The sequence below is a fragment of the Mesorhizobium sp. B3-1-7 genome (assembly GCF_006439385.1).
Classification (GTDB): domain Bacteria; phylum Pseudomonadota; class Alphaproteobacteria; order Rhizobiales; family Rhizobiaceae; genus Mesorhizobium.
Map to the genome: position 1 here is coordinate 1 of NZ_VFTL01000002.1, position 56,124 is coordinate 56,124.

Annotated in this window: 52 protein-coding genes and 1 tRNA gene; 23 read left to right on the top strand and 30 right to left on the bottom strand. The window is 64.0% G+C overall.

Features of this window, described 5'->3' with window-relative positions:
* The 3 genes from FJ417_RS01810 to FJ417_RS01820 form a co-directional block, all read right to left on the bottom strand.
* On the bottom strand, positions 1-5,840 hold a 5,840-nt coding region (locus tag FJ417_RS01810), incomplete at its 3' end, for an autotransporter-associated beta strand repeat-containing protein (protein ID WP_181183135.1).
* Between the two features lie 207 nt (positions 5,841-6,047).
* The gene (locus FJ417_RS01815; RefSeq protein ID WP_246687378.1) at positions 6,048-7,673 is read right to left on the bottom strand and encodes a hypothetical protein; all 1,626 of its coding nucleotides are present in this window, start codon (positions 7,671-7,673) and stop codon (positions 6,048-6,050) included.
* A gap of 603 nt (positions 7,674-8,276) precedes the next feature.
* Positions 8,277-8,352: transfer RNA gene (locus FJ417_RS01820), tRNA-Ile, on the bottom strand.
* Between the two features lie 221 nt (positions 8,353-8,573).
* Between FJ417_RS01820 and FJ417_RS01825 the strand changes: the two genes are divergently transcribed.
* Entirely contained in the window at positions 8,574-9,284 is a 711-nt protein-coding gene (locus FJ417_RS01825; RefSeq protein ID WP_140782268.1) for an SIMPL domain-containing protein, read from the top strand.
* A gap of 198 nt (positions 9,285-9,482) precedes the next feature.
* Here FJ417_RS01825 and FJ417_RS01830 read toward each other — a convergent pair whose 3' ends face one another.
* Together FJ417_RS01830 and FJ417_RS01835 are read right to left on the bottom strand one after the other, a co-directional pair.
* The gene (locus tag FJ417_RS01830) at positions 9,483-9,842 is read right to left on the bottom strand and encodes a hypothetical protein (RefSeq protein WP_140640626.1); all 360 of its coding nucleotides are present in this window, start codon (positions 9,840-9,842) and stop codon (positions 9,483-9,485) included.
* Positions 9,843-10,061: 219 nt separating this feature from the next.
* On the bottom strand, positions 10,062-10,508 hold the full coding sequence (locus FJ417_RS01835) for a YcgN family cysteine cluster protein (RefSeq protein WP_140640628.1): 447 nt from the start codon (positions 10,506-10,508) through the stop codon (positions 10,062-10,064).
* A 924-nt stretch (positions 10,509-11,432) separates the two neighbouring features.
* Between FJ417_RS01835 and FJ417_RS01840 the strand changes: the two genes are divergently transcribed.
* Both FJ417_RS01840 and FJ417_RS01845 read left to right on the top strand, forming a co-directional pair.
* Entirely contained in the window at positions 11,433-13,007 is a 1,575-nt protein-coding gene (locus FJ417_RS01840; RefSeq protein ID WP_348639916.1) for an OmpA family protein, read from the top strand.
* Positions 13,008-13,307: 300 nt separating this feature from the next.
* Positions 13,308-13,856, top strand: coding sequence for a TIGR00645 family protein (locus FJ417_RS01845; RefSeq protein ID WP_140640631.1), 549 nt, complete (start codon positions 13,308-13,310; stop codon positions 13,854-13,856).
* Here FJ417_RS01845 and FJ417_RS01850 read toward each other — a convergent pair.
* The 3 genes from FJ417_RS01850 to FJ417_RS01860 form a co-directional block, all read right to left on the bottom strand.
* On the bottom strand, positions 13,840-14,706 hold the full coding sequence (locus FJ417_RS01850) for an NAD(P)-dependent oxidoreductase (protein WP_140782270.1): 867 nt from the start codon (positions 14,704-14,706) through the stop codon (positions 13,840-13,842). The two genes, FJ417_RS01845 and FJ417_RS01850, sit on opposite strands and share 17 nt — an antisense overlap.
* 261 nt (positions 14,707-14,967) lie before the next feature.
* A complete protein-coding gene (locus tag FJ417_RS01855; protein WP_140782271.1) occupies positions 14,968-15,618 on the bottom strand; it encodes a helix-turn-helix transcriptional regulator in 651 nt (216 codons plus the stop codon).
* Positions 15,619-15,626: 8 nt separating this feature from the next.
* Positions 15,627-16,502, bottom strand: a complete 876-nt coding sequence (locus FJ417_RS01860; protein WP_140782272.1) for a S1C family serine protease — start codon at positions 16,500-16,502, stop codon at positions 15,627-15,629.
* A gap of 160 nt (positions 16,503-16,662) precedes the next feature.
* On the opposite strand from FJ417_RS01860, the gene FJ417_RS01865 reads away from it, so the two are divergent.
* Positions 16,663-17,610: a trypsin-like peptidase domain-containing protein gene (locus FJ417_RS01865; protein ID WP_140782273.1), complete on the top strand. Its 948-nt coding sequence runs from the start codon at positions 16,663-16,665 to the stop codon at positions 17,608-17,610.
* Between the two features lie 15 nt (positions 17,611-17,625).
* Here FJ417_RS01865 and FJ417_RS01870 read toward each other — a convergent pair whose 3' ends face one another.
* Complete coding sequence (locus tag FJ417_RS01870) at positions 17,626-18,051, bottom strand: VOC family protein (protein WP_140782274.1); 426 nt, start codon at positions 18,049-18,051, stop codon at positions 17,626-17,628.
* 66 nt (positions 18,052-18,117) lie between these two features.
* Here FJ417_RS01870 and FJ417_RS01875 point away from each other — a divergent pair, with 66 nt between their 5' ends.
* Complete coding sequence (locus FJ417_RS01875; RefSeq protein WP_140782275.1) at positions 18,118-18,744, top strand: TetR/AcrR family transcriptional regulator; 627 nt, start codon at positions 18,118-18,120, stop codon at positions 18,742-18,744.
* Here the strand turns inward: FJ417_RS01875 and FJ417_RS01880 are convergent.
* The gene (locus FJ417_RS01880; RefSeq protein ID WP_140782276.1) at positions 18,686-19,633 is read right to left on the bottom strand and encodes a LysR family transcriptional regulator; all 948 of its coding nucleotides are present in this window, start codon (positions 19,631-19,633) and stop codon (positions 18,686-18,688) included. The genes FJ417_RS01875 and FJ417_RS01880 overlap by 59 nt on opposite strands.
* Positions 19,634-19,749: 116 nt before the next feature.
* On the opposite strand from FJ417_RS01880, the gene FJ417_RS01885 reads away from it, so the two are divergent.
* Positions 19,750-20,388, top strand: coding sequence for an FMN-dependent NADH-azoreductase (locus FJ417_RS01885; RefSeq protein WP_140640646.1), 639 nt, complete (start codon positions 19,750-19,752; stop codon positions 20,386-20,388).
* A 77-nt stretch (positions 20,389-20,465) separates the two neighbouring features.
* On the opposite strand, the gene FJ417_RS01890 is transcribed toward FJ417_RS01885, so the two are convergent.
* The 3 genes from FJ417_RS01890 to FJ417_RS01900 all read right to left on the bottom strand — a co-directional run bounded on the left by FJ417_RS01890 (position 20,466) and on the right by FJ417_RS01900 (position 23,746).
* On the bottom strand, positions 20,466-21,641 hold the full coding sequence (locus FJ417_RS01890; RefSeq protein ID WP_140782277.1) for an ROK family transcriptional regulator: 1,176 nt from the start codon (positions 21,639-21,641) through the stop codon (positions 20,466-20,468).
* Positions 21,642-21,789: 148 nt separating this feature from the next.
* Positions 21,790-22,809 carry a sugar isomerase gene (locus FJ417_RS01895; RefSeq protein ID WP_140782278.1) on the bottom strand — a complete coding sequence of 340 codons (1,020 nt, stop codon included), beginning with the start codon at positions 22,807-22,809 and terminating at the stop codon, positions 21,790-21,792.
* 19 nt (positions 22,810-22,828) lie between these two features.
* Positions 22,829-23,746, bottom strand: a complete 918-nt coding sequence (locus tag FJ417_RS01900; protein WP_246687379.1) for a BadF/BadG/BcrA/BcrD ATPase family protein — start codon at positions 23,744-23,746, stop codon at positions 22,829-22,831.
* Between the two features lie 155 nt (positions 23,747-23,901).
* On the opposite strand from FJ417_RS01900, the gene FJ417_RS01905 reads away from it, so the two are divergent.
* From FJ417_RS01905 to FJ417_RS01920, 4 genes are read left to right on the top strand one after another with little or no spacing between them, the layout of a single operon-like run.
* Complete coding sequence (locus FJ417_RS01905; RefSeq protein WP_140640654.1) at positions 23,902-25,152, top strand: extracellular solute-binding protein; 1,251 nt, start codon at positions 23,902-23,904, stop codon at positions 25,150-25,152.
* A 17-nt stretch (positions 25,153-25,169) separates the two neighbouring features.
* Positions 25,170-26,105: a sugar ABC transporter permease gene (locus FJ417_RS01910; protein WP_140640656.1), complete on the top strand. Its 936-nt coding sequence runs from the start codon at positions 25,170-25,172 to the stop codon at positions 26,103-26,105.
* Entirely contained in the window at positions 26,105-26,935 is an 831-nt protein-coding gene (locus tag FJ417_RS01915) for a carbohydrate ABC transporter permease (RefSeq protein ID WP_140640658.1), read from the top strand. Before FJ417_RS01910 ends, FJ417_RS01915 begins: the two co-directional genes overlap by 1 nt.
* A 36-nt stretch (positions 26,936-26,971) precedes the next feature.
* Positions 26,972-27,904, top strand: a complete 933-nt coding sequence (locus FJ417_RS01920; RefSeq protein ID WP_040989481.1) for a 3-keto-5-aminohexanoate cleavage protein — start codon at positions 26,972-26,974, stop codon at positions 27,902-27,904.
* 12 nt (positions 27,905-27,916) lie between these two features.
* On the opposite strand, the gene FJ417_RS01925 is transcribed toward FJ417_RS01920, so the two are convergent.
* Both FJ417_RS01925 and FJ417_RS01930 read right to left on the bottom strand, forming a co-directional pair.
* Positions 27,917-28,210, bottom strand: coding sequence for an HlyU family transcriptional regulator (locus FJ417_RS01925; RefSeq protein ID WP_140782280.1), 294 nt, complete (start codon positions 28,208-28,210; stop codon positions 27,917-27,919).
* A gap of 67 nt (positions 28,211-28,277) precedes the next feature.
* Entirely contained in the window at positions 28,278-28,919 is a 642-nt protein-coding gene (locus FJ417_RS01930; RefSeq protein ID WP_140782281.1) for a TetR/AcrR family transcriptional regulator, read from the bottom strand.
* Between the two features lie 174 nt (positions 28,920-29,093).
* Between FJ417_RS01930 and FJ417_RS01935 the strand changes: the two genes are divergently transcribed.
* Positions 29,094-29,771, top strand: coding sequence for a PspA/IM30 family protein (locus FJ417_RS01935; RefSeq protein ID WP_140782282.1), 678 nt, complete (start codon positions 29,094-29,096; stop codon positions 29,769-29,771).
* 42 nt (positions 29,772-29,813) lie between these two features.
* Positions 29,814-30,074, top strand: a complete 261-nt coding sequence (locus tag FJ417_RS01940) for a YiaA/YiaB family inner membrane protein (RefSeq protein ID WP_140782283.1) — start codon at positions 29,814-29,816, stop codon at positions 30,072-30,074.
* A gap of 79 nt (positions 30,075-30,153) precedes the next feature.
* On the opposite strand, the gene FJ417_RS01945 is transcribed toward FJ417_RS01940, so the two are convergent.
* From FJ417_RS01945 to FJ417_RS01970, 6 genes are all read right to left on the bottom strand, one after another.
* A complete protein-coding gene (locus tag FJ417_RS01945) occupies positions 30,154-30,810 on the bottom strand; it encodes a PadR family transcriptional regulator (RefSeq protein WP_140653791.1) in 657 nt (218 codons plus the stop codon).
* A 136-nt stretch (positions 30,811-30,946) separates the two neighbouring features.
* Positions 30,947-31,327 (bottom strand): DCC1-like thiol-disulfide oxidoreductase family protein, encoded by a 381-nt coding sequence (locus FJ417_RS01950; protein ID WP_181183136.1) that lies wholly within the window; start codon positions 31,325-31,327, stop codon positions 30,947-30,949.
* A gap of 162 nt (positions 31,328-31,489) precedes the next feature.
* Positions 31,490-31,783, bottom strand: coding sequence for a GYD domain-containing protein (locus tag FJ417_RS01955; protein ID WP_140640672.1), 294 nt, complete (start codon positions 31,781-31,783; stop codon positions 31,490-31,492).
* A 207-nt stretch (positions 31,784-31,990) separates the two neighbouring features.
* Positions 31,991-34,018 (bottom strand): RNA polymerase sigma factor RpoD, encoded by a 2,028-nt coding sequence (rpoD, locus tag FJ417_RS01960; RefSeq protein WP_140640674.1) that lies wholly within the window; start codon positions 34,016-34,018, stop codon positions 31,991-31,993.
* Between the two features lie 429 nt (positions 34,019-34,447).
* The gene (gene dnaG, locus FJ417_RS01965) at positions 34,448-36,391 is read right to left on the bottom strand and encodes a DNA primase (protein ID WP_140782284.1); all 1,944 of its coding nucleotides are present in this window, start codon (positions 36,389-36,391) and stop codon (positions 34,448-34,450) included.
* Between the two features lie 136 nt (positions 36,392-36,527).
* The gene (locus tag FJ417_RS01970) at positions 36,528-36,890 is read right to left on the bottom strand and encodes an RcnB family protein (RefSeq protein WP_140703764.1); all 363 of its coding nucleotides are present in this window, start codon (positions 36,888-36,890) and stop codon (positions 36,528-36,530) included.
* A gap of 363 nt (positions 36,891-37,253) precedes the next feature.
* On the opposite strand from FJ417_RS01970, the gene FJ417_RS01975 reads away from it, so the two are divergent.
* From FJ417_RS01975 to FJ417_RS01985, 3 genes are all read left to right on the top strand, one after another.
* On the top strand, positions 37,254-38,918 hold the full coding sequence (locus tag FJ417_RS01975) for a Na/Pi cotransporter family protein (RefSeq protein ID WP_140782285.1): 1,665 nt from the start codon (positions 37,254-37,256) through the stop codon (positions 38,916-38,918).
* A gap of 95 nt (positions 38,919-39,013) precedes the next feature.
* On the top strand, positions 39,014-39,223 hold the full coding sequence (locus FJ417_RS01980; RefSeq protein ID WP_140640682.1) for a DUF2061 domain-containing protein: 210 nt from the start codon (positions 39,014-39,016) through the stop codon (positions 39,221-39,223).
* Positions 39,224-39,386: 163 nt separating this feature from the next.
* Positions 39,387-40,568, top strand: a complete 1,182-nt coding sequence (locus tag FJ417_RS01985; protein WP_140782286.1) for an MFS transporter — start codon at positions 39,387-39,389, stop codon at positions 40,566-40,568.
* A gap of 16 nt (positions 40,569-40,584) precedes the next feature.
* On the opposite strand, the gene FJ417_RS01990 is transcribed toward FJ417_RS01985, so the two are convergent.
* The gene (locus FJ417_RS01990; RefSeq protein ID WP_181183137.1) at positions 40,585-41,961 is read right to left on the bottom strand and encodes a PLP-dependent aminotransferase family protein; all 1,377 of its coding nucleotides are present in this window, start codon (positions 41,959-41,961) and stop codon (positions 40,585-40,587) included.
* Between the two features lie 116 nt (positions 41,962-42,077).
* Here FJ417_RS01990 and FJ417_RS01995 point away from each other — a divergent pair, with 116 nt between their 5' ends.
* Positions 42,078-42,464, top strand: coding sequence for a DUF983 domain-containing protein (locus FJ417_RS01995; RefSeq protein ID WP_140640688.1), 387 nt, complete (start codon positions 42,078-42,080; stop codon positions 42,462-42,464).
* A gap of 3 nt (positions 42,465-42,467) precedes the next feature.
* Here FJ417_RS01995 and FJ417_RS02000 read toward each other — a convergent pair whose 3' ends face one another.
* Together FJ417_RS02000 and FJ417_RS02005 are read right to left on the bottom strand one after the other, a co-directional pair.
* Entirely contained in the window at positions 42,468-43,025 is a 558-nt protein-coding gene (locus FJ417_RS02000) for a GNAT family N-acetyltransferase (RefSeq protein ID WP_140782288.1), read from the bottom strand.
* 47 nt (positions 43,026-43,072) lie between these two features.
* A complete protein-coding gene (locus tag FJ417_RS02005; RefSeq protein ID WP_140782289.1) occupies positions 43,073-43,783 on the bottom strand; it encodes a DNA helicase in 711 nt (236 codons plus the stop codon).
* A 284-nt stretch (positions 43,784-44,067) separates the two neighbouring features.
* Here FJ417_RS02005 and FJ417_RS02010 point away from each other — a divergent pair, with 284 nt between their 5' ends.
* Positions 44,068-45,066, top strand: coding sequence for a hypothetical protein (locus FJ417_RS02010; protein ID WP_140782290.1), 999 nt, complete (start codon positions 44,068-44,070; stop codon positions 45,064-45,066).
* Positions 45,067-45,077: 11 nt separating this feature from the next.
* On the opposite strand, the gene FJ417_RS02015 is transcribed toward FJ417_RS02010, so the two are convergent.
* Positions 45,078-45,527 (bottom strand): GatB/YqeY domain-containing protein, encoded by a 450-nt coding sequence (locus FJ417_RS02015; protein ID WP_095817380.1) that lies wholly within the window; start codon positions 45,525-45,527, stop codon positions 45,078-45,080.
* A 260-nt stretch (positions 45,528-45,787) separates the two neighbouring features.
* Between FJ417_RS02015 and carA the strand changes: the two genes are divergently transcribed.
* Entirely contained in the window at positions 45,788-46,993 is a 1,206-nt protein-coding gene (gene carA / locus FJ417_RS02020; RefSeq protein ID WP_140782291.1) for a glutamine-hydrolyzing carbamoyl-phosphate synthase small subunit, read from the top strand.
* Between the two features lie 116 nt (positions 46,994-47,109).
* On the opposite strand, the gene FJ417_RS02025 is transcribed toward carA, so the two are convergent.
* The 4 genes from FJ417_RS02025 to mntR all read right to left on the bottom strand — a co-directional run bounded on the left by FJ417_RS02025 (position 47,110) and on the right by mntR (position 50,394).
* Positions 47,110-48,381 carry a TCR/Tet family MFS transporter gene (locus tag FJ417_RS02025; RefSeq protein ID WP_140782292.1) on the bottom strand — a complete coding sequence of 424 codons (1,272 nt, stop codon included), beginning with the start codon at positions 48,379-48,381 and terminating at the stop codon, positions 47,110-47,112.
* 164 nt (positions 48,382-48,545) lie between these two features.
* Positions 48,546-49,475 carry a neutral zinc metallopeptidase gene (locus FJ417_RS02030; protein WP_140703780.1) on the bottom strand — a complete coding sequence of 310 codons (930 nt, stop codon included), beginning with the start codon at positions 49,473-49,475 and terminating at the stop codon, positions 48,546-48,548.
* 176 nt (positions 49,476-49,651) lie between these two features.
* Positions 49,652-49,840 carry a hypothetical protein gene (locus tag FJ417_RS02035; protein WP_140640705.1) on the bottom strand — a complete coding sequence of 63 codons (189 nt, stop codon included), beginning with the start codon at positions 49,838-49,840 and terminating at the stop codon, positions 49,652-49,654.
* Between the two features lie 95 nt (positions 49,841-49,935).
* Positions 49,936-50,394: a manganese-binding transcriptional regulator MntR gene (mntR, locus tag FJ417_RS02040; protein WP_140640707.1), complete on the bottom strand. Its 459-nt coding sequence runs from the start codon at positions 50,392-50,394 to the stop codon at positions 49,936-49,938.
* Between the two features lie 226 nt (positions 50,395-50,620).
* Between mntR and FJ417_RS02045 the strand changes: the two genes are divergently transcribed.
* From FJ417_RS02045 to FJ417_RS02060, 4 genes are all read left to right on the top strand, one after another.
* On the top strand, positions 50,621-51,979 hold the full coding sequence (locus FJ417_RS02045) for an Nramp family divalent metal transporter (RefSeq protein ID WP_140653767.1): 1,359 nt from the start codon (positions 50,621-50,623) through the stop codon (positions 51,977-51,979).
* Between the two features lie 36 nt (positions 51,980-52,015).
* Positions 52,016-52,858 (top strand): protein-L-isoaspartate O-methyltransferase, encoded by an 843-nt coding sequence (locus tag FJ417_RS02050; RefSeq protein WP_140782293.1) that lies wholly within the window; start codon positions 52,016-52,018, stop codon positions 52,856-52,858.
* A 94-nt stretch (positions 52,859-52,952) separates the two neighbouring features.
* The gene (locus tag FJ417_RS02055) at positions 52,953-53,603 is read left to right on the top strand and encodes a dihydrofolate reductase family protein (protein ID WP_140782294.1); all 651 of its coding nucleotides are present in this window, start codon (positions 52,953-52,955) and stop codon (positions 53,601-53,603) included.
* 91 nt (positions 53,604-53,694) lie between these two features.
* The gene (locus tag FJ417_RS02060) at positions 53,695-54,345 is read left to right on the top strand and encodes a glutathione S-transferase family protein (protein WP_140782295.1); all 651 of its coding nucleotides are present in this window, start codon (positions 53,695-53,697) and stop codon (positions 54,343-54,345) included.
* A gap of 121 nt (positions 54,346-54,466) precedes the next feature.
* Here the strand turns inward: FJ417_RS02060 and FJ417_RS02065 are convergent, their stop codons facing one another.
* A complete protein-coding gene (locus FJ417_RS02065) occupies positions 54,467-55,333 on the bottom strand; it encodes a LysR substrate-binding domain-containing protein (protein ID WP_140782428.1) in 867 nt (288 codons plus the stop codon).
* A 100-nt stretch (positions 55,334-55,433) separates the two neighbouring features.
* Between FJ417_RS02065 and FJ417_RS02070 the strand changes: the two genes are divergently transcribed.
* Positions 55,434-56,033: a LysE family translocator gene (locus tag FJ417_RS02070; RefSeq protein WP_140782296.1), complete on the top strand. Its 600-nt coding sequence runs from the start codon at positions 55,434-55,436 to the stop codon at positions 56,031-56,033.
* Positions 56,034-56,124 lie beyond the last annotated feature (91 nt).

Here is a 56,124-nt window from a genome sequence, read left to right on the forward strand (position 1 = left end):
GTCAGCGCGCCGGCGACCGCGCCGTTGCCGATCTGTAGCGTGCCGGCCGCAATCGTCGTGCCGGCGCTGTAGCTGTGGTCACCAACAAACGTCAACGTTCCGGTGCCCTGCTTGTCCAGGCTCTCGAACCCGCTGATGCCCGCGCCCTGGACTGTGCGATTCACCGTGTTGATTACCCGAAGCGTGTCGCCCGCGCCCGTCTCGCCACCGGTGCCGGCGTTGACTGTTCCGGTGAGAACGGCGCCGTCGTTAAGCGTCAGCGTGTCGTTGCCAGCGCCTAGGTTCAGCGCTCCCACTCCGGTGTTCAATGTCCCGGTCAGGTTGACGTTATCGCTGCCACCGCCAAGGTCGCCCGTCGCCCGGAAAATGCCGCCAGTTTTGATATTGACGGTGTTGTTGCCGGTATTCCCGGTAATGGCGGTTTGGGTGGAGCCGGCGGCCTGGACCGTGCCTCCGACGGTCAAAGTGGAACTGCCCGTCATGGCGATGGTCGGCGTTTGCAGGCCGCCATCCACCTGCAATGTGCCGGCATTGATGGTGGTCGCGCCAATGGCGTTGTTAGGCGATGTCAGCACGCCTGTGCCCATACCGATTTGCGCCAGGGTGCCAGGCCCGCTCAGCGTGCCGCTGAAGGTGAAGGTGTCGCTGCGATTGAGGGACAGGGTGGACGTTGACGAATTGACGATGACATTGCCCACACCGGCATTGCCGGTGGTGCCGCCATTGCCGATCATCAGATTGCCGTCGTTGATGACGGTGTTGCCGGAATAGGTATTGTTGCCGGTGAGGACCCAGGTGCCGCTGTCGTTCTTGGCGAGCGTCGTGGCGCCGGTGCCGTTGTCGCCGATGGCACCGCCCATCGTGTTAAGGCCGGTGTTGGTGCCGCCTAGCGCAATCGTGCGCGTTGCGTTGGTGCCGGTCAGGCTGACCGTCCCGGTATTGGCGAAGACGAGCGCTCCTGTTCCCGAGGACTGGATATAGGTCACGCCGGTATCGAGCGTGAATTGACGGTCGGTGGTATCGCCCGTGCCGACATAGCGCAACGTCGAATCCTTGCCGATCACCAGGTTGCCAGCTGCGTTGGAAGATGCACCGATGCTGCTGGCCATTCCGCCATCGGCCAGTTTGTCGACGATCAATATGCCGCCGCCGATGGTGGTCGCGCCCGTATAGCTGCTGGCCTGATTGGTCAGGCGCCAGGTGCCGGTGCCGGTCTTGGCGAGCGAAGTGACGCCGGCGACATTGTCGTCCAGCCGGGCGGCCAGGATATTGGTGCCGGTATTGGTACCGGCCAACGTCAAGGTGCGTGGGGCATTGCCGGCGAGGGTTACCGGACCGCCATAGGTGAACTGCATGGCGCCGGTGCCGGAAGAATCGAGCGTGGCGCCGCCCGCGCCCAGCGTGAACTGCCGGTCTGTCGTGGCGGCCGCGCCGACATATTGCAGGGTAGCGCCGTTGCCGATCACCAGGTTCGCCGGATTGGACGACGAGGCGCCGATCGAGCTGTTGACGCCTCCGTTCGCCAGGCAGGTGACCTGGAGCGTGCCGGCATTGATCACGGTGCTGCCGCTGTAGCTGCTGTTGCAGCCGGAGAGCGCCTGGATGTTGGCGCCGTTCTTGATGAGCCCGCCGGTGCCGCTGATGGCGCCCGCGTAGGAACGGGTGTCGACGCCGTTGATCGTCAGCGTCGCATTGCCCAACTTGATGTTCCCGCCAGTGGCTCCGCCGCCGATGAGGGATGTTACCACCGTGTTGAAGCCCGCAAGGTCGAGCGCAACGCCGGCGGTGTTGTCGAGGGTCATATGTCCCTGCGGACCAAAGGCGTTGGTCGTCCCCGCGCGCAGCACGCCGCCCGAGATCTGGGTGTTGCCGGTCGATGTATTGGCGCCGGACAGGACCAGCGTGCCCGGGCCGTCCTTGCGCAAGCTGCCTGCCCCAATGACATTGCCGGTGAAGGTCAGGGTCGCGGCGGCATTGGAAACATTGATGGCGCCGGTATTCGCCGAGAGTTGGAAGCCGCGGTCGGTCGTGACGCTGCCGCCGGTATAGATAAGCGAGGCATTGTTGAAGATCAGGTTGGTCGCAGCGTTGCTCGAGGCGCCGATGCCGCTGGCCACGCCGCCGTTGCGAATGCAATCGGTGCTGATGTTCGCGCCGTTGAGGTTCGTGGCTCCGCTATAGCTGTTGTTGCAGCCATTGAAGGTCTGGGTGCCGCCACCGGTGCGCAGGATGCCGCCGGTGCCGCTGATCGAGCCCGAATAACTGCCGTTGCCGCCATTGATCTGCAGCGTGGCCGAACCCAGCGTGACATTGCCGCCATTGGCGCCGCCGCCATTGAGCGCGCCGACAACATTGTTGAAATTGTTGAGGTCGAGCGATACGCCCGCCGTATTGGCAAGCGTCATCGACCCGCTGTTGCCCAGTACGTTTGCCGCGCCGGCACGCAGGATGCCGCTATTGACCGTATTGCCGCCGGTATAGGTGTTGGCCGCGGTCAGGATCAGCGTGCCCGCACCGTTCTTCGTCAGGGCGCCGCCCCCCACCACCTGGCCACCGACCGTCAGCGTCGTGCCGGCCGCGCTGACATCGACGACGCCGCCGCCGGTCCCCAAGGTGAAGCCGCGATTGGTGGCGGTCGTGACGCCAGTATAGCGCAACCCACCGCCGCCACTCAGCGTGAGATTGGCCGGAGCGCTGCTGCTCTGACCGATCGGGCTGAGCTGTCCGCCGTTGGGCAGCGTGTTCACGGCCAGGAGGCCGCCGGTGACGGCGACGGCGCCGGTAAAGTCGTTATTGGAGTTGGCGAGCGTCAGCGTGCCCGCACCGCTCTTGGGGAAGCCGGCGCCATCCGTGCTGGTGACGAGGCCCGAAAAGATGAGATTGGCGTTCGCGTTGGTGACCTCGACACCGGCGCCCGTGATGGCCCCTGATTTGCCGAAGGTGAAACCGCGGTCGCTGCTGTCGCCGGCTCCCGTATAGCGCAGCGTGCTGCCTTCCAGCACAAGGTTGGACGAATCGGCCGAGGATGCACCGATGCTGCTCGCCGCGCCGCCATTGCCGATGCTGGCCACCGCCAGCGTGCCCTGCACGACGCGGGTGGCGCCGGTGTAGCTGTTGGCGGTGTTGGTGAGCGTGACGAGTCCCGTGCCGGCCTTGGTGAACCCCATGCCCGGACCGTTGTCGACGATCTGCGAGGCGATGGTGAAGTTGCCGGTACTGTTCTGCTGGATCCCCAGCACGCCGCCATTGGCGCCGGTCATCTTGCCGCCGGTGATCAACTGGTTGTTGCCCAGCACCGTCGGCGCGACAATGATTGTGCCGTCCACGCCCAGCGTCTCGCCGGCATTGACCGTCACAGTGGTGGAAACCGGCTGGGTATAGCGCAGCCCGCCGAGCTGCTTGGTCCCCGTCACCGTACCGGAAAAGCCGGCCACATCGGTGATGAACTCATTGTCCAGCCAGTTGGCGGCGTTGTCCTTGTCGGTGTAGTCGGCGTCGGTGAATGCGAGGATGTTGCCACCGACGACCTTGGCATAGTCGGTGCCGTTGACCGTCGCCCAGCCGCCGAGCGAGGTGCTGGTCGTCCTGATGTTGCCGCTGGTCGGCAGGTTGAAGTTCATCAGCCCGCCGGTGCGGGTGATGGCGCCCAAGTTGACGGTCATGCTGCCGCCGGTGCCGGAAACCGCACTGACCGTGTTGTTGCCGGCGGTGATCGTCAGGCCATCGAAGGTCTGCGTGTCGTTCTCGTTGTCGGCGCCGGTCACGTTCAGCGTGCCGCCGGTCATGACCAGGCTGGAATCGCTGCCGACGATATTGCTCGTCGGGCCGCCGGCCGGGCTGAAGTCGAGAGCCAGCGTGCCTCCGCCGATTGTCGTGTCGCCGGTATAGGTGCTGGCGCCGGTCAGCGTCTGGATGCTGTTGCCTAGTTTGGTGAGCCCGCCGCTGCCGGCGATGCTGCCGGCGAAGGTCGCGCTGGTCCCGGTCGCCGCGTTCAGCGTCAGCAGGGCACTGCCGAGGTTCAGCGTGCCGCCGGTGCCGGTCAGGGTGGTCAGCGTCTGGTCGAAGCCATTGAGATCCAGCGTGCCGCCGTTGACCTGGAAGGTCTTGGAGCCGGCGAAGGCCGTGGCCGATCCCGCGCGCAGCGTTCCGCTGTCGACGATGGTCTGACCGGTATATGTGTTCGCGCCCGAAACAACCCAGGTGCCGGTCCCGGCGCCGCGCAGGTTGCCGGCGCCCGAAATCACCCCCGAAACCATATTGTCGGCGCCGGCGAAACTGCCGCCCAGCGTAGCCGTGCCGCTGAGGCTCATGGTTCCGCTCAGCGCCAGTGCGCCGCTGCTGTCATTGTCGAGCGTGCCGCCGCCGCTGAGCACCCAGTTGCGGTTGGTGCTGGCGCCCACCCCGGTATAGCTCAGGGTGCCGCCGCTTATGCCTGTTGTGCTCCCCGCTCCCAGCGAGCTGGCGACGCCGGCATTCGCAATGGTGCCTGCCTTCACGATTCCCGCGCCTGATACACCAGAATTGCCGGTGAACGTATTGGCACCACCAAGCGTCAGGGCCTGCCCGGCATTCGCGATAAAGGTGGCGCTACCGCCGCTGATGACGCCAAGCAGCTCCAGGTCGGCGGTCGCCGCAGTGAAAGAAGGCACTTGGGCGAGACCGCTATTGCCCACCGAGATAGAGCCGGTCAGCGTCAGGGTGCCGGTGCCGCTGTTGCTGAGGCCCGTGCCGCGATAGCCGTTGGAGTACAAGCTCCAATTGCGGTTCGACACATCGCCATCGCCGACATAGGTGGCAGTGCGAGTGCCGGCGGTTCCGCTCGGATTCGATACGTTGATGGTGCCGTTCGCGACCGTGGTGGGCGCCCCAAGCGAACTCGCCTCGCCCAGGTTGCCGATCGAGGTGAAGGTGGAGCTGCCAGCGCCAACGAAGCTGGTTGCACCGGTGTAGTTATTGGTGTCGTCGGTCAGGTTCACCCCTGGGTTGACGGAAAGACCGCCGATGCCGGTGAAATGGGCGCCGCCGATACCGGCCCCGGAGATGCCGACATTCCCCGTCCCGTTGAGCGTGACGGTGCGCCCGGTCAGGCTGCCGCCGACCGTGCCGATGTTCAGCGAACCGCCCGAGATGGTGATGTTGTTGCCGACATCGCCCAAGGCGGCGGCACCGCTCGCGGTTAACGTACCGTTGACGTTGATCTCGCCCATGAAGCTGTTGATGCCGGTCAGCGAGAGCGCGCCGCCGGTGACCACGGGGCTGCTGCCGAAGCTGTTGTTGCCGGTGAGAGACAAGATGCCGGCGCTTACGGTGAGGCCGCCATTGAAGCTGTTGTTGCCGGACAACGTCAGCGTCCCGCCACCGGCCTTGATCACCCTGCCTGTGCCGTTAATCGTCGATGCGATCGTGGAGCCCCCGGTCGTGACCGTGAGCGTGGGGTCGACTCCGCCGAGAGTCAGCGTACCGCCGGTGACGGAATAGCCATTGACCTCGAACGTCATGCTGTGGACGGTGGTCGGTGCGCCGAGCGTGACGATGCCCGCCGTGCCGCCAAAAAAGGCGTCGTCGAGCGCCCCGTTGTTCCAGGCATTATAAGGGCCGCTCACACCGTCATTGCTGGCGCTCCAGACCGAATCGGTCAGATTCCAGATCCCCGTGCCACCGCGGTTCAGCGATGTGTTGTTGACGTCCCAGTAGAGGTTGGCTGCCGGAGCGGCTGTCGTGGCAAGCCCTGTGAGCAGTGCCAGCGCTGGCAGCCTGCCCAGTACTCCATGGGTGGCGCATGCGAAGAACCCGACCGCCTGGGGGGCGTAGCTGACCGCTTGTCCTTGCCATTTCGTCATGCGTCCGCCGCGAACTGCTTGCGGGCAACAAGATTGTACAGTTCGATCCTGCCGCATGTTCCCCTCGCACCGTATCTAGGCGCGATGGTCACCGGAAAAGTCATGGAAACCGGTATTTTACGCCCCAGGCTATCTATGGCGAAGCCCAGCCACAACGGAACGTAACTTACGGTATCGAACATCGGGAACGGCGCCTCGCATGAGGCATCAGTCCCGCATCAGGCCTGCCTTCTTGATGGAGCCGAGGAACGTTTCGGCATCATTGGAATTGCCGAACCGGAACAACGTCTCTTGTCGAATATTTGCGACCAGTCCGGGCTCATGGAGCATGAGCCACGAACGCTCGCGCTCGGCGTCCGCCGTGTAGCCTCCCTCGGCAAAGATCGCGGCGGCGATCGAATGATAGAGCGCATTGTCGGGAACATTCGCCTTTTTGATCCACATGACCGCCTGCTCGATGTCGTGACTGAAATAAGCGCAGAGAGCCAACCCCGCCTCGTAATAGGCGAGCGGCCCCGGATTGCGATTTCGTGCCTCCGCGACCAACGGGCACCCTTCTTTCCAATTTCCGGACAGCGCCAGCCGATACCCGTACTCACCTACGAATACAGTGTCGTTCGGATTGATGGCCATGCCACGGCGCCCCACTCTGATGGCCGCGTAAATTTCCCCCTTGAAATAGAGAGCAATCATCTGCGCCTGAAGGGCCCGGACGTTGGTCGACTCCAGTTGCACGGCGCGATCCGCCGCAGCAAGGGCGCGATCGATCAGCGGTGCCGATTTCTGGGATTCGAACGGATAGTAGAACCGGACTTCATCAATGTAGATCAGCGATAGAAGCGCCCAGGCGGTTGCATATCCGGGAAATCGCTCCACGGCCCTTTCGAGACAGGAACGGACAGCGGGACGGGTCTCAGGATTGAAGCCGGCTCGATACGAATAATAGGAAAGCGTGCAGAAATAGGCAGCCTGATCGTCGGGAGCACCGGGAACGGCGCGCTTGGCATCTGCCTCGAACAGCGCGCCATATGGCTGTGCCAGGTTCGTGGCGACATCGGCGGCGATATCGGCCTGGACCTTCAGAAGTTCGGGCACGGTTGTCGCGCCGTCGTAACTGTGCGCCCAGAGCACCGATCCGTCCCCACGGTTGAGCATGCGAACTCGAACCCGAAAGCTCCCGGCGGACATATCCACACTTCCCGCGAGCGCGTACCGTATGTCGGATCCCACTTGGCCGAGAGGCTGGACCACGACGATGTCACTGAATTTGGAGAGCTGGCTTATGACCTCCTGCGTAAGCCCACGGGCCAGAGCTGTGGTTGCGCTCGACCCGTTCATGTCGTCAAACCACTCAACCAGCAAGTGTGGGGTTTCCGGCTCGCTTGGAGAAAGCCGGGAAGAACCGAACCACAAGACGAGCGCCGTGGCAGCAGCAACCAGCACGGCCACCGCTGCGATGAGTTGAGGCTTGCCCAGTCGGCGCCGCGGCTGCGGGGGCTCGCTTATGATGGCGGGCGTATGTTCTTCTGCGGGGGCAGCTACGGTGTCGCGCGATGAGAACGCGGCAACATATCCTCCCTTTGGAAGGCTGATGAGAATGGGATCGGCCAGTCCAGCCGTCAGGTAATACCGTTCAAGCGACCTGCGAAGGTGGCTGGCCGTAATGCGCACGATCGGGTCAGTCTGCGGGTCGAACGAAGGGTCCCGGTCGAACACCTCTACGGCTATTGAATAGGCCTTGATGCGATCGCTCCGCCCAGCCAAGGTTTCGTCCACGACATAGCTGAGGAACCGACGCTCGCGATCGGTTGCCTGAAAGTCCGCGCTGCTCAAAATATTCGCCAGCTGGGCCCTGCAGTCTTCGGTGGAGAAATCTATCCGTCCATGTGCGTTCAATTTCGCGCCAATCTATCCCTCATCCACCTTCATACCAACGGCGCCGAGTCGTCCGCGCGATGGCGCAGGCGTCTGTTGGTTACATTCCGGCCTGTGTGTCTGCAATGGTGCTTGCGCGTACCCCACCAGCTGTGGGCGGGAACTCGATAGAGAGTCGACGGAATTGGAGGCACGCAGGCCGGCGGCGACATAGCCGGAAACTGGTTTCCCAGTGCCGCTGCATCTGCGGCCCGACCGCCATCGGCCTTTAGCGTCCCGACACCAACGATGGCTTCGCCGGTGAACGTCTAGTTCTCGGCGCCACGGCTGATTTTTGCTCGATCGGCGGCCGAACTCCGGCGTTGCCGCCATCGACAGTATGACATAGGCGGGATTCATGGGCAGAGAACGGTCACGGTCGGCCAGCCGCTAGCCGCCTCTTCGAACTCCCAGCAGCCCACCGCAAGTCAATAAAATCAAGGCGATGCGCGGAGGTTCGCCAAAGGAACTCGGCTAACCGAAAGAAGAAATAGACGCCAAATCATTGATAAATAACGACAATGGTGGGCCCGGAGGGACTCGAACCCCCAACCAAGCGGTTATGAGCCGCCGGCTCTAACCATTGAGCTACAGGCCCCACGCGGGCTGGCTTAGTGTTTTTCGTTCGTCCGCACAAGGCTTTCGAAAACTCTGGCGGGAACCGTCAAAATCAGCCCATATTCGCTGCGTAGAGCGGCTTGCGCCCATAAGGCGCGTGAACAGGTCCAGGCCATGCACCGCACTGCAGGGAATCGGCGCCTTTGCGGGGTCGAGTGAGATGCGGCACGGGCGGCGGACAGCAGACTTCGAGGAGTTTTCATGACCAGACATCTTTTGCCCATCGCGCTCGCTGCCGCGGTCGCGTTCCCGGCGCTGGCAAGCGCCGCCGACACCCAGCCCCCGCCCCGCATCATCGTGTCCGGTGACGGCGAAGCGACGGTGGCGCCTGACATGGCGATCCTTTCGCTCAGCGTCATGCGCGAGGCCAAGAGCGCGCGCGAAGCGCTCGATGCCAACAACGACGCCATGGCGGCGGTGATCGCGGCGATGAAATCCGCAGGCATTGCCGACCGCGACCTGCAGACCGCCGGCATCCAGATCAACCCGCGCTACAATTACACCAACAAGGCCGACGGCAGCCAGGAAGCCCAACTCGTCGCCTATCAGGTGACCAACACGCTGTCGGTGCGCGTGCGCAACGTCGACAAGACGGGCGAGATTCTCGATAAGGCGGTGTCTCTCGGCGTCAACCAGGGTGGCGGCATCACCTTCACCAATGACGATCCGAAGGCGACGATCACCGAGGCGCGCAAGAAGGCCGTCGCCGACGCGATGGCCAAGGCAAAGACGCTCGCCGAAGGGGCCGGCGTCAGCTTGGGCAAGGTGCTCGAGATCACCGACCAGAATGTCGCGCCGGTGCCGATGCCGATGGCGGCCAAGTCGTTCGACGCGGCCCGTTCGGCCGTGCCGGTGCAGGCGGGCGAGAATTCCTACAACGTCCAGGTCACGGTCACCTTCGAGCTGAAGTGACGCCCGGCCTAGTCGCGGGCATGCCGTTAACAAAGGCCCCGGAGGAATCATCCTCCGGGGCTTTTTGAGCCGCGCCTCATTTGAGGGGCTCCGCTACTCGAGATTGATCTTCGCAGGAGATCATATCTGATAGCTGATCCTCGCAAGGATCATGCTTTCAGGCGATCTTCGCAGAGGATCGTCCTTTTAGCTCCAGTCTCAACGATAGATGATCGGGCAGCCGCGCTCGTTGGCGAACACCACCACGACACGGTCGCCATACTGGCGGCCGGCCACCTTCACGGTACGGCGGCTGATGTCGACGATGCGCGCGCGATGCAGGCCCATGCGCTCGGCCTTGTCGAGGGCGCGGTCCGGCGAGCAGCCGCGCCAGTCGCGGTCGCGGTCACGGCGCCAGTCGCGGCGATAGCCGTCATCGTCGCCGGTGTAGATGCCGAAACGCGGGTCGTGCCTGTCCCCGAAACCGAGATAGAGGCTGTCCGCATGCGCCGGAATGGCGGCCAAAGTGCCAAGCCCGACAAGGGCCGAAAGGGCTGCCGTCTTGATCGTGTTGAACATCGTCTTCTCTCCTTGTTGTGGGCTTTCGCCCGTAGAACCGATGATTGGAAAATGCCTTTTTGTGTCTGAATTTTCTGCGAACCGACCATTCATGTCCGGTTCATGTAGCGCGAACCCGCCAGGGTTCCCCGCTCGCGGTGCTTAAACGCGAACCCCACGACGGTTCGTCCTTAAACGCGGACCCTTCAGCGTTCGTCATCAATATGCGTTGCGAACCGGTTACGGTTCGTCATCCAGTATATAATCGAAGTAGTCGTCTGGCTCGGCCAGATCGGTTTCCTTGGCCTTCACACGGCCCTGGATTGAGATCCCGGCATCGTGCACGGTCGCGGCGCTTCCCGAAACAAGCCTGTGCCACCAGTAGAGATCATGGCCCTCGGCGATAAGCCGGTAGGCGCAGGTTTTTGGCAGCCAGGTGATGGTGCGCACATTCTGCGGCGTCAGGCCGACGCAGTCGGGCACCCGCGCCAGGCGGTTGGCATAGTCGGAGCAACGGCAGTTCTGCGCGTCGAACAACCTGCAGCCGACGCTTGTCCAGAATATCTCGCCGGTATCCTCGTCCTCGAGCTTCGACAGGCAGCATTTGCCGCAGCCGTCGCAAAGCGATTCCCATTCGGCCGGGGTCATCGCTTCAAGCGTCTTGGTTTTCCAGAACGGCGCGGTCATTTTGGTGGATTTGGCCCTCCGCGGCCTTCCGGTCAAGCGTTGCTGTGACGCTGACCCCGTATCAACATTAGAAAAACATGAAATTGCCTTTAAAAGGCCGGTTGGGCGTCCTTGGCTGGTGCCAATGCCTGACGGAACCAATTGCGGATGATGAAAGTTTGGGCAGGGATGGGACCCCACTAGGAGAAAATTGATATGAAACGCCAACCACGGATTCTGGCGGGCACGGCAATCGGCCTGCTTATGGCATCCGCGCCGTTGGGCGCGTACCCGCTGCAGGGGGGTGTCGCTTCTGGCAGCCTGCACGGCGCGCCACTCATTCTCGCGCAGGCCGCCTGCGCCGAAGGCCAGTCGGCCGAGGAATGCGCCCAGGCCGGCGGCGGCCAACAGGGGGAACAGCCGCGGAAAAGGAAGCGCGAACAGCAGCAGCAAAGCGAATCGGCGCCGGCTGAACAAGCCGCACCCGCCGAGTCCGAGCAACAGCCGCGCAAGAAACGGCACGAGCAGCAGCAGACGGACAATGGCCAATCCGGGGAAGCTGCCCCGGCCGAGCAGCAATTCAAGCCGCGCAAGAAGCGCGACCAACAGCAGCAGATCGAAGCGGCGCCCGCCGATCAGGGCGGCCAGCCCGCGACCGACGAGCAGCCGATCAAGCCGCGCAAGAAGCGCGATCAACAGCAGCAGATCGAGGCGGCGCCCGCCGACCAGGGCGGCCAGCCCGCGACCGACGAGCAGCAGCCGCGCAAGAAGAAGCGCAATCAGCAGCAGATCGAAGCAGCGCCGGCCGACCAGCAGCCCGCGCAACAGGTCGCACCTGCCGCCGGTAACCAGCAGCAGAACGACCAGCAGCAAGGCAACCAGGGTCGCAAGAAGCGCAAGCACGATCAGCAGCAGAGCGAGCCGGCCGGTCAGACCGGCGAGCAGGTGGCGCCCACCGAACAGACCGCTCCCGCCAACGACAACCAGCAAGGCGGCAACCAGGGGCGCAAGAAGCACCGGCAGAACCAGCAGAACGAGGCCGCTCCGGCGGGCGAACCCGTGCCACAGGCCGAGCCACTGCAAAACGGCGAGCAGCCGGTCCAGGGCGAACAGACCCAGGACAAGAAGAAGCGCGGCAAGAAACCGGCTGCCGAACAGCCGGCAAACGGTGGACAGCCCGCTACCGGTGAGCAACCTGCCAACGGCGAGCAGACAAAGGCTGGCCGCCAGCCCGCCACCGGCGAGCAGCAACCCGGGACCGGCGAACAGCCGGCGAACAACAACCAGCCTGCCAATGGCGGCAACGCCGCGCAGGGCGAAACCGCCAATCCGAACGAGGCACCTGTCCTGGACAGCCAGAAAGATGCCGTGCGCAAGCACCGGGGTCGCAACGATAACGGCCAGAACGGTGGTGCTCAGAACGACAACGGTCAGGCCGGCAATGGCCAGAAGACCAATCAGGCCGGACAGCGGCAGGGTGGCGAGCAGGCGCAGAGGCCGGCTCCGGTCGATCAGGGACCGCCGCCCACCGACGACAAGTCGGCGCAGCAGGCGATCAAGCCCGAGAAGATCGTCCCAGTGGACCAGGAGAAAGGCAAGCGGATCGAGCTTACGCCCGAGCAGGTTGTCCGTGAGCGCCGCCGGCCGCAGGGTGCCGACGTGGTGAAGCAGTTCGGCGACCGGGTGATCCTTCAGTTCAACAACCAGACATTCGTGGAAAGCAACGAAGCTCCTCGCATCACCCGCGGCGCCAGGGATGTTTACTACGAGGATCTTTCGGGCGGCCGCACCCGCGAAATCGTGGAGCGCGACAACGGCGTCAGGATCATCACCATCCGCAACCGTAATGGCGACGTCATCCGGCGATCTCGCGTTACATCGGATGGCCGCGAATACGTGCTGAGCTATGTCGACGAGCGCTACTATAACGACGTCGACGAGTGGCGCGATCCCGGCGACGACCTGCCACCGATGCGGCTCGACATTCCGCGCCGGGACTACATCCTGGATTCGGAGGAAGTCGAGGATCCGGACGAATATTATACCTTCCTCGAGCAGCCACCTGTGGAAAGGGTGCAGCGTCTCTACTCGATCGACGAGGTCAAGCGCTCGGCCCGCGTGCGCGACATCGCCCGGCGTATCGACCTCGACACGCTGAACTTCGACTTCGGCTCGGCCACCATCTCCGACACCGAGGTGCAGAAGCTCGAAGGCGTGGCCACCGCCATGGAAAAGCTTCTGAAGAAGAACCCGGCCGAGACCTTCCTGATCGAAGGCCACACCGACGCCGTCGGCACGCCGGACGCGAACCTCGCTCTGTCGGACCGTCGCGCCGAGGCGGTCGCCGAGGCGCTCACCAACGCCTTCGGCATTCCGGCCGAGAACCTCACCACGCAGGGTTATGGCGAGGAGTATCTCAAGGTGAACACGCCCGGCCCGAACCGCGAGAACCGGCGTGTCGCTATCCGCCGCATCACCTCGCTGGTGGCGCCGGTGGCGAGCAACAGCGACCAGCAATGAGCGTGTGATTTCAAGATCCTGTCCGGATTTTCGGAATCAGCGCGCAAGATGAAGGCCCGTCCCGTCCGGACGGGCCTTTCTTCTTGCCGGCTCAAGAAGATTTGTCCTGCCGATTAGCGACTGCTCATTGAATCGCCGCATTGCGACACCCAGATTCTGTGCAGGGCGTTCCCTGCCCTGTCCCGACTCCAGCGGGACACACTGAGCCCCGTCGGGTCCCCTCCCCGGCGGGGTTTTTGTCTTGAAAACCGGCCCTGTCTGGCCGAAATACCCTCTATCGCAATTTGAACGGAAGCCTTCATGAAGCGTCTCGAACTCGCCATCGAATCCGTCATCCTGGCCTCGCGCTGGCTGCTGGTGGTCTTCTATCTGGGGCTCGGCGTGGCGCTGGCGATCTACGCGCTTTCTTTCGGCAAGAAGCTTTATGAGTTCGTGATGAGCGCCTTCACGATCGGCGACACCGACACGATCCTGAAGATGTTGGGCTTGATCGACGCCGCGCTTGTCGCCTCGCTGGTGGTGATGGTGATCATCTCGGGTTACGAGAACTTCGTCAGCCGCTTCGACGAGCAGGACGGCGAGGTCCATTGGCTGGGCACGATCGATGTCGGCTCGCTGAAGGTCAAGGTCGCCTCGACCATCGTCGCCATCTCCTCCATCCACCTTTTGCAGGTGTTCCTGAATTCCGTGTCCTACACGACCGACCAGCTGATGTGGCTGACCATCATCCATCTCGCCTTCGTCGTTTCGGCGCTGATGCTGGCCTATATCGACCGGGTCATGGCGTTGGCCAAGGGCAAGAAGGCCGCGATGGATCGAGGCGAGCGCTCCGTCAGTAGATCCTTCTGACTTTCGTCTGCGCGTTCGCGAACACCTCGTCGGGGACAAAAAAGTCGCCCGCGAGCTGATCGGCCGCGCCCGGTGCGTAGACCGAAAAGTCCGTGACGCCTTCGGCGCGCAGAACCTCTTCGTCGATGTAGAAATTGCCGGTCGCCTCGCGCGACGGGCGCAGGAAGATCGCATGCGCCGCATCGGCCATGATGTCGGGCGAGCGGCTCATCGCCGCCACCGTCGCGCCGCCAAGCAGATTGCGCACGGCGGCCGTATCGATGGTCGAGATCGGCCACAGCGAATTGACGGCGATGCCGGCTCCGGCGAACTCCGCGCTCATGCCAAGCGTGCACATCGACATGCCGAACTTGGCCATCGTGTAGGCGACGTGGTTCTTGAACCACTTGGCCTTCATGTCGAGCGGCGGCGCCAGATTCAGGATGTGAGGATTCTCTGCCAACTTGAGGTGGGGAATGCACATTTTGGAGACCAGGAAGGTGCCGCGCGTATTGATCTGGTGCATCAGATCGTAGCGCTTCATGTCGGTCTCCAGTGTGCCGGTAAGCTGGATGGCGCTGGCATTGTTGACGCAGATGTCGATGCCGCCGAACCGCTCCACGGTCCTGGCCACCGCCTCGGCGACCTGCGCTTCGTCGCGAATGTCGCAAAGCACCGGCAGCGCCTTGCCGCCGGCCTGTTCGATTTCTTGCGCCGCGCTATAGATCGTGCCCGGCAGTTTCGGATGCGGCTCGGCGGTTTTGGCTGCGATCGTCACGTTGGCGCCGTCGCGCGCCGCGCGCAGCGCGATCGCCAGCCCGATGCCGCGCGATCCGCCCGAGATGAACAGCGTCTTTCCGTTGAGCGACATCCTTCGCCTCCCTCATCAATTCGGAAGGCAACTTGCGCGGCTGATGGGCACGGCGCAAGAGCCGAAAGGAGGCGAAGCGGTTACGCTGCGTAGCGTAGGAAACCACCGTGGCGCGGAGCGGGTCACTTGAGATTCAGGTCAGGCCGAGTCGAGAATGGTGGGTTCCGAGAACCGGAGCGGAGCGTACTTGAAGTACGTGAGCACCGGAAGCGCAGGAAGCCGCCATTCGCAGGCTGGCCTCACCTGAATCTCAAGTGACACCTAGACCAGCACCAGCCCCTGCCGCATGGCGATGGCAATCGCGTCTGTCCGGTTGGCGGCGCCGAGCTTGATCAGGATGGCGGCGACGTGGAACTTCGCCGTGTGGACGGAAATGTTGAGCCGCCGGGCGATGATCTTGTTCGGCGCGCCTTCGGCCAGCAGCGCCAGCACTTCAGCCTCGCGCGGCGACAAGGCCGGGCGAGGCTGGTTGTCGTCAGGCGTCTCTTCCCCGGCAAGCTCGTCGTCGTGGAAATCGCCATGCGCGACCTCCGACGGCGGCGCCTTGCCGACGCGGTAGCCTGACGCCGCCAATCGCGCAGCGGCGGCGATCAGCAGGCCATCTGCGGAGACAGGCAGCACGGCCAGCACATTGTCCGCCGCCCCCCGCTCGCTGCCCGCACGCCGCGAAAGCAGGACGATGGGCGTCGCCGAACTGACGACCCGGCTTTCCAGGCCGGCCTCATCGGCGACGGCGACATCCGCCATTTGGCCGACGCCACTCCCAGCCAATGCCGGCGCCAGATCGTCGCTCGCGGCCAGCGCATCGGCAAGCTGCTCGGCGCGCTGGGCATCGGCAAGCGCAACAAGCACCGTCAGCCGGTGGGTTGCCGGCTCCGGTCTCGTAATCGTTTGTGCCGCGCTGCTGGCCATCGATCCTCTCAGCTCAGCGGTTTCTCGCCGATGGTGATCGACACGTCGCGCTCGGCGCCGCCGCTCGAAACGCCTAGAGTGACGGTGGTGCCCGCGCTGTCCGGTCCGAGCTTGCGGATCAGCTCGCGCGGTCCATGCACGGCCTCGCCGTTCCAGGCGACCACGATGTCGCCGACATGCAGGCCGGCGGCCTTGGCCGGGCCTTTATCGTCGAGGCTCATCACCATGGCGCCTTTGGTGTCGCCATTGCGGATTGGATGCAGCCCGGCGCCGAGATAGCCGCGCGCGACATGGCCCTTCTCGCGCAGTGTCGCGACCGCGCGCTCGATGGTCTCGTACGGCATGACCAGCGCGCGCCGGCGCGGTCCGAACAAGAGCATGCCGATCACGCCGCCCTTGGCGTCGAGCACCGGCCCGCCCTCGAAGCGCCCGCCGGTGTTGATGGCGAGGTTGATGCGCCGGTCGATCGTGCCGCCGCGCATCGAGCGCCAGGCCGGCCCGACCTCTCCGACCGTGCCGAACACGGCAAGCGCGGTTCCCTCGCTGCTGCCCGCGGCGATCGCCAGATTGCCTGGGCGCACGGCAGAGGCCTGGGCCAACTGCGGGAGACCGGCAGCACCGGAAGCCGGCTTCAGCAGGGCAACGCCCGTCGAAGGATCGCGTCCGACAAGCTCGGCCTTGACGGCCTCGCCGGAAGCCAGCGTCAATTCGATCTCCTCGCCGGCTTCGACCGCTTCCTCGGCGGTGACGAAGAAACCGTCGCGCCAGTGGAAGGCGCTCGCGGTGCGGTGATGGTGCGTGACGAAACTCGCCACCGCGGGGGCAGCGGTGGCCGCGACGTCGGCGATCGCGTCGGAAAAGGCACTGAGGTTGAAGTCGCTCATAAGACTGTCTCCTGGGTTCGGTGACCCAGATATCGCTCGGTAGCGCAGCCGCGTGTACTCGCCTGACGGCTAGTCACCGGCCCGACTGGCCATCTGGTCAGGTCGCGGCAATTGCGGCCGCTCCGCACATATAGTCATCATTGTACGAGGGAACACGCCCATGGCTTTCGCAGCCGAAAAACTTCCATCCGATGACACTTTGCTCGACGCTTACTCGGTATCCATCGCCAATGCCGTCGACCGCATCGGTCCGGCCGTGTGCCGCATCGAGCGCATCGGCGCCGGCGGTCACGGTTCGGGCTTCGTCATCGCGCAGGACGGTCTCGTCGTCACCAACTTCCATGTCGTCGGCGATGCGCGCGCCGTGCGTGTCACCATGCCGGACGGCGCTTCGCGCGAAGGTCGCGTGCTTGGCCGCGATCCAGACACCGACATCGCGCTGGTGCGCGCCGACGGCAGTTTCGCCGACGTCGCGCCGCTGGGCGATTCCAAACGCCTGCGCCGCGGCCAGATCGCCATCGCCATCGGCAATCCGCTCGGTTTCGAATGGACAGTCACCGCCGGCGTCGTCTCGGCGCTCGGCCGCTCGATGCGCGCCTCGACCGGGCGGCTGATCGACGACGTCATCCAGACGGATGCCGCGCTCAATCCCGGCAATTCGGGCGGACCGCTGGTGTCGTCGGCGGGCGAGGTGATCGGCGTCAACACCGCCATGATCCACGGCGCGCAGGGCATCGCCTTCGCGGTCGCCTCCAACACCGCCAATTTCGTCATCTCGGAAATCATCCGCTTCGGCCGTGTGCGCCGCGCCTTCATCGGCGTTTCCGCCGACACGACCAATCTGCCGCGCCGGGCGGCACTCTTGTCGCAAGTGACCACGAACACGGCGGTGCGCCTGCGCGGCGTCGAGAAGAACGGCCCGGCGGCCAATGCCGGCCTGAAGGAAGGCGACATCATCGCGGCAATAGACGGCCGGCCGGTCACCGGCGTCGACGACCTCGTGCGCATGCTCGACGCCGAGCGCATCGGCCGCGAGACGCTTTGCACCGTCGTGCGCCGCACCGGCGTCAGCCAGGTGACGGTGATGCCGGTGGCGCGGACGAACTGAGAGCCGTCGGGCGGCCTAGCCCCCGGCCGCGCCCTCGGCGTAATGCGCCAGGAACTCCTCGCTTGGCGGGATCGGCTTGATCACGTCGATCAGCACGCCGTTGGGGTCCCTGGTGATGAAGTGGCGCTGGCCGAAGGGCTCGTCGCGCAAGCTGCGCAGGATCGGCAGGCCTGCGGCGACGACGCGCTCATAGACGGCGTCGGGATCCCGGACCTCGAAATTGATCAGCAGGCCGGACGCGCGCCCCCGTCCCTCTTGCGGGATCGTCTCATGGTCGCCCTGGACGATGCCAAGGTTGACGCGCCGGTCCTCGACCGACTGCAGGTGCACATACCAGTCGCTCTCGAAGAGCGGGGTGAAGCGGAAATGCTCGACGTAAAAGGCCGCCGTCCCGATGACATCGCCCGTCATCAGCACCGGATAATAGCTGGTCGTCTTCATCTTTCCTTCTCCTCGCATCCAACATACAGTTTGTATGTAAGTTCAAATAACATACAGGCTGCATGTATGCAACAAGAGTCCGGGCGCCGCTCCAACCGCGACCGCACCGAGGCGACGCGCGCCGATCTGATCCGCGCGGCGCGAAAGCTGTTTACGGAAAAATCCTATGCCGAGACCGGCACGCCGGAGATCGTCGCCGAGGCCGGCGTGACGCGCGGCGCGCTCTACCATCACTTCGCCGACAAGCAGGCGCTGTTCGCGGCGGTCGTCGAGCAGGAGGCCGCGTCCGTGGCGGCGGAGATCGACCATGCATCCCCGCCCTCGCTATCCGCGCGCGATGCGCTGATCGCCGGATCAGATGCCTATCTCAAGGCGATGCGCGCGCCCGGCCGCACGCGGCTTCTGCTGCTCGACGGGCCGGCCGTGCTCGGGCGCGCCGCCATGGACGAGATCGACAACCGCCACGGCAACCGCTCGCTGCGCGAAGGTTTGGCGGCTGCGATGCGCGCGCAAGCGATGACCAGATTGCCTCTTGAGGCGCTGACCGCCCTGCTGGCGGCCGCCTTCGATCGGGCGGCTTTGGCTATCGAGGCGGGCGCGTCCGGCGCGGATTACCGCGCAGTGCTGATCGCGCTCATGGACGGCTTGTCTCCGGCCCTTCCTCCGTCCACACGCCCGGCTCCATCTCGTTGAAGCAGCCGAGCTGCCGCTTGAACTCGTCGATGAGCCAAGTTGCCGCCGGCTTGGGGCTGCGGTCGACGCGGTGCATGGCATAGAGCGGCGAGCGTACCTCGCGATAGGGCTCGAGATCGAGTTCGACCAACCGGCCGCTGGCAAGGTCGTCGGCGATCAGCCAGCGCGGCAGGCCGCCCCAGCCGAGACCTTCGCGCATCAAGGCATGCTTGGTGCGCACATCCGTCAGCCGCCACGTCCGATAGGCAAACACGCCATAGTCGCGCCCGCGTGTCCGCTCCGATTGGTCGGTGACGACGAGCTGGATATGCTCGCGCAAATCCTCGATGGCGACGGGTCTGGGCAGCTTCGCCAGCGGATGGTCGGGCGCCGCCGCCGGCACCATCGAGGTGAAGCCGATGCGCAGCAGATTGACGTCGGCGTCGCCTTGCAGGCCGCCAAAGCCAAGGTCAGATTGGCCATTGACGACCTGGTCGACGATCAGGCCGAGGGAGCCGATGTAAAGGCGCAACATGACCGCAGGGAACTGAACCTCGAAGGCCTTGAGCACGCGCACCAGCGCCGGTGAAGGCAGCGCCACGTCGACCGATATTGCCACTTCCGCTTCCAGCCCTTGTTGGTAACCGTCGGCGCGCGAGCGGATGCGCTGCAGGACGCCGATCATGCGCCGCGCGTCCTCCAGCATCGCCTTGCCGACATCGGTCAGCTGCGGCTCGCGCACGCCTTCGCGCTCGAACAGTTTCAAGCCGAGCTGCGCTTCGAGATTGGCGATGCCGTAGCTCACCACCGACTGCGCCCGGTTGAGCTTGCGCCCCGCGGCCGAGAAGCTGCCGGTGTCGGCTACTGCCACCAGGATCTGGAGCTGATCCAATGTCGGGTTCGGCTGCATGGCTAGGCTATCCATTTTATTGATGGATTGTATGCATATTATACCAGTTATCCTGATGGAGCAGCAATCCCATATCGGTGTGGAAAGTTTCAATCCAACCCCAAGGGGACACCGCCATGTCTATTCTGCTCGTTACCTCCAGCCCGCGCGGCGCCGCTTCGCACTCGACCCGCGTCGCCACTGATCTTGCCCAGAAGCTGGTTGCCGCCGATCCGACCAGCACGCTTGTCGTGCGCGATCTGGTCGCCAATCCGCTGCCGCATATCGATCCTGACTACGCCACCGGCATCTATACGCCGGCCGAAGCCCGTACGCCTCGCCAGGCCGAAGTCGTCGGCGTTTCCGACGCCGTGCTCGACGAGCTCTTCGCCGCCGACACGGTTATCCTCGCCACCGGCTTCATCAACTTCAACATCTCTTCCACGTTGAAGTCCTGGGTCGATCACGTCGCCCGCTCGGGCAAGAGCTTTGCCTATGGCGAAGGCGGCCCGAAGGGTCTCGTCAGCGGCAAGAAGGTCTATATCGTGCTGGCTTCCGGCGGCATCTATTCTGAAGGCGCCGCGGTGCAGATGGACCATGCCGTGCCTTACCTGCGCAGCGTGCTCGGCTTTCTCGGCATGACCGACGTCGAAGTCATCCGCGTCGAGGGCGTTGGCATGGGTGCCGATGCGGTCACCGCCGCGCTGGCCCAGGCCACCGCCAAGGTCGATGCGATCGCTGCCGCCAACGCCAATCAGGTCGCCGCCGCGGCCTGATCGCCGATGCCGATAATGAAAGAGGCAGGCGCCCGCCAGCGCGTGCCTCTTTTTGCGTTCGCTGGTAGGTGGCCGCCCTACAGCGGCGGCAGCACTACCGCCGGATGGCGATCCTCGCGCAGGATCAGCCCCAAGCTGTAATCCAGCGCCAGCTTCATGGCGCCAAGCGCGGTTCCGACATCTTCCAGCGAGCTGACCGCAATCTGCGTCGGCCATACCAATTCGCCGGCCACCCGTTCGACCTCCGCCGTCATCAGCGTATTGCGCCCGACGCCACCACCAAGCACGATCAGGCCCGGATCGAACATGCCGATACAGCCGGCCGCGAGCCGGCCGATATCGGCGGCATGGCGCGACACTGCCTCGGCGGCCGGGCGCGACCCTGCGAGCGCCAGCGCGAACAATTCCTTGGCCGAGTTAGGCGGGGCTCCTTCTTGCGCCGGCCAGGTCTGCCGGCTGCGTTCGATCAGCGCCCGCGAGCCGAGATAGTGCTCCAACCCTTCGCGATAAGGCACTTCGCTGACCGACCACGGAAAAGGCATGCGGCCGACTTCGCCGGCAGCGCCGCCTGCGCCGCGATAAAGCCGGCCTTCATTGATGAGGCCAAGGCCGACGCGCACGCCGACCTGCAGGAAGGCAAAGGTCTGGTGACCTTGCGCCGCGCCGAAATGCATTTCGCCGATCGCCGCGCAGTTGACGTTGTTCTCCAGGATGATCGGCACATCGATCTTTCGTCGAAGCGTGTGCAGCACGGCGTCCGGACTATTGCCCTGGCCATTGCCGAGGCGGCTGTGCGAGACGATGCGCGGCACCGCGACCGCTATGCTGCGCAAGGTGCGGAAAGTCTTGCCAACCTTTGCGGGGATCGATTTGGCCACCGACAGAACGACCGCGCCGATCTCATCGATGGTCGCCCCGTCCGCAATGCTCTCCTCCCCCGTGGCCAAAGGCTGGGCATCCATCGAATAGGCGACGGCGCGCACTTGTGCGGCGCCGACATCGATGCCGATCACATAGCCGGCACCGGGGCCAATGCCATAGACGGTGGCGGTCCGCCCGACGGCGCCGCGTTCCGTCCCGCGCGACGCAACGAGGCCGAGCGCGCTGAGTTCTGAAACGGCGGCCGACATGGTCGGCTTGGAGAGTTCCAGCATCGAGCCGAGCTTCGGCCGCGTCACCGGCCCTTGCGAGGCCAGCAGGCGCAGCACGGCGCGGGCGCTTTCCGTCAAGCTGGGGATGTCGGCTGGAGCCATCTGCGACGTTTATCCCGCCTCTAATTCCTCTTGGCGCTCGGGCCGGACCTGCCGTAGCGTATATCGCGAATCAAACACGACAGCCGTCATTGTGAAGGGTTTGAGCGGTTTCCGCGAATTCCCGGCAAGAACAGCGGCGGCGACGGGATCAAAGCTCAGTCGGCGACCAGGGTTTCAGCTTGGTGTCCGTCTGCCGGTAGCGGAAGGTGATATCGGTGAGGCCGGCCGCATCCTGCATGTCGCCGACGATCATCTGCAGCGCGATGATTTCCAGGATGCCGTCCGCCATCGCATTGCCCAGCGCCGGAATGGAGATGACAGCCAGCCTGTCGGCAGCAGCGATGTCCATCCTGCGCGTAGTCAGGACCGAGGGGCAGCCGAAGGCCGCGACATCCTGCGCGATCTTGACCTCGCGGCCGTCGCCGAAGGCGACAAGGCCTGTGGCCGCGTCCTGCGATTCCATCGGGCCGTGCAGATAGTTCAGCGTATCCCAGCCGGAGGCAGGAACCCGAACTGCCTCGCGGATCAGCATCGCCGCCTCGCCCGCGTTCGCAAAACCTATACCGGCGCCGACGATGTCGATGGAGGCACGGCCGGCCAGCAGCCTCGCTGCCCGGCCGGCACTTTCCCAGCCATCGGCCAGCAGTCGCTCGACTGCCCCCGGCAATTGCGCCCAGTCGAAGGAGCCGCCGGTGATCCTGTCGACCAGCATGCCGAGCGCGAGCAAAGTGCCGGTATAGCCGGTCGAACTCGCGCCATTGTCGGCGCCCGATTCCATGGCGATCACCGCGCCAGTTATACCGGCCAGCGGATTGTCGCCGCCACGGCAGATGGCAAGGCGAGGATAGGCTTTCGCCTGTAGCATCACATCGGCGATTTCACGGCTCTGGCCGGAGGCCGACAGAGCGACAAAGGCCTCCGCGGACGCATCTATCCGGCCATAGAGCTCGGTCGGCACGAAAGCGAACCCCCGCCTGCCGGACTGGCGCAGATAGAAGGCACCGGCGAGCGCCGCCTGATAGCTGGCGCCGATACCGGCAAAGCCGATGGCTCCCGCGGTGAAGCCCGAGAGGTCGAGCGTGTCGAGTGCCTTGGCCACGGCCTGCCTTCCGGTCTCAAGGCTTTCAGCTTGGCGGGACACCGCCGTTCGGTAGCCGATACGCTTCATTTTCGATGCTCCATGACTGCTATGCTCTGCTGCGGGAAGCTGTTTGGCCCGCGACAAGGCGTTCAGCCAGCGCCACCGCGCCGATCACCGGCGGCTCGCGCAGCAGGACCACGTGGCTTATCGGCGACACCGACGCCATGGCCTCGACGAAAGCATCCATCAGCATCGGCTGCTCGGCAATGACGCCGCCGCCGGCAACGACAAGCGCGGCATTGGCGCCGCGTTCGATCAGCAACTGGACGAGCGCGGCAAGTCCCTCCCCGCCTTCCTTGATGACGCGGGAAGCGAGCGGCGAGCCGGCAGTTGCCGCATCGAAGACGGCGTTGGCGTAGCGGCCCCAGGCCGCGGCACCCCTCGTCTCGTTGAGCAATATACCGAGCTTGGTCTGGTCGTCGGTTCCGATCTCGCGCATCAGCACGGTGATCAGCGGATCGCCCTCCTGGCCACGGTCGAGCGCGCGGCGGATCGCCTTGGCCGCTTCGCGCACCAGTGCGGCGGCGCTGCCTTCGTCACCCAGGATCCAGCCCCAGCCGCCAGCGGCAAGCATCTTGCCCTCGGCTGTGCGCGCGACCGCGATCGAACCGGTTCCGGCCACCACCCCGATGCCGTCATCATAGCCGGCGGCGGGCACCATCAGTTCGGCGTCGTTGACCACCTGCACCCTCGTTTTGAGGTTGGCTGACAGCAGCGCCTGGAAACGCCGGCATTGCTCGTCGGTATCGCAACCATGCGCGCCGACGGCCATGGCAGCCGGCGATGATCCGCCGCACAGGTCCGCAATGATGGCCGCCAGTTTCGCCGCATCGGCCTCCATCTGGCGGATCCGCCACTCGTCGGTGACAACCGTCTTGTCGAACAACAAGGTGTCGCCGCGGCGCCCTATGATGTGCGTTTTGGTGCCGCCTATGTCCACGCCCGCCAACAGCTTCTGATCCACGAACATTCCCCTCGTCGCACGGGCTACCGATGGACCGCACGACGTCACAATCACATTAGTTAGGAAACTTTACAAACTATCTTTCCAGACGGCAAGAACTATGATTTGATTAATCGCGTCAAAGCGCATGAAGCGCTGAATGGGAGATCGGGAAAATGAGCAGGAGAAGGATCGGCCTGGCCCTCGCGGCCGCCTCTTTCGCATGGGGATTCGCAACAAGTCTGGCGCACGCCGCCGACATCTCGTTCTGGACCTGGCGCCAGGAAGACAAGGCCGCCTACAACGAGCTCTTCGCCGACTTCACCAAGGCCAATCCGGACATCCACGTGAAGTTCGAGTCCTTCCCGGACGAGAATTATCCGACCATCGTCTCGACGGCGTTGGCCGGCGGCAAGGGCGGCGACGTCATCCACACCCATGCCTATGGCTGGCTCGAGCAATTCGTGAAGGCCGGTTATTTCGAGCCGCTCGACATGAGCACCGTGCCCTCGCTCGCCAACCAGCCGGCGGATGCGCTAGTGTCCGGCACCTACCGCGCCGACAAGAAGGTCTATTCGCTGCCCTTCGCCTCGCAGACGCTTGGCCTGTTCATCAACAAGGACGTCTTCGCCAAGGCCGGCCTGACGCCGCCGACCACCTGGGATGAGTTCATCGCCGTCAGCAAGGCGCTGAAGGAAAAGGGCATCTATCCCTTGGCTAACGGCATGGGCACCAGCTGGTTCAACGAGATGTTCGTGGCCATCTTCACCAACCCGTTCCTTGGCCAGGACTTCGTCAGCGACCTGACCAGCGGCAAGACCACCTTCAAGGACCCGCGCTATGTCGCGGCACTTGGCAAGCTGCTCGAACTGCGGCCCTATATGCCCGAAGGCTTCGAAGGCATCGACTATGAGACGGCCGGCCAGCTGTTCCTGAGCGGCAAGGCGGCGATGCTCGCCGGCGGCAGCTTCGACATCGCCACCTACCGGTCGCAGAACCCCGCCATCAACATGGACTTCGTCGCCCCGCCAATGGCCAAGGCCGGCGACACGCCGCAAGCCACGAAATTCTTCGACGGCGGCTACGCGGTCAATTCCAAGTCGGCCAACAAGGAAGCGGCGCTCAAGCTAGTCAACTGGATGGGCACCAAGGAGTTCGGCGACAAGTTCTCGGCCTTGCTCGGCAACATCTCGCCGATCAAGGGCGTCGTCATCAAGGACGAACTCTTGTCGCATGTCGCCAAGTTGAACGAGACGGCGATGCCGCATATCAATGTCGTCTATTTCCGCTTCGAGAAGCCGACGGGATCGGAGCTGCTGCAGGGTGACATCACCAAGATGATGTCCGGATCGATCACGCCAGACCAACTCGCCGCCGACATCACCGACGGCCTCGCCAAATGGTACAAGCCGTTCCAGGGCCAGTGAGTTCCAGGGCAAGTGAGATGACGGACGGCTGGCGCCACACCGAAAGACCTTTTCCGTGGCGCCGGTCGCTCTGGATTGCCGCGCTGCTGACGCCGGCGCTGGTGGTCATGGTGCTGTTCGTGCTGTGGCCGCTCCTGTCGGCCTTCCGCTTCGCCTTCTATGAGTTCAACGGCCTGCGTCCGTCCGGCTTCATCGGTTTCGAAAATTTCCGCGAGGTCCTGTTCGAAAAGCCATATAGCGACTGGACTTACAATGCGCTGAAGCACAACGTCGTCGCCTTTCTGGCGCTGATGGTCTTCGAGAACGGCACTGCTTTCCTGATCGCCTTCGCGCTGCTCAAGGCGCTGCCGGGCCATCGCGTCCATCAGGTCATCGTCTTCCTGCCGGTGGTGCTGTCGGCGGTGATCGTCGGCTTCCTGTGGAAGCTGTTCCTGCATCCCCTGTTCGGGCTGGTGAACCAGCTCCTTGGCCTGGTCGGCGTCGGCGCCATTCCGTGGCTCGGCAACGAAAACACTGCGCTCGGCAGCATCCTGTTCGCCAACATCTGGCACTGGCTCGGCTTCCCCACTCTGGTGCTGCTTGCCGGCATGCAGCGCATCAGCAAGGACGTGCTGGAGGCCGCCCGCCTCGACGGCGCCGGCGACTACGCGCTGATGACGAAGATCGTCTGGCCGTTGATCGCGCCGAGTGTCACCATCGTCACCATCCTGACCTTCATCGGCAGCTTCAACTGGTTCGAAATCCCTTATGTGATGGCGGGCCTGACCGGTTCGCCGGGCGGCTCGACCGACGTGCTCGGCCTCTATTTCTACCGCACGGCCTTCGGCAGCACGACCACCGGCATCCAGGATTTCGGCCAGGGCAGCGCGCTGGCCGTGCTGATGTTCGTCTTCGTCGCCGGCGTCACCGCCATCGCCCTGCGTTACCTGCGCCGTCGCGAAATCGAGCAGTGATGAGGGATCGCGGCGAGACGATCAGGAACGGCGCCATCCAGCTCTTGCTGGCGGTCAATGCCGTGATCATGATCTATCCGCTGTTCGTCATGGTGGCATCGTCGTTCAAGACCAACGCCGAGATCTTTTCCTCGCCGCTCTCGCTGCCGACGCATTTCTCGACCGCCAATCTGGAGAAGGTTTGGACCGAGACCAATTTCGTCCGCTATTTGGCAAATTCGGTTGGCATCACCGCGGCCTCGGTCGCGCTGATCCTTTTGTTCAGCACGCTCGCCGGCTATGCGATCGCCCGCTACCGGTTCCGGCTGAGCTCGCTGGTCCTGATGTTCTTCCTGAGCGGCATGACCGTGCCGCTGAAGCTGGCGATCATCCCGCTGTTCATCCAATTGGACACGCTCGGTCTCGTCGACAGCTATCTCGGGCTGGTGCTCGTCTATGTGGCCATGGGCATTCCCTCGGCTGTCTTCATCATGACCGGCTTCCTGCGCACCTTGCCGCGCGAGTTGGAGGAATCCGCCCGTATGGACGGCGCCAGCGAGTTCCGCATCATGTGGTCGATCATGCTGCCGCTGGCGCGGCCGGCGCTGGTCATCGTGGCGATCCAGAACGCGGTGCCAATCTGGAACGACTTTTTCTTCCCGCTGGTGCTGATCACTTCCGACAATTTGAAGACACTGCCGCAAGGGCTGACCGTGTTCGTCGGCGAATTCACCACCGACTGGGGGGTGCTGTTCACCGGGCTGACACTGGCGGCGCTGCCGATTACCCTGCTCTATATCGTGCTGTCGAAGCAGTTCATTTCTGGCATCACGCAAGGCGCGGTGAAATAGGCGCAGTCAGACAGCGAAGAGATCGAGGCATCAAAAGTGGCGAACCAGAACAAGATCATCATCACCTGCGCCGTAACCGGCTCGATCCACACCCCGTCAATGTCGCCGCATCTGCCGGTGACGGCCGAGGAGATTGCGACCGCCGCCATCGAGGCCGCCGAAGCGGGCGCCGCGATCGTCCATCTTCACGCCCGCAATCCGGTCGATGGACGCCCCGACCAGTCGACAGAGGCGTTCGCCCCTTTCCTGCAGGTCATCAAGCAGCGCTCCAACTGCGTCGTCAACATCACCACCGGGGGTGCTGCGACGATGAGCGTGGAGGAGCGCGTCCGACCGGCGAAGGTGTTCGCGCCCGAGGTCGCGTCGCTCAACATGGGCTCGATGAATTTCGCGCTGTTTCCGATGCTGGAGCGCTTCAAGACCTTCGAGCATGATTGGGAGCGGCCTTATCTGGAATCCTCGCGCGACCGCATCTTCCGCAACACCTTTGGCGACATCGAGCACATATTGCGCACCTGCGCCGACAACGGCACGCGCTTCGAGATCGAGTGCTACGACATCGGCCATCTCTACACGCTGGCGCATTTCGTCGAGCGCGGCCTGGTCAAGGCGCCGTTCTTCGTCCAGAGCGTGTTCGGCATCCTCGGCGGCATCGGCACGCATCCGGAGGACGTCGCCCATATGAAACGCACGGCCGACCGCCTGTTCGGCAACGACTATCACTGGTCGGTGCTGGGCGCCGGCCGTCATCAATTGCCGATCGCCACGCAGGCGATCGCGCTGGGCGGCAATGTGCGCGTCGGCCTGGAGGATTCGCTGTGGATCGGCAAGGGCAAGCTTGCCCGCTCCAGCGCCGAGCAGGTGACCAAGGTCCGCCAGATTATCGAAGGCCTCGGCGCCTCGATCGCCACGCCCGACGAGGCGCGCCAGATCCTGCAGCTCAAGGGCGGCGACAAGGTCGCGTTCTGACTGGGGCGCCGGTCAGCCGAACATCCGCTCGCCCTGCTCGTCGACGAGTTGGATGCCCTTCTTGATCGAGATGTCGACGGCGTCGTCCAATCCGGCGAAGCGGTCGGCGCGGATGAAGCGGTGCTCCTTCATCACGCCGTCCACTTCCTTCGAGACGACGCCGCAGGTCTGGTACTGGCCTTCGGCCTTGTAGGGCGTCGCGCTGATCAGGAATCCCTTGTGCTCGACCTGCTTGGCCGGCTTGGCGGTGCCGGTCTCCGTTGCCTCACTACCGCTGCCGCCAAAAAGCTTTTTCAGAAAAGACATTTTTCAAAACTCCCGTTCACGCCCACACAAGAGGAATCACGGCATTCCCTGTTCGCGCAGGCCCTGTTCACGCAGGCTTCGTCTCAGCATGCGCGAATGCGCCGCCGTGTTCCAGCCCCTTGACGAAAACGCCGACAAGAAGCTCGATCTGATGCCAGATCTCTTCGGCCTGCCGGCCGTCTGAATTCGCCACATAGCCGCTGGTCACGATGCCATGCACGCTTGACCACAAGGTCCGGGCCGCAAGCGCGCGGCGCTTGTCGTCGAGGCCGAAATCGCCTGCCTTGAGCACGCCGGCGACGATGTCGAAGAGTGCGTCGAGCAGCGCGTCATAAGCGTCCGGGCCAGGCCGCGTCGCGCGTCGGCGGTTGAAGGCAAGCACCGCCGGCCAACTGCCGGGATGCGCCTCGACGAAGCGCACATAGGCAGCCGCCATCGCCAGGATGCGATGCTGGACGTCGGTCACCCCTTGCCTTTCGAGATCGGCCATCGCCGCCAGGCCTGTCGCGCCCAACCGGTCGAGCAGCCGCATGTTGACGGCGCGGTGCACCTCGTCGAGATCGGCAAAGAGGTTGTAGACGGATCCGACGGAAATGCCGGCCTGCTCGGCGATGGTGCGCGCTTTCAGGTTCTCGGCGCCGCCCTCGTTGAGCAGCGCCTCGGCGATGGCGAGCACCTTCTCGCTCATCTCTTCCTTGTCCAGCGCCATGCTCTTTCCTGTCCTTATGTCCGAAGTCGCAAGCCTAGCCCGGAATCCATTCCATTTGCTTGCGTTTACCATGTCCGGCGGTCCATGAACAGCGTTCAAAATAATCCTTGAACAATGTTCATTCCCTGCTATGTTGAGTTTGTGAACATCGTTCACGAAAACAGGGAGAAGACCATGCTTAGCCTGATCAAGACATTGCTGGACGGCGCCAGCGCACGGGCGGAGGACAATCTGAAGGATCGTTTTGCGATCGACCTCCTGGCCCAGCGCATCCGCGACGCGGAGGCGGGCCTTGCCGCCGCCAAGCAGACGCTCGCCTCGCTGATCGTACGCCAGCGAGCCGAGCAGACCAGCCTCGACCAGCTCGACCGCCGCATCGCCGATCTGGAGACCCGCACGCTCAGCGCGCTTTCGGCCAACAACCAGGCGCTTGCCGAAGGCGGCGCTTCCGCAATCGCCGAACTCGAGAACGAGCGCGAGGTCCGCCGCGCCACGGTCAAGAGCCTGGGCGAGAAGACCTTGCGGATGCGCCTGTCCGTAGAACAGGCGCATCGCCGTATCATCGATCTCAACCAGGGCATGATTTCCGCCCGTGCGATCGATGCAGAACGCAAGGCGCAGTCCCGTCTCAACCGTTCGATCGGCCGCACGGCGAGCATCAACGAAGCGGAGGAATTGCTCGCTCGCATCAAGGACGGCAGCGACCCGTTCGAGGAGGCCGGCATCCTCGACGAGATCGACGGCGATCTGCGCCACGAGGCGACCCGTGAACGCCTCGCCGAAGCAGGCCACGGACCAGCCACCAAGGTGCGCGCTGAGCATGTCCTGGCGCGCCTGAAATCGCTGAACTGAGCCCGAAATTTCCAAAACGGATCAAACCAAAGGAACACCACGATGAACGGCAATCAGACCTACATCCTGTTCAATACGGTGTCGGTGGGCGCCGCCTACTTCATGCTGGCCCTGTCGCTGTGGCTGGCGCCGGTCGACCTCTCGACCAAAGGCTATTGGGCGATGGGCGTCCTCTTGCTCACCGGCAGCCTGGTGAATCTGGTCAAGTACCGCACCGACGAGCGGATCGCGTCCGAGACCACCGCCAAGATCGAGAAGGCGCGCAACGAGAAGCTGATCAGCGAATATGTCGGCAAGGAATAATCCCCTGCCCTTGCCGATCACGGACTGAATGCAAAAGCCCGGAGCGATCCGGGCTTTTGAGTTTCCATATGAGAATGTCTTAGCGACGAGCCAAGGCCTCGATCGCCTCGGCGGCGTCTTCCAGGATGCTGATCGCCTCGGCCTGCTTGTCTTCCGGCGCGTCGGCGATGTCGCCGAGCGCGGCGCGCAGCCGGTGGCGCAGCGCGCGGAACCGGTCGCGCGTTTCCGAGCGGCCGCGGCGCCCCTCGTCCTTGTCGTCGCCCCAGCCGAACCATTCGCGCGCCGCGGCCATCTTGCGGCCGAAACGCTCAAGATGGTCGAGCACGCTGTCGATCATCTCGCGATTCTCCTCGAGATGCGCCTTGCCGGCCTCGGTGATCGAAAACACCTTCTTGTTGCCTTCGCTAGAGGACACCGCGTAGCCCGCCTCCTCCAGGAAGGTCAGCGTCGGATAGACCACGCCCGGGCTCGGGCTGTAGACGCCGCTGGTGCGCTCTTCCAGAGCCTTGATGATGTCGTAGCCGTGGCGCGGCGCGTCGGCCAAAAGCGACAGCGTGATCAGCTTGAGATCGCCGTCGGCCAGCATGCGCCCGGCGCGGAACATGTCGCCCGGGCCGCCGCGTCCGCCGCCCCTGCCGCCATGGCCGAACGGGCCAAAGCCACCGCCGCCGCGGCCGCCGAATTTGCCGGCCATATGCATGAACATACGCTCGCCGAAGTGGTTGTGTCTGTGCATGGATAGCTCCTTGAGTTATATCTTACGATACATCGTAAGTAAGGCGCGCGGCTTGCAGAGTCAAGATATATCTTAAGATGTATCTTACGACCTGCCAAGACCGCTTATGCGTCTTCGTATGGCTGGGCCGAGAGCGCTACCAATGGCCCTTGCGTCGGTTCCAGGCGTAGAGCACATCCGCGAAACGGTCATAGGCAAAGCGCGTCAACGGCAGCGCGATGGGGTTGCCGAACAAGCTCGCCAGCCATCCCCCGCCCGGCGTGATCCGCCAGACCGCGATCGCCACGTCGGCGCCAACCAGCAGCAGCCCGCTGGCGTCGGTCGCGTGCAGGCGCCGGCGGACATCCTCAAGCGAGGCGCCAAAGGCGGAGAGCGCCTCGGGTTCGAAATTGATGTCGCGAAATTCGACGCGGCCGGCCTTGACCGCTTCGGCGAGCCGCCGCTTCTGGTGGTTGATGCCGGCGTCGCACACCGGACAGCGCGTGTTGTACCAGACGGTGAGCAGCGGCTCGGGCATGGCGCGACTATCGGGAGTACGGCGCGGCTGCGCAACAGCCGCGCCGATCCTTAGGGCAATTCCAGGAAAAGTGTGGGCGGTTTTCCGCCCGGAAATTGCGACAAAACAAAGACTTAGTGCGGTTCACCGTTTCCGTGAAACAGTGAACCGCTGTAAGTCGCCTTACCCGAGCGAGCTGATGATTTCGCGATAGGCGAATTCCGGGAACGCCTTCATCGTCCGCGTTTTGACATTGCCGCCCGACGACAATAGCAGCGCGAAGCGGGCGAGCACCGCATCGTCCGGCGCTTCGACGATGGCGACCATGTCGCATTCGCCCATGGTCAGATAGAACGACTTGAACGATCCGCCCATTTCCCCCAGCAGCTTCTTGGCGGCATCGAGCCGCTTTGGCGACTCCCGCACATTCTTGGCGCCCAGCTCGGTCCAGTTGATAAGCACGATGTAGGTTGTCATGGCACACCTCCCTCCGGCGCCACGGAGCTCGACGCCTGGCCGTTACGACCGGCGCCGGGGCGGGCATCCGGCTTTGTCGCCCATAAATGCATCCGACCCCGAAATTATCCTCCTGTCGGGCAAAGCCGGCAAGCCGGCATGAGAGACGGCCGGGAACGAAAAAGGGCGCCGGAGGCGCCCTTTGGATCTTGATATGTCTGGTTCCGCTCAGCTGTCGAGGAAGCTTCTGAGCTTACGCGACCTGCTCGGATGCTTGAGCTTGCGCAGCGCCTTCGCCTCGATCTGGCGGATGCGCTCGCGGGTGACCGAGAACTGCTGGCCGACTTCTTCCAACGTATGATCGGTGTTCATGCCGATGCCGAAACGCATGCGCAGCACGCGTTCCTCGCGCGGCGTCAGCGAGGCAAGCACGCGCGTCGTCGTCTCGCGCAGATTGGCCTGGATCGCCGCGTCGATCGGCAGGATCGCCATCTTGTCCTCGATGAAGTCGCCGAGATGCGAATCCTCCTCGTCGCCGACAGGCGTTTCGAGCGAGATCGGCTCCTTGGCGATCTTCAGCACCTTGCGCACTTTTTCCAGCGGCATGGCGAGCTTCTCGGCCAGTTCCTCCGGCGTCGGCTCGCGGCCGATCTCGTGCAGCATCTGGCGCGAGGTGCGCACGATCTTGTTGATCGTCTCGATCATGTGCACCGGAATGCGGATGGTGCGCGCCTGGTCGGCGATCGAGCGGGTGATGGCCTGCCGGATCCACCAGGTGGCGTAGGTCGAGAACTTGTAGCCGCGGCGGTACTCGAACTTGTCGACCGCCTTCATCAGGCCGATATTGCCTTCCTGGATCAGGTCGAGGAACTGCAGGCCGCGGTTGGTGTATTTCTTGGCGATGGAGATGACCAGGCGAAGGTTCGCCTCGACCATTTCCTTCTTCGCGATCGCCGCCTCCCGCTCGCCCTTCTGCACCTGGTTCACGATCTTGCGGAATTCCAGGATCGAGATCGCCGTTTCGGTGGCGAGGTTCTGGATCTCGGCGCGCAGCTCCTTGATCGCATCCTTCTCGTTCTTGGTGAACTCCTTCCAGCCACGCGAGGTCAGGTTGGCGATCGAGCGGGTCCAGTTGGGATCGAGCTCCGAGCCCTGATACTCCCTGAGGAATTCCTCACGGCGCACGCCATAGCTTTCGGCGAGGCGCAAAAGCTTGCCCTCGTTCTGCACCAGGCGCTTGTTGATGTCGTAGAGCTGCTCGACCAGCGCCTCGATGCGCGCGGCGTTGAGCGACAGCGACTTCACCGCCTTGATCAGCTGGTCCTTCAGCTCCTTCAGGCGGCGGTCCTGGCTGGGCGAGAGCGTGCCGGCCGCGGCCAGTCGGTTCTCGACCTGCTGGTCCTGCAACTTGCGCAGCTTCTTGTAGGTGTCGGCGATGACGTCGAGCGTCTCCATCACCTGCGGACGCAGTTCCGCTTCCATCGCGGCCAGCGACAGGCTCGCCTCGTCCTCGTCGTCTTCCTCTTCCTCCAGCCCACGCGTGTCGCCGCCGACATTGGTGATGTCGTCTTCTTCCTCGCGCGCCGCCGCGCGGCCGCGCGGCTTCTCTTCGGGCTTGGGCGCTTCCTCGACGCGTTCGACCACGGGCGCCTGCTTGGCCTCGGGGCCGGCATAGGTCGCCTCGAGGTCGATGATCTCGCGCAGCAGGATCTTCGATTCGTTGAGCTCGTCGCGCCAGATGATGATGGCCTGGAAGGTCAGCGGGCTTTCGCACAGCCCCGCGATCATCGTTTCGCGGCCGGCCTCGATGCGCTTGGCGATCGCGATTTCGCCCTCGCGCGACAGCAGCTCGACCGAGCCCATCTCGCGCAGATACATGCGCACCGGGTCGTCGGTGCGATCGGTCGGCTCTTTCTTGGTGGTCGTGGCGGCGACGGCGGTGCCGGTCTGCTCGGCGAGCTCGTTGGCGTCTTCCTCGGCGTCGGCGGCCGGCTCGGCTTCGGTCTCCTCGCCCACCTCGTCGTCCTCGACGACGTTGATGCCCATGTCGCTGAGCATCGCATTGATATCTTCGATGCGGTCCGGATCCGTCTCTTCCGAGGGCAGCACCGCGTTGAGCTCGTCGAGCGTGACATAGCCGCGTTTCTTCGCGGCCTTGATCATCTTCTTGACAGCATCGTCGGAAAGGTCGAGCAGAGGGCCATCGGTGGCGCCTTCACGTTCGGTCTCGACCTCTTCCTTTTCCTTTGTCGCCATTCTTTGTCGTCTCCAAGCGGCCGAATATCGAAGCCGCGTAAACTGTCGGATCGGTTATGCCGGATGCGCTCGCATCGGAACGCTTTTTACCGGTCCGGCAACCGTGTCATCGCTTTTGTTTTGTGCCTGTCGCTAGTCCCAAACCGGTTTCCACTTTTGGGCGACATGCATTAAGTCCAGATTAACCCTGATATCTGGAGCGGGCACTTTGCCTGTCCAGTTGTCACCAGTGCCTCACATCGCTCGAATTTCCCGCCGACGCCGGGGCACGGGTTAACGTTTCGAATCGTCCTGATTCCGCCAATCTGCCAGAAGGTCAAGCGCCTCTGGCATGATTCGCATGAAAAAAGCGAATCAATTACCCGACTTAGAGGCGTCGATTCGACGCGCTGCGCATTTCCACTTCACTTCCAATGGAGGTATTCGGCCCTAAACGCGGCCAACCCTGCCCGATGAAACGCCAAACCCTTCGATCAGCGCTTCCGTTGCCTGCACATCGTTGAATTGCGCTTGAATCTCGACGAGATGCCGGAAGTTTTCGTCCGAAGGGTCTGCATCGAGCGCCGCCTGCGCCTGTTTCAGCTCTCTATGTAATGTGCGGGCGCTGCGCTGCAAGTGCATCGCCTGGTTGAAGGCGTCGCGGGCATCCTCGAGCGCCGCGGTCTCCAGCGCCGGCCATTGACGCGCGCGCTTGATCAGTTCCACCGCCCGCTCCCAGATGCCGCCGCAGCCGGCGCGCTCGATGGTGGCGATGACCGCGCCGCGCTCGTCGGCCGCGTCATGCGCCATCGCGTCGAGGATGGCGGCGTGGAGTTTCAGCAAATCCGAATTGGCGAGGTCGAGGAATTCGACATGCGCGAAATTCTCGTCGATCAGTGCCGGATGGTTGACCAGCGCCACGATGATCGTCGCCTCGCGCACCGACATCCCCTCGCCCCGCTTGACCAGCGCCGACTTGCCGAGGCTTTCGCTGATCGCGATGCGCCCGCTTCCGCCCTTGGCGAACTGTCCACCGGGCGCCGCGGCTTTGCCTTGGCCACGTTCGCCTGGCCGTCCGCCATCCTGACGGCCCTGCCGCGGGCCGCGCTGCGAGCCGAAGAAGCTCAGCTCCCGCTCGCGCATTTCCTGTTGGTAGTGATAGCGTGTGCTTTCGTCGCGTATACGACTTGCGAGCTCACGCAGCCTTTTTCCAAGTTCCGCCCGACGCTCCGGCGTGTCGAAGACGCCGCCCGCGGTCTCGCGCATCCACAACAGGTCGACCAGCGGTCGCGCATCGGCAAGCACCGCGCGAAATGCGTCCGGTCCGTCCGCCTTGACCAGATCGTCAGGGTCCTTGCCTTCCGGCAGCAGCGCAAAGCGCGCCGAGCGTCCAGGTTGGACTGCCGGCAGCGCCAGGTCGGCGGCGCGCCATGCCGCCTTCAGCCCCGCCTGGTCGCCGTCGAAGCACAGAACCGGCTCGCCGGCCATGCGCCACAACAGCTCGAGCTGGTTTTCGGTAAGGGCCGTGCCGAGCGGCGCCACGGCGTTCTCGAAACCGGCCTGCGCCAGCGCGATCACGTCCATATAGCCTTCGACCGCGATCACCGTGCCGCCCTTGGCGAGAGCCTTGCGGGCGCGGGCGAAATTGTAGAGCACATTGCCCTTGTGGAAGAGCTCCGTCTCCGGCGAATTCATGTATTTGGCCGGAGCATCGGGCGCCAGTGCCCGCCCACCAAAGGCGATGATCTTGCCGCGCGAATCCGGGATCGGAAACATGATGCGGTCGCGGAACCAGTCATAGGAGACCGGGATGTCGTCGCCATGCCGCACCAGCCCGCAGGCCTCGATGTCGGCCTTCGGCACGCCCTTGGCGGCAAGATGTTCCTTGAGCGCATTGCGGCTGTCCGGCGCATAACCCAGCCGGAACGACTGCTGCGTCGCCGGCGTTAGCCCGCGGTCGCGCAGATAGGCGCGGGCCTTGGCACCCTCCGGTCCTTGCAGCCGCTCCTGGAAGAAGGCGGTCGCCATTTCCATGACGTCGGTCAGGCTGGCGCGTTCCTTCTCGCGCCGTTCCTCTTGTTCGTTGCGCACCGGCATCGGCACGCCGGCCATCTCGGCGATCTTCTCGACCGCTTCGGGGAAGCTGACGCCGTCGAGCTCGGTGAGGAACTTGAAATGGTCGCCCGAAACCGAGCAGCCGAAGCAGTGGTAGCGACCCTTCTTGTCCTCGCAATGGAAGGACGGGCTTTTCTCGCCGTGGAACGGACAACAGGCCCAGTAGTCGCCGCGCGACGCGTTGGTCTTTTTCCTGTCCCACGCGACGCGGGTGCCGATGACCTGCGAAATCGGCACGCGGTCGCGTATCTCGTCGAGGAAGGCGGGCGGAAAGCGCATCGGGGAAACTCGTTTGCCCTCCATATAATCAAGCCGCCCGGGCACGGCGACTCCGTCCGGCCCATCGTACCCGCTTTTCACAGACGAAAAGAAGGCGGCCGGGCGGCCGCCTTCTGAATTTCGGGATTGCCGTGGATTACTGCGCGGCGATCGCGCCAAAGATGATGCCGGAAAGGATGCTGACCAGCACGTAGTCGTTGCCGACGCGGATCCACTCCTGGCCGGGGCCGGGGCGGCGCAGGCCATGGCGATTCCAGTCGCGGACCGCCTGGTGACGTTTCCAGTTGGAATAGCGCTGGCCGTTGCGCCAATGGCTGCGCTTTACCACCTTCTTCTTGACGATGACGCGCTTGTCGACATGCCTGCCGGGCTTCTGCCAGTCGACTTGCGTGTAATTCGACTGCGGCGCGCTCGGCTGGGCGAGCGGCGCGGCCTGGCCGGAGAAGGCCGAGGCGGCCAGCATCGAGGCGGTGACGGCGGAAAGTATGAGACGCTTCATGGTCAGTACTCCTTGTTGTCGATAGGCAGAGGAATAGCCGCCAATGGATGAACTGAAACTGAACATGAAAATTACAATTCTGTAATGGTTTCCGATGCTTGCAGAGCCTGCTTCAACAAGGCTTTGGATCGCGCCGGTCGTGCCGTCCCGGCATCGCTTCATTCCGATCGAAGGCGCAGTCGCCAGGCGCATGCAACCAATGTTTCCGCCATTCATTTCCGACATGCGCCGTCGAGCCGAGACTATCATCGCATCAGAAAAATATATTATTCGGCTAATCTTAATTGGTATATTTCCACGCATTGAAATGATTGAGATTCGTCCTCCTCCACGCATTGCCAGAGCCACCTTGCGAGGTCGGCCTTGAGCGGCTCCGTCGTCCTCCTGCACCTTGCCGGCGCGGTGGCGCTGATGCTGTTCGCCACCCGCATGGTCAAGACAGGCGTCGAGCGCGCCTATGGCGACGTGCTGCGCCACAGGCTGCGCGCCACCATGCGCAATCCGGTCATGGCGGTGCTGGCCGGCTGTGGGCTGGCGGTCGCGCTGCAGAGCTCGACCGCGGTGACGCTGCTGGTCGGCTCATTCGCCGGAGCCGGCATCGTTTCGGGCGCCGCCGGGCAATTGGCAGTGCGCGGCGCTGAGATCGGTTCGGCGCTGGTGGCCAAGCTGCTCACCTTCGACCTCACGCTCTTGGTGCCGCTCTGCCTGATCGCGGGCACAGTCATGTTCATGGCCACCGAGCGGCGCGATTGGCGGCAGCTGGGCCGTATCCTGATCGGCGTTGGCCTGCTGATCCTGTCGCTGGAGATGATCGGTCAGGCGTCGGAGCCGCTGCGCAACAGCCAGTTGATGCCGCTGATCATCAACTATTTCTCGGGCGACTCCATCACCACCTATCTCCTGGCCGCGCTGGTCACCTGGCTGTTCCAGTCCAGCATTGCCGCGGTGCTGCTGATGGCGACGCTGGCGGGCCGCGGGCTGATCACGCCGGAGCTCGGCGTGGTGCTGGTGCTTGGCGTCAACCTTGGCTCGTCGCTCATCGCGCCGATGCTGACGCGGTCGGCGCCACCGGAGGTGCGCATCGTGCCGATCGGCAATCTCTTGATGCGCGGCCTCGGCTCGCTGATCATGCTGGTGCTGATCATGGCCTTCAAACCGGATGTCGCCTTCCTCGGCAAGACCGCGCCGGATCAGATCGTCAACGCCCACATCCTGTTCAACGTGCTGATCCTGCTGGCCGGACTGCCGCTGGCCGGCCTCGTCTACCGCGCTTCCGAAAGGATCGTGGCGCTGGGCAGCAAGCCTCAGCCGGCCGCCGCGCTCGAGATCGTCGAGCTGTCGGCGCTGAACGAGAGCGCCCTCGATACGCCGAGCCAGGCGCTGGCCAACGCGACGCGTGAGGTGGTGCGGGTCTGCGAAATCGTCGAAATCATGCTGAAGCGCATCATCGAGCTTTACGAGGATGCCGACCCCGCCAAGATCAAGGCGCTTGCCGCGCTCGACGACCGCGTCGACAGGAAGCATGCCGCGATCAAGCTCTATCTCGCCAAGATCACCAGGAATCCGCTGACCGAGGACGAGGCATTGCGGTGCCAGGAGCTGATCGGCGCTTGCGTCAAGCTTGAGCAGGTCGGCGACATCATCGTGCGCAACATGCTGGTGCATGTCAGGAAGAAGCTGGAGCGCGGCCTGGAATTCACGCCGGAAGGCTGGCAGGAACTTTGCGCTTTCCATTCCTCCGTGCTTGCCAATGCGCGCCTTGCCTTCAATGTTCTGGTCTCGCGCGATCCGGAAACCGCCAGGCAATTGGTGCTGGAAAAGGATCTGCTGCGCGAACGCGAGAAAGAAACCAGCGCCAGCCATTTCGTGCGCCTGCGCGAAGGCACCGCCAAGAGCGTCGAGACGAGCTCGATCCACCTCGACACGATCCGCGACCTGAAGCAGATCAACTCGCTGCTTGCCTCCATTGCCTATCCGGTGCTGGAGGAGCGCGGCCTGCTTGGCGGCTCGCGGCTGAAGGCCAGCTGAGGTTATCGAAGGCAGCCGAAAAATTAATCTTTGCTCATCCTCGCTTCCGTCGGCTAAGGATCGCCTGAGGGACCTGTTAAGAGGACGATCCGTCGATGGACACGCATTCGCGCAGCTTCGCCAAGGCGCTCTCCTGGCGCGTCACCGGCACGATCGACACGATGATCATATCGCTTGTGGTGACCGGCAGCATCAAGCTCGCGGCCACCATCGGGCTCACCGAAGTCGTCACCAAGTCGCTGCTCTACTACCTGCATGAACGGGCCTGGCTGAAGATCCCGTATGGACGCAAAACGGCGGCGTAGAGCATGATGCCGAAAAGTGTGAAGCGGCTTTCGGGCGATACTCGACAGGCCGGCTTCGATCGGTCCAGTCAAGAAAAGCTAAAGCGCCATCGCCAATTTCTGCATTGCCGCGCCCGCCCGAGCGTGGTTTGAGGCCATGCATTCCTCGCATATGTTTTGAACCATGCTGCCGCTGATTGCCCTTTTCCTTGCCGCCTTCGCCTTCGGCACCACCGAATTCGTCATCGCCGGCGTGCTGCCCGAGGTGGCGCAGGGCCTCGGCGTTTCGGTGCCGACCGCAGGCTATCTCGTCTCCGGCTATGCCTGCGGCATTGCCATCGGCGGCCCGCTGCTGGCTTTGGCCACCGGCAAGATCTCGCGCAAGACGCTGCTGATCGGGCTGACGATCGCCTTCACCCTTGGTCAGGCGGCCTGCGCGCTGGCGCCCGATTTCACCTCGATGCTTCTGCTGCGTATCGCGACTGCCGTGGCGCATGGCTGCTATTTCGGCGTCGCCATGGTGGTTGCGGTCAGCCTGGTGCGCGAGGACCAGCGCGGCCGGGCGGTCGCGGTCATTCTCTCGGGGCTGACGGTCTCCAATGTCATCGGCGTGCCGGCGGGAACGGCGATCGGCAGCCTGTGGGGTTGGCGCGCGACCTTCTGGGTAATGGGCGCGCTGGGCAGCATGGCGATCCTCGCCATGCTGGCGCTGCTGCCGCGAACGGCGGGCGCCGCCAATCGGCCAGCCGGGCTGGCGCGCGAAGTCCGTGTGCTCGCCCGCCAACAGGTCTGGACGTCGCTGATCCTGATGCTGATGCTGATGATCGGCCAGTTTGCGCTGTTCACCTACATCACGCCTATGCTGCTTGAAGTGACTGGCCTCGACGAGAGCCTGATCCCCTTTGTGCTTTTGCTCAACGGCGTCGGCGCCACGATCGGCGTTCTGGTCGGCGGCAAGCTCGCCGACTGGAAGCTGATGCCGTCGCTCATCGTCATGCTTGCCCTGCAGGCGGTGGCGCTGGGCATCATCCATCTTGTCAGCCCCTACCCGGTGCCGATGATCGCGGCCATCGTCATCTGGGGCGGTCTCAACTTCGCCATCGGCGCGCCGATCCAGACACGCATCCTCGCCTGGACGGCCGATGCCTCCAACCTCGCCTCTTCGCTGATTCCGTCCGGCTTCAATGTCGGCATTGCGCTGGCCGCCTCGCTGGGCGCGGCGATGCTCAATGCCGGCTACGGCTATCGCAGCCTGCCGCTTGCCGGCGCCTTGGCGATGCTGGTGGCGGTGGTGGTAGCTGTCGCCTCGCAGGCCTGGGAGTGGCGCAGCCGCGCGATCCCGCCGCTGCCGGCGGCGGCTGAATAGCAGGCTTTCGCTTGCCTCAGACTTTTGGCCGCGAAGGGTCCGCAGTTCCCGAAAGAATGGAAGCCAGGCCTTGAAGGCCTTCCTTCAACCGTTCCCGATTAGGGGTGGCGCCCAGCGCCAGGCGAAAGCCGTTGGGAAACTCCTGCCCGACGGCGAACTCTTCCGCGGGGCTGATGGCTAGCCCTCGGCGGCGGGCGGTGCCAGCGAGCTCTTCCGAGCGCAACTGGCTCTCCAGCGGATACCATAGATGCAAGCCGGACTCCGATGCCACAAAACCCTCGGGCAGGATGTTGCGCGCGATCTCTTGCCTGGCCTGCGCTTCGGCGCGCACGGCGGCGGTGATCTCCTCGGCAAGACCGCTGCGCAGCCACTCGCAGGCAAGGCCCGTCATCAGCGGCGGCGCCATCATCGTCGTGCCGCGTATCGCTGTGGCGATCCGCTCGGCGGCTTGCGGATCGGGCGCCGCCAGGAAGGCCGTGCGCAGGAAAGGTGAGATGCATTTCGCCAATGTCGCGACATGGAAGGTCCGCTCCGGCGCCAGATTCAGAAAGGCCTGCGGCGGTGCGGCGAGCAACCTTCTGTAGGGATCGTCCTCGATGATGGTCAGCTCGAGTTTTTCGGCCATGCGGGCGAGTTCGCGCCGCCGGCCCTCCGGCATGACGGATGCGGTCGGATTTTGAAGCGTCGGATTGAGGTAGAGGATACGGGCGCCATGCCGTCGCGCCGCCTCTTCGAGATCGTCCGGCCGCATGCCCTCGCCATCGTTTGCGACAGCGGCGAGCTTGCGGCGCGCGGCCTTGGCCAGCGCGATCAGCCCGGGATAGGTCAGCGCATCGGCAAGGATCGTATCGCCCTCGCGGGTCTGAGACAGGACGACGGCCGTGAGCAGCGCCTGCGCGCCCGAGCCGACAACGACCCTGTCGACCGGCAACCTGTCCCCCGTTTCGGCAAGCCACGACGAGCCGACGGCGCGCTCCACGGGCGAGCCCGGACCGGGATGGTAGGAAAGCAGCGCTTCGGCGCTGGAGCGCTTGAGCAATCCCTCGATGCCCGTCCTGATCAAGGCCGGCAGGTTGAGGCCGGCCGGTGCCGGCGGAATGTTCATGCTGAGATCGAGGACAGGCTCTTCCGGCTCGCCCGGCGTGACGAAGGTGCCCCGGCCCGCCTTCGCGTCGATGAGGTTCCTGCGCCTGGCTTCGGAAAACGCCCGCGTGACCGTCGTGAGATCGACCCCCAGCAGCCTTGCGAGTTCCCGCTGCGGCGGCAACCTGTCGCCAGGCTGCAACCGGCCGTTCGAGCGGGCATCCGTAAGGGCGTCGACGATCTTCAGATAGACCGGTCGCGGCCCTGCCTCCAGAACCGGGAGCCAGCCGATGTCGCTTTCGTCCGTCACGTATAGCCAATCCATGCATTTTGTCGCATTGTATGCATACAAGTATGATATATGTATGCATCCGAGACCTCAAGGCCTGCACCGACCCACACGCGGGGTCCATTGGAGCGACGATCATGGAAGACCTGGCGCATTATCCACGTCTGGTACCTTGGCAGGTAGGAATCCGTGGCCGTTGCCCGCGTTGCGGCGAGGGCCACCTGTTCGAGGGATTCTTGAAACTGGCTCCGAAATGCGATGTCTGCGGGCTCGACTATTCCTTTGCCGATCCAGCCGACGGCCCGGCGTTCTTCGTCATCTGCTTTGCCTGTGTGCCTTCGGTGCTGTTCGCCGTCTGGGCGCAGGTGACTTTCGAGCCCTCCATGTGGTTCCACGCTTTCGTTTCGATCCCGATCGTTCTTGCGACCTGCATCCCGCCGCTCAGGCCGCTCAAAGGCTGGCTCGTCGCAAGCCAGTTCTACCACAAGGCGGAAGAAGGAAGGCTGGCCAGGCCCGGCGAGTAACCTTCAAAGGTCGATGCGGAACTTGAGGCTCTCCGCGCCGCCATAGGCGGCGTCCTCGAAGAAGCGGCCGACGAGCTTGCCGCCATTGGCTGTGATGACCTTGTGCGAGGCCGGATTGCCCGGCTTCGCGGTGATCTCGACATGGTCGAGCCCGACCGCCTTCGCCTCGTCCAGCATCAGCCGCAACGCTTCGGTGGCATAGCCTCGGCTCCGCTTCCACGGCACAACCGCATAGCCGATATGGCCAAGCACATGCGAGGGCAGCGCCGACGTGCCCTTCTGCCAGCGAAAACCGATCGAGCCGGCGGCCTCGCCATCCCAGATCCAGCGCCGGAAGCCCGGTAGGCGCGGCACGGTCGTGCCGTCGGGCAAGGTGATGGGCGGCCCCTTCGCTTCGGGGTCGTCAAGGCCGGCGAGAAAGGTGACGGGATCTTTCTCGATCGCCTCGAGTTGCTCGCGCGTCGCTTCGAGCAGCCGCACATTGTCGGGCGACCACCCGCGCTCCAGCGCCGCCTTGTAGGAAGGCAAATGTTCGAGCGCGGGTTTGACGATTTCGATCATGGCTCGCTTCCCTGTCGAGACCGGCATAGCCGCGACACGGATCGCCCTCAAGTCGCCTGAAACCGGATTTCGCCCTTGTTCAGGAAACAGGCCTTGTCGAACAGTGACATGTCGAGCGGGTTCGGCAGCCGGATATCGCCGATACCCGGGAACGGTCTCCCGGAGGAATCATAGGACCTGTCGACCTGCGAGATGAAGACCAGCACCAGTCCCCGTTCCCGGGCAAACGACCTCAAGGCGCGGATCTGGACCATGAGCTCGGGATTCTCCCGCTTCTGGTCGAGCAGTTGCAGATAGTCGATGACCGCCAGCGTGCCGCGCGGCGCCGACCGCAACCTCTCGACGATGTAACTGGCGCTTATGGCGTCGGAATTGTCGAAATCGAACAGGTGATTGAAATCGGCCGGGTCGATCCCGATGTCGCGGAACCGGTCGAGAATGTCGGCATGCATGTATTCCAGTGTGAAGAACACGGCGCGACTGCCTTGCTTCATGGCCGCCACGGCGAGATCGAGGCTCATCAGCGTCTTGCCCTGGCCTGGCCGCGCCGCCACGAGAACCATGTCGCCGGGGATCAGCCGCCTCAGCAAGCTGTCGCCGGGCGCGGCCTCGGCGGCCTTGGCCGCAAGCAGGCTCCAGCTGGCAAAGCCTTCCTTGACGGCAACGCGGTCGAGCGCCTGATGGAGCGGAACATTTTCCCGGCGGGAGAGGAGCCTCGCCTGGCGTTTCAGATGATAGACGGGTGCGGAAAGCCGCATCGAAAACCTCCTGCCGCGAGCAGTCTCGACAACCCCTCCTTATGCCTGGCGCTCGAACAGTTGGTTGGATGTGAATTGCCCTGCATGAACGATGCTTCCCGATGGAGGGAGGAGGCGTGGGCGCGCCGGAATCAGATCATAGCTCAATCGAAGCGGTCCGGAAATCCGACTTCCAAAAGGCGTCGCTAAACTAGAAGTGTTTCGCCGATGGATGCGAGATCTCCTATGATCGACCTGGGTGATTCACGGGTACGAGACAACGCTTCGACAGGAGGGGCAAAACGGTGGGGTTGAAATCTGTTCCGCTAGGCGCGGCCATCTTTTGTCTTGTCGCGACCCTCGCCGCATTGACGGCGTCCGTCAGCTCGTTCGCGGCGTTGCGGCCGTCGACCGTTCCCGATTGGCTGCAGCGCCATGTCGGCGACGGCGAGGGCCAGATTTCGCAGGTCGTTCTGGAGCGGGCGCGCGCGCTCTACCAGAAGAAGGTCAGCGATGGTTCGGTCGGCAACCCGTGCTACTTCGCCATGGATGCCACGCGTCCCGGCGACCTCGGCAACAGCGTGCTGGGCCAGCGCTATTACATCATATGCGAAAGCAAGCAGCTCTTCCGCGCGGTTTCCTCGGGCCATGGCGGCGGCCGCAACCTGAAAGGCGTTGCCGATTTCTCCAACGGCAGGCGTTGCGCGAAGAACTTCGGCAACGCGATGGACTCGGCGCTGACGGCCGGCGGCGCCTATATGACCGCCGAGACCAAGACGTCCTTCAAGGGGTATTACCGTGTCGGCGCGCAGAACGCGGTGTTCATGCGCAGCTTCATCCAGTTCGACGGCGAAGGCGAAGCGGCGAACGCCAGGCAGCGCGTGATCGGCGGCCATCCGGCTGCCTTGCTCAGGGGTATGTGCATGCGCAAAGAGCCGAACAGCTCATACGCCGACCATGACGGCCTTGTTCCGTTCGGCAAGCTGGTGAACTATGCCGGCGGCCGCAGCAATGGCTGCACCAGTTGGTCGCCCGCTGACGCCGAGCAGATCATCCCGCTGGTGAAGAACAAACCGACGACGCTCTACATCTATCCGGAATCGCGCGACATCGCCGCTGTCGCCCGGGCCAAGGCCGCAGGCCAATCGCTGTCAGGCGCGGGCCTCTATTGGAACGCCTCCTGCCTGAACGAGATCGGCTCGCCGAAATTCTGGCCCAGGAAGACGCTGGAGCCGATCATCGCGCAATACAAGAAGGATCATCCGGCACCGCCGCCGCAGCCGATACCGATGTGCAAGGATTAGCGAAGCCGCACCTACTGCAGCAGCCCCTTGATGATGGCGCTGGCCTTGGCGAAGTCCATCTGGCCGGCATACTTCTGCTTCAGCGCGCCGATCACCTTGCCCATGTCCTTCTGGCTGGCCGCACCCGTCGCCGCGATCGCTTCGCGCGCCGCGGCCTGGATCGCCGCGTCGTCGAGCTGCGTCGGCAGGAACGCGCGGATGATTTCCATCTCGCCGCGCTCCTGCGCCGCCAGTTCCGGCCGCTTGCCGTCCTCGAAGGCCTTGGCCGATTCCTCGCGCTGCTTCACCATCTTGGCGAGGATCTGCAGGATCTCTTCCTCGCTCGCCGGCGGCTTGCCGGCGCCGCGATTGGCGATGTCGCGATCGTGGATGGCGGCCTGGATCAGCCGCAGCGTCGGCAGGCGGTGCTTGTCCTGCGCCTTCATCGCGCTCTTCATGGATTCGGCGATTTTCTCGCGCATCGTGCTTCTCCTTCGAATGCGGCGGACAATAGCTTTGCCGAACGGCCAACGCAAATCGCGGCAAGATGCTGATATTGCTGGACGAAAGCAAATCGGCCGTGGTCCGGGGACGCCGCATTGACCGCTCCGGCCCGTTCGCCTATGTACTCGGTCCTGCATGAGACAATGAGTTGACGCGTGGGAGCCGGGAAATCCAGCTTCGCGCCTTGCCGCGCAAATGGTCCTGCCGACCGATTGCCGCGCCTGACAGGAGTGCCGCAATGGCCACCACCACCGCCCCCTGGGCAACTGAAAAGCCGACCGCCCTTCTGGTCCTCGCCGACGGCACGGTGATCGAAGGCCGCGGCCTTGGCGCCACGGGATCGGCCGTTGCGGAAGTGTGCTTCAACACCGCGCTGACCGGCTACGAGGAAATCCTCACTGATCCGTCTTACGCCGGCCAGATCGTCACCTTCACCTTCCCGCATATCGGCAATGTCGGCACCAATGACGAGGACATCGAGGATTTGCATCCAGCCGCCCGCGCGGGCGCTGTCGGCGCGATCTTCAAGGCCAACGTCACCGACCCGTCCAACTATCGCGCCGCCGGCCATCTCGACAAGTGGCTGAAGCGGCGCGGCATCGTCGCGCTGTCCGGCATCGACACCCGCGCGCTGACCGTGCTGATCCGCGAGAAAGGCATGCCCAATGCCGTCATCGCGCATGCGCCCGATGGCGTCTTCGACATCGAGGACCTGAAGCGGCAGGCCGCGGCCTGGTCGGGCCTGATCGGCCTCGATCTCGCCAAGGAGGTCACGTCGGGCCAGTCTTCGGTCTGGCGCGAGACGCCCTGGGCCTGGAATGAAGGCTATGGCGAGCGGGGCGAGCCTTCCATGCACGTCGTGGCCGTCGACTACGGCGTCAAGCGCAACATCCTGCGCCTGCTTGCAGGTCTCGGCGCCAAGGTCACCGTCGTGCCGGCCAAGACCGGCGCCGAGGAGATCCTGGCCATGCGGCCGGACGGCATCTTCCTGTCGAACGGCCCCGGCGACCCGGAGGCGACCGGCGAATATGCCGTGCCGGTGATCCAGAACCTCTTGAAGACCGACATCCCGGTGTTCGGCATCTGCCTCGGCCATCAGATGCTGGCGCTGGCGCTCGGCGGCAGGACCGAGAAGATGCACCAGGGCCACCACGGCGCCAACCATCCGGTCAAGGACCACACCACCGGCAAGGTCGAGATCGTCTCGATGAACCACGGTTTCGCCGTCGACGCCGACTCGCTGCCCGAAGGCGTCGAGGAAACCCATGTCTCGCTCTTCGACGGCTCGAACTGCGGCATCGCGCTGACCGGCCGTCCTGTGTTCTCGGTTCAGCACCATCCCGAGGCCTCGCCCGGCCCGCAGGATTCGCATTACCTCTTCCGCCGCTTCGTCAACCTCATCCGCGAGCGGCGCGGCGAGGAAGCGCTGGCCGAACGCGCCTAATGCATGTCGCGCAAAAGTGTGCAGCGGTTTTGCGATAACGACATGCATGAAAACAAAGGCTTAAAGCGTCGCCTGAATCCGCTTCAGCGCGACATGCATTAGCTCAAACCGCCAGCCTAAGCAGCGTCCGTCACCGCCGCCTCCTGCGTGTGCATGCGCTCGACTTCCTTCGGCGTCGGCTTGGCCACTTTCGTCACGAAGACGATGACCGCCAGCGTCAGGAAGATCGCGCCCAGCACATAGGGCGCGCCGCCGAACACGACCGGCGCCGTCGGGCTCGTGAACCAGGAAAAGATCGCCGTGTAGAGCAGCGGGGTGATGATCGAGGTGATCGAGAAGATCGAGGTCATCGCGCCCTGCAATTCGCCCTGCGCCGAGGGCGGCACCTTGGCGGCGGCGAGGCTTCTGAGCGGCGGATCGGCCAGCGCCTCCAGGCACCCGGCCACGATCACCGCATAGATCATCCAGCCTTGCGTCGAAAATGCATAGCCGAAGGCGCTGAGCGCGGTGAAGGTCAGCCCGATAGCCGCCGTCCTCCATTCGCCGAGCTTGGGAATGATCCGCGGCAGCACCGTCGCCATGATGATTGCGCCGCACAGGCCGAAGGCGCCGAGCGAAAAGCCGATCTGCTGCTGGCTCCAGCCATAGCGATAAGTGGAGACGAACGACCAGACCGCCGGATACATCATGTGGCCGAGCGTCATCAGGAAGAACACCAGCCCGATCCAGCCGATGCCTGGATAATTGCGCATCTGCATGAGCGTGCCGACCGGATTGGCACGCTTCCACTCGAAACGGCGACGATGCTTTTCATCCAGCGTCTCCGGCAGCAGGAACATCGCGATCAGGAAATTCACGAAGGCGAGTGCTGCGGCGAAATAGAACGGCACGCGCGGCCCGAACGTGCCGAGCAGCCCGCCCAGCACCGGACCGATGACGAAGCCGACGCCGAAAGCGATGCCGAGCAGGCCGAAATTCTTCGCCCGGTTCTCGTCGTTCGAGATATCGGCGATGAAGGCCGATGTCGTCGAATAGCTGGCGCCGGAAATGCCCGCGAGCACGCGGCCGATGAACAGCATTGGATAGGACCAGGCGATGGCGCAGATCAGGTTGTCGATGGAAAAGGTCAGCACCGAGGCAAGCAGGATCGGCCGTCGTCCGAAGCGGTCGCTCAAGCCGCCGATGATCGGCGCGAAGACGAACTGCATCGCCGCATAGACGAAGAACAGCCAGCCGCCCTCGATCGCGGCCTCACTCACGCTGACGCCGCTCAGTTCCTCCAGATAGGCCGGCAGCACCGGCATGATGATGCCGAAACCGATGATGTCGAGCAGCAGCGTCGTGAAAACGAGCGCAAGGCCCCGCTTGGCGGTCTTCGGGTCGATCATGGTGACAAGCTCCTCAACCGCCTTGCGGCACAGGCGGGAGGGACCTTATAGGCGAGGTTAGCGGCGGGAACAATCCGCGAACGAATGCAAACGTCTTATGCTGACATCCCTTGCCAGCCGCCTTCGATCATTGGTCGTCACCCGAAAGAAGCGGCAGCGCCGCCTCAGATCGGACCGCTCATCGTGTTGCAGTCGGACAGCTTGCCGCTCTTGTAGCCGCGCGCCAGCCATGTCTGCCGCTGCTGGGAGGTGCCATGGTTGAAGCTTTCCGGCACGACATAGCCCTGCATCTTCTTCTGCAGCGTGTCGTCGCCGATCTGCTTGGCAGCATTCAGCGCGCTTTCGATGTCACCCTGCTCCAATATACCTTTTTGCGCGGTGTAATGGGCCCATACGCCGGCGAAGCAGTCGGCCTGAAGCTCGATGCGCACCGAGAGCTGGTTGGCGTCGGCCTCGCTCATGCCTTGGCGCATCTGGTTGAACTTGCTCATGATGCCGGTGAGGTTCTGCACATGGTGACCGACCTCATGGGCCACCACATAGGCACGGGCGAACTCGCCGGAAGCGCCGAACTGCTGGTCGAGCTGCTGGAAGAAGGTCATGTCGAGATAGACCTTGCGATCGCCCGGGCAGTAGAACGGACCGGCCGCCGCCGAGGCGAAACCGCAGGCTGAACGGATCTGGCCGCTAAACAGCACCAGCTTGGGATCCTCATAGGTCAGGCCCTGCGCCTTGAAAATGCCGGTCCAGGTGTCTTCGGTTTCCGCCAGCACCGTCGCGACGAACTGCTTCATCTCGTCATTGGCGGGCGCGCCGCCATTGTCCTGCGAGCCGCTGTTGTCGGTGATCTGGCCGCCGCCACCCGGGAGCAATCCGCCGTCGCCGCCACCCAGGATCTGCGACGGATCAAAACCGAAATACCATCCCGCAAGCACGACCAGGATGACCAGGAGAATGCTGCCGCCGCCACCGGTACGGCCGCCGACGGGAAGTCGGAACTGACCGCCGCCGCCCATTCCGCCGCCAAGTCCGCCGCCGCTGTCGCTACGGTCATCCTCGATGTTGTCGCTCTGACGACGGCCTCTCCAAAGCATGGCAACTCCTCGCAACGCGAATGTCCTGGAGGGACTGGCCCACGACCACCCCCTGCAGACAATTATCGCAACGGCTGGCCTAAGTCACAGAATTTTTCGCTCCCGCCAAATGTCGGACGCACCGGAAACCTCAATCGGACAAGCAAAGCCCACCGACCATAAACCGGCTAAAAGCATCAGCTTTTCTGCTTGGCGCCGGCGCTCTTGCCGTCCGAACTTTTCGAACGTTCCTCGAAACGCGCCGCGCCCTTCTTCAGCGGATGGCCGGTCTCGGCTTCGGTCTTGCGCTCGTCCTTGGCGGCCGCCTGCCGCAATCCCCTGGCTGCCTGCTTCCCTTTAGCGGTCGGAGCCTGTTCGACGCCCATTGCTTCCTCCTTGAGCGCGGCAATCGCGCGATGTGGGAAGTAATGCGGCGGAGATGCGTCGGTTCCGCTTCAATACGCTCGGACGGACCGCAGACCTAATCCTGGCGGTTCGTCATCGCCCGGCGGAAAGCTTCCAGCGTTTCGGCGCTGACATGGTGCTCGATGCCCTCGGCGTCGATGCGCGCCGTCTCGGCGCTGACGCCGAGAGAGCGCAGGAAGGCCTCCACCGTCTGGTGGCGGATACGGCTTTCCTCGGCGACCTTGCGGCCGGCTTCGGTCAGGAACACGCCGCGATAGGGCTTCCGCGAAACCAGCCCATCGGCGCACAGCCTGGTCAGCATCTTTGCCACCGTCGGCTGCGCGACGCCGAGCCTTGCCGCGATATCCACCTGCCGCGCTTCGTTGCCGTCCTCGATCAGGTCGGCGATCAGTTCGACATAGTCCTCGACCAGCGCGCCGCGGCGCGCTTCGCGCGTCTGCCGGAAACCCTCCGAATGGATTTCGGCATCGGGAAGCGGCTCCTCGCGTCGAACTGGTTTGTTCCTAAGCGCCAATACGCGCTCCTCCTTGAATCGGGGTCGTATCCATAACACGAACCCCTGATGGTCCGGCCGTTTATTTGCATTCCCGCGCGGGCGCAACCAGCGTTTGCGGTCGCCCGCGTCCAGATCTGCTCTGGCGCATCACGAAAGCATGATCAATGAAATATAGCCTATTGCATAATGTTGAGCCATGGCGTAGATAAAAGGCACCTTCGATACATTTCCAGCGGAAATCCCCATGTCCGACGCCGATGCAGCAACCGTAGCCCGACCCACATGGCGATTCGACAAGCCCGACGACGAGCAGCCAAGCCTGCGCGAGGTGAACGCCTCGATCGCGGTGCCACAGACTGGAGTCTGGTTCCGCCGCCTGTTCGCGTTCATGGGACCGGGCTACATGGTCTCCGTCGGCTATATGGATCCGGGCAACTGGGCGACCGACCTCGCCGGCGGCGCCCAGTTCGGCTACACGCTGCTTTTCATCATCATGCTGTCGAACCTGATGGCGATTCTGTTGCAGGCGCTCGCCGCGCGCCTCGGCATCGCCACCGGGCGCGACCTCGCCCAGGCCTGCCGCGCCTATTATCCGCGCCCGGTCAATCTGGTGCTCTGGATCGCCTGCGAGCTGGCCATCATCGCCTGCGACCTCGCCGAGGTGATCGGCACGGCGATCGCGCTGCAGCTTCTGTTCGGCATCCCACTGATCGGCGGCGCCATCCTCACCGCGCTCGACGCTTTCCTTGTGCTGCTGCTGATGAACAAGGGCTTCCGCTATCTCGAGGCCTTCGTCGTCGCGCTGCTGATCATCATCTTCGGCTGCTTTGCCATCCAGATCTTTGTCGCCGCGCCGCCGGCCGGCACCATCCTGCATTCGATGTTCGTGCCGTCGCCGGAGATCGTCACCAATCCGGCGATGCTCTACATCGCCATCGGCATCATCGGCGCGACGGTCATGCCGCATAATCTCTATCTGCATTCCTCGATCGTGCAGACCCGCGCCTATGAGCGCACCGATGCCGGCAAGCGCGACGCCATCAAATGGGCGACGACGGATTCGACCATCGCGCTGGTCCTGGCGCTGTTCGTCAATGCGTCGATCCTGATCGTCGCGGCGGTCGCCTTCCACGATACCGGCCATCACCACGTTGCCGAGATCGGCCAGGCCTTCGAGCTGCTCTCGCCGCTGCTCGGCCTGGGCATCGCCTCGATCCTGTTCGCCGTCGCGCTGCTTGCCTCCGGCCTCAACTCGACTGTCACCGCAACGCTCGCGGGCCAGATCGTGATGGAGGGCTTCCTGCGCCTGCGCATCCCGCAATGGGCCCGTCGCCTGGTGACGCGCGGCATTGCCATCGTCCCCGTGGTGATCGTCACAGCACTTTATGGCGAGAAGGGAACCGGCCAGCTGCTCGTCTTCAGCCAGGTGATCCTGTCGATGCAGCTGCCCTTCGCGGTGGTGCCGCTGGTGCAGTTCGTGTCGGACAAGAAGAAGATGGGCAATTTCGCCATACCGCGCGGCGTAGCGGCGCTGGCCTGGGTGGTGGCCGCCGTCATCCTCGTTCTCAACTTCAAGCTGCTCTACGACACCTTCGCCGGCTGACCGCGACATTCGCGCCGGCCGCGCTATCTTCGCGCCATGGCCAAACCGGACGAAGCCCGCAGATTCTACGCCAGGCTGATGGCTGCGCAGGCCCGGTCGGCCGATCCGCGCATCGAGGAGGTGTTCGCCGCGGTGCCGCGCGAGGCCTTCCTGGGTCCGGGGCCATGGACTGTTTTTGCCGGCGAAGGCCGCTTCGAGACGCCGAGCGCCGATCCAAGCTACATCTACCAGAATGTCCTCGTCGTGCTCGATGCCGACAAGGGCATCAACAATGGCGAGCCGATGCTGCACGCGATGTGGCTCGGCAAGGTCGAGCCGAAGCCGGGCGAGCACGTCACCCATATCGGCGCCGGCACAGGCTATTACACGGCGCTGCTGGCGAGGCTGGTCGAGCCGGGCGGCAGCGTCACCGCCTTCGAGATCGAGGCCGGTCTCGCCACGCGCGCCAGGGCGAACCTCGCCCGGTACGCCAACATCGAGGTGATCCATGGCGATGCTGTCTCCGATCCTTTGCCGCCCTCCGACATCATCTATGTCAATGCCGGCGTCGTCGCCCCGCCCGTCGCATGGCTGAAAGCGCTGAAACCCGGCGGCCGCATGATCTTTCCGTGGCGTCCCTCCGAAACCGTCGGCCTCGCGGTCATCATAACGCGCCTGAAAAACGGCTTTGCCTGCCGGCCCTTCATGGGCTCCTGGTTCATCCCTTGCATCGGCGCCTCAACCGCCGAGCCGGGCGCGAAAATACCGACGCGCGAGCGCGCCGCGCGCACCCGCTCGATCTGGCTGAGGAAGGACAAGGCGCCCGACCGCACCGCCACCGCCGTCTTCGGCGATGTCTGGTTCTCGTCACGCACCATTCGCGCCGACAACACGCGATAGAAATTCGCGGGGCCGTGTCGGAAAGCGGCCTTGCCGTTCGTCCTTAGCTCGAAATCCGGCCTGACGGCGCGGATCAGCGAAAAGGAGAAGACAGATGCGCAAGATCATCGCCGCCACATTCGTCAGCCTCGACGGCGTCATGCAGGCGCCGGGCGGGCCGGAAGAGGATCCGGTCGGCGGCTTCAAATTCGGTGGCTGGACCTTCCATTATTTTGACGAGGTGGCAGGCGCGGCCATGGAGGAACTGTTCTCCAAACCGTTCGACCTGCTGCTCGGCCGCAGAACCTACGATATCTTCGCCGCGTATTGGCCGTATCAGAACGACGCCATCGCCGACGTCTTCAACCCTGCAACCAAATATGTGGCCACGCACCGGCCGGATTCGCTGACCTGGCAGAACACGCAGTCGCTCGGGCCCGATATCGTTGCCAGGCTTAAGGAACTCAAGCAGGGAGACGGACCGGACCTGCTCATCCAGGGATCGGGCAATCTGACCCAGACCTTGCTCGCCAACGGGCTGATCGACGAGATCCGGCTGATGACCTTCCCGCTGGTCCTGGGCAAGGGCAAGCGGCTGTTCGGCGACAGCGCGATGCCGGCGGCGTTCAAGCTCGTCAAATCGCAAGCTTCCGCCACCGGCGTCATCATAGCGATCTATGAGCGCGCGGGCGAAATCCGCACGGGCTCGTTTGCTCAGCAGGAGCCTTCCAAAGCCGAACTCGAACGGCGCAGGAACTGGAAGTAGCACAAGGCTGTCGCGCGGCGGCCGGGCCCGCCGCGTATTCGCTTTATGAAGCCTCTCTTCGCAACGACGACTGAACGGTCAGGAGCCGCCGATGATCCCCACCATTACCGCCTTTGAATGCTCGCCCGATGGCGGCAGGGGGCTGGCGCGCGACATGCACGTGCGCTGGGCACTCGAGGAAGTCGGCCAGCCTTATGACGTTCGTCTTGTTTCGTTCGATGCGATGAAGCGACCCGCGCATCTTGCGATCAACCCCTTCGGCAGCATCCCGACCTATGAAGAAGGCGATCTCGCTCTGTTCGAGTCAGGCGCGATCGTCCTTCACATCGCGGTTCGTCACCCCGGCCTGATGCCCGAGAATGCAAACGCGCGGGCGCGCGCGATCGCCTGGATGTTCGCAGCCTTCAGCACCGTGGAGCAGCCGATCCTCGATCGCACGACAGCCGTGATCCTGGAGCGCGACGCGGCGTGGCACGACCAGCGCCTGCCTTTGGTCGATGACCGGATCCGCAAGCGGCTGGCCGAGCTCTCCCGCCATCTCGGCGATAGCGACTGGCTCGACGGCGCGTTCAGCGCCGGCGACCTCGTCATGGTGGGCGTGCTGCGCCGGCTGCAGAGATCGGGTTTGCTGAACGAATTCCCGAACGTTGCCGCCTATGTCGCCCGCGGCGAGGCTCGGCCCGCCTTCAAGCGCGCTTTCGATGCGCAATTGGCGGTCGCCATGGCCGCGTCGAACGGCTGACCGGGTGCCTAGCGCGTTTCACCGTTTCACGGAAACGGCGAACCGCTCTATCTCTTTGTTTCTACGCAATTCCGGACGGAAAACCGCTCACACTTTTCCTGGAATTGCTCTAGCTAGCCGTTCACGCTGCCTGGCGATAGCGTGAAAGGCCCTCGCGGATATGGCTGGCAAAAGCCTGCGCGGCCGGTTGGGTGGCATGTTTGGGCATATGCAGGTTGACGGAGAAATTCGGCAGCGCCGGAAGCCCGGCATCGGACAGGATGTCGAGATCGGTCGGAACCGTCGAGGCAAGCCATGCGGTCACCGCGAGGTCCGACCGCACAGTGGCGGTCGTCGCATCGATGTTGCCGTTCTCGAACACGGTGCGCCAGTCGAGCCCGTGCTCGCCAAGCGCTGCCAGCACCGCCGGCCGGAAGGCGCAGGTGTCGGCGACGATGGAAACCGGCAGCGGCCGCTTCAGGCGTGCCGCCCCGCCTCTGGCGCCCACCCATACCAGCCGGTCGACGAGCAGGCATTCGCCGGCGGTGGGACCGACGCGCTCCTCGACGACGGCAAGGTCGATCGTGCCCGCCGCCAGAGCCGCCGCGAGTTCCGGCGAGGACGCGCAGACCAGCGAAATCTCCACCTGCGGATACGCTTCGGCATAGGCCTTCAGCGCAGGCGCGAGCAGCGTGCCGACGAGATCATAAGGCACGCCGATCCGCACCTGCCCGGCAACCGCCCTGCCCCTGATCTCGGCAAGGATCTCGTCGTTGAGCTGCAGCAGGCGCCTGGCCCTGTCGAGCAGCCGCTCGCCGGATCGCGTCAGCTTGAGGCCGCGGCGATCACGCTCGAACAGGCTCTGACCGAGCACCTCTTCAAGCCGCTTGACCTGCTGGCTGACGGCGCCTTGCGTCAGGTGAAGCGCATTGGCCGCCGCCGTCATGCTGGTCTTGTCGGCCGTCGTGACGAAGGTACGGATGAGGGTCGTGTCGAGGTCGCGGATCATGGCCGACATTATACTTCCTAATGCAAGCCATATCAAACATTGCATTTACTGATGCAACGAAGCGCCTAAGCATGCCGGCTCCTTCGACTGGAAAGCCCGCATGTCCGACACCATCATCCCGCTGGTCCTGTTCGCGCTGATCTCGACCTCGACGCCGGGCATCGCCACGACATTGTCGACCGCGTCCGGCGCACAATTCGGCTTTCGCCGTTCCGTGCCTTTGATGGCCGGCAGCGCCGCCGGTTTGGCTACTGTGGCGGCTGCGGGCGCTGCCGGGCTGGCCGGTCTGCTCGCCGCGGTGCCGTCTTTGCAGCTTGCCATGAAGATCGCCGGCTCGCTCTATCTGATCTGGCTGGCCATCAAGATCGGCCGTAGCGGTCCCCCCAACCTCGACATCAGCATGGCCAGGCCGAACAGCTTCTTCGGCGGCGCCGGCATCCAGTGGATGAACCCGAAAGGTTGGGCGATGGGACTGGGCGCGGCCGCATCCTTCGCGGCGCTGGCCGATGGTCCCTTGCAACTGGCGCTCCTGCTCGGCGCCGTGTTCGGCTTGGCAGCGGCCTTTTCGCTGTCGCTGTGGTGCGTGGCGGGAACCCTGCTTGCCCGACTGCTGACGACCGAACGCCAGTGGCGCGCGCTCAACATCGTGCTCGGCCTGCTGCTGGCCGCCTCGATCTTGCAGATGTGGCGGCCAGCTTAAGAGGAGATCAGACGACGTAGCGTGCCGCCGGTTTGCCGGAGAACAGGCTGCGCTGGACGCTGTGCCGATCTCGATCTTCAAATGCCTGCGG

Bases quoted from the DNA above. Each gene is read 5' to 3' on its own strand.
- FJ417_RS01870 (WP_140782274.1), bottom strand. From the start codon at position 18,051: ATGAAGACGACCAGCTATTATCCGGTGCTGATGACGGGCGATGTCATC.
- FJ417_RS01915 (WP_140640658.1), top strand. From the start codon at position 26,105: ATGAGGGATCGCGGCGAGACGATCAGGAACGGCGCCATCCAGCTCTTG.
- FJ417_RS02060 (WP_140782295.1), top strand. From the start codon at position 53,695: ATGATCCCCACCATTACCGCCTTTGAATGCTCGCCCGATGGCGGCAGG.
- FJ417_RS02005 (WP_140782289.1), bottom strand. From the start codon at position 43,783: ATGCGGCTTTCCGCACCCGTCTATCATCTGAAACGCCAGGCGAGGCTC.
- FJ417_RS02035 (WP_140640705.1), bottom strand. From the start codon at position 49,840: ATGGGCGTCGAACAGGCTCCGACCGCTAAAGGGAAGCAGGCAGCCAGG.
- FJ417_RS02055 (WP_140782294.1), top strand. From the start codon at position 52,953: ATGCGCAAGATCATCGCCGCCACATTCGTCAGCCTCGACGGCGTCATG.
- FJ417_RS02065 (WP_140782428.1), bottom strand. From the start codon at position 55,333: ATGATCCGCGACCTCGACACGACCCTCATCCGTACCTTCGTCACGACG.
- FJ417_RS01890 (WP_140782277.1), bottom strand. From the start codon at position 21,641: ATGGCTCCAGCCGACATCCCCAGCTTGACGGAAAGCGCCCGCGCCGTG.
- FJ417_RS02025 (WP_140782292.1), bottom strand. From the start codon at position 48,381: ATGATCGACCCGAAGACCGCCAAGCGGGGCCTTGCGCTCGTTTTCACG.
- FJ417_RS02050 (WP_140782293.1), top strand. From the start codon at position 52,016: ATGGCCAAACCGGACGAAGCCCGCAGATTCTACGCCAGGCTGATGGCT.
- FJ417_RS02015 (WP_095817380.1), bottom strand. From the start codon at position 45,527: ATGCGCGAGAAAATCGCCGAATCCATGAAGAGCGCGATGAAGGCGCAG.
- FJ417_RS01850 (WP_140782270.1), bottom strand. From the start codon at position 14,706: ATGTCGCTCAACGGAAAGACGCTGTTCATCTCGGGCGGATCGCGCGGC.
- FJ417_RS01995 (WP_140640688.1), top strand. From the start codon at position 42,078: ATGGAAGACCTGGCGCATTATCCACGTCTGGTACCTTGGCAGGTAGGA.
- FJ417_RS01875 (WP_140782275.1), top strand. From the start codon at position 18,118: ATGCAACAAGAGTCCGGGCGCCGCTCCAACCGCGACCGCACCGAGGCG.
- carA (WP_140782291.1), top strand. From the start codon at position 45,788: ATGGCCACCACCACCGCCCCCTGGGCAACTGAAAAGCCGACCGCCCTT.
- FJ417_RS01845 (WP_140640631.1), top strand. From the start codon at position 13,308: ATGAAGCGTCTCGAACTCGCCATCGAATCCGTCATCCTGGCCTCGCGC.
- FJ417_RS01895 (WP_140782278.1), bottom strand. From the start codon at position 22,809: ATGAAGCGTATCGGCTACCGAACGGCGGTGTCCCGCCAAGCTGAAAGC.
- FJ417_RS01935 (WP_140782282.1), top strand. From the start codon at position 29,094: ATGCTTAGCCTGATCAAGACATTGCTGGACGGCGCCAGCGCACGGGCG.
- FJ417_RS01950 (WP_181183136.1), bottom strand. From the start codon at position 31,327: ATGCCCGAGCCGCTGCTCACCGTCTGGTACAACACGCGCTGTCCGGTG.
- FJ417_RS01905 (WP_140640654.1), top strand. From the start codon at position 23,902: ATGAGCAGGAGAAGGATCGGCCTGGCCCTCGCGGCCGCCTCTTTCGCA.
- FJ417_RS02045 (WP_140653767.1), top strand. From the start codon at position 50,621: ATGTCCGACGCCGATGCAGCAACCGTAGCCCGACCCACATGGCGATTC.
- FJ417_RS01855 (WP_140782271.1), bottom strand. From the start codon at position 15,618: ATGGCCAGCAGCGCGGCACAAACGATTACGAGACCGGAGCCGGCAACC.
- dnaG (WP_140782284.1), bottom strand. From the start codon at position 36,391: ATGCGCTTTCCGCCCGCCTTCCTCGACGAGATACGCGACCGCGTGCCG.
- rpoD (WP_140640674.1), bottom strand. From the start codon at position 34,018: ATGGCGACAAAGGAAAAGGAAGAGGTCGAGACCGAACGTGAAGGCGCC.
- FJ417_RS01940 (WP_140782283.1), top strand. From the start codon at position 29,814: ATGAACGGCAATCAGACCTACATCCTGTTCAATACGGTGTCGGTGGGC.
- FJ417_RS01885 (WP_140640646.1), top strand. From the start codon at position 19,750: ATGTCTATTCTGCTCGTTACCTCCAGCCCGCGCGGCGCCGCTTCGCAC.
- FJ417_RS01860 (WP_140782272.1), bottom strand. From the start codon at position 16,502: ATGAGCGACTTCAACCTCAGTGCCTTTTCCGACGCGATCGCCGACGTC.
- FJ417_RS01985 (WP_140782286.1), top strand. From the start codon at position 39,387: ATGCTGCCGCTGATTGCCCTTTTCCTTGCCGCCTTCGCCTTCGGCACC.
- FJ417_RS01825 (WP_140782268.1), top strand. From the start codon at position 8,574: ATGACCAGACATCTTTTGCCCATCGCGCTCGCTGCCGCGGTCGCGTTC.
- FJ417_RS01930 (WP_140782281.1), bottom strand. From the start codon at position 28,919: ATGGCGCTGGACAAGGAAGAGATGAGCGAGAAGGTGCTCGCCATCGCC.
- FJ417_RS01835 (WP_140640628.1), bottom strand. From the start codon at position 10,508: ATGACCGCGCCGTTCTGGAAAACCAAGACGCTTGAAGCGATGACCCCG.
- FJ417_RS01955 (WP_140640672.1), bottom strand. From the start codon at position 31,783: ATGACAACCTACATCGTGCTTATCAACTGGACCGAGCTGGGCGCCAAG.
- FJ417_RS01910 (WP_140640656.1), top strand. From the start codon at position 25,170: ATGACGGACGGCTGGCGCCACACCGAAAGACCTTTTCCGTGGCGCCGG.
- FJ417_RS02070 (WP_140782296.1), top strand. From the start codon at position 55,434: ATGTCCGACACCATCATCCCGCTGGTCCTGTTCGCGCTGATCTCGACC.
- FJ417_RS01980 (WP_140640682.1), top strand. From the start codon at position 39,014: ATGGACACGCATTCGCGCAGCTTCGCCAAGGCGCTCTCCTGGCGCGTC.
- FJ417_RS01880 (WP_140782276.1), bottom strand. From the start codon at position 19,633: ATGCAGCCGAACCCGACATTGGATCAGCTCCAGATCCTGGTGGCAGTA.
- FJ417_RS01830 (WP_140640626.1), bottom strand. From the start codon at position 9,842: ATGTTCAACACGATCAAGACGGCAGCCCTTTCGGCCCTTGTCGGGCTT.
- FJ417_RS01945 (WP_140653791.1), bottom strand. From the start codon at position 30,810: ATGCACAGACACAACCACTTCGGCGAGCGTATGTTCATGCATATGGCC.
- FJ417_RS02000 (WP_140782288.1), bottom strand. From the start codon at position 43,025: ATGATCGAAATCGTCAAACCCGCGCTCGAACATTTGCCTTCCTACAAG.
- FJ417_RS02030 (WP_140703780.1), bottom strand. From the start codon at position 49,475: ATGCTTTGGAGAGGCCGTCGTCAGAGCGACAACATCGAGGATGACCGT.
- FJ417_RS01865 (WP_140782273.1), top strand. From the start codon at position 16,663: ATGGCTTTCGCAGCCGAAAAACTTCCATCCGATGACACTTTGCTCGAC.
- FJ417_RS01970 (WP_140703764.1), bottom strand. From the start codon at position 36,890: ATGAAGCGTCTCATACTTTCCGCCGTCACCGCCTCGATGCTGGCCGCC.
- FJ417_RS01925 (WP_140782280.1), bottom strand. From the start codon at position 28,210: ATGTCTTTTCTGAAAAAGCTTTTTGGCGGCAGCGGTAGTGAGGCAACG.